The organism is Paraburkholderia sp. CNPSo 3274, assembly GCF_024206475.1.
GTDB lineage: Bacteria > Pseudomonadota > Gammaproteobacteria > Burkholderiales > Burkholderiaceae > Paraburkholderia.
Window position 1 is genome coordinate 171388 of sequence record NZ_JAMBPR010000002.1, and the last position, 56051, is coordinate 227438.

Annotated in this window: 50 protein-coding genes and 1 pseudogene (1 of these 51 running past the window's edge); 31 read left to right on the top strand and 20 right to left on the bottom strand. The window is 66.7% G+C overall.

The window, feature by feature from the left end:
• Positions 1–42: 42 nt before the first annotated feature.
• On the bottom strand, positions 43–903 hold the full coding sequence (locus M3I54_RS01875; protein WP_254332560.1) for a peptidoglycan DD-metalloendopeptidase family protein: 861 nt from the start codon (positions 901–903) through the stop codon (positions 43–45).
• A 515-nt stretch (positions 904–1418) separates the two neighbouring features.
• On the bottom strand, positions 1419–1574 hold the full coding sequence (locus M3I54_RS01880) for a hypothetical protein (RefSeq protein WP_254332561.1): 156 nt from the start codon (positions 1572–1574) through the stop codon (positions 1419–1421).
• 45 nt (positions 1575–1619) lie between these two features.
• On the opposite strand from M3I54_RS01880, the gene M3I54_RS01885 reads away from it, so the two are divergent.
• Both M3I54_RS01885 and M3I54_RS01890 read left to right on the top strand, forming a co-directional pair.
• The gene (locus tag M3I54_RS01885; protein ID WP_254332562.1) at positions 1620–2717 is read left to right on the top strand and encodes an OpgC domain-containing protein; all 1098 of its coding nucleotides are present in this window, start codon (positions 1620–1622) and stop codon (positions 2715–2717) included.
• Between the two features lie 126 nt (positions 2718–2843).
• Positions 2844–3698 carry an esterase family protein gene (locus tag M3I54_RS01890; protein ID WP_254332563.1) on the top strand — a complete coding sequence of 285 codons (855 nt, stop codon included), beginning with the start codon at positions 2844–2846 and terminating at the stop codon, positions 3696–3698.
• A 36-nt stretch (positions 3699–3734) separates the two neighbouring features.
• Here M3I54_RS01890 and M3I54_RS01895 read toward each other — a convergent pair whose 3' ends face one another.
• Complete coding sequence (locus tag M3I54_RS01895) at positions 3735–4802, bottom strand: AI-2E family transporter (protein ID WP_254332564.1); 1068 nt, start codon at positions 4800–4802, stop codon at positions 3735–3737.
• Positions 4803–5185: 383 nt separating this feature from the next.
• On the opposite strand from M3I54_RS01895, the gene M3I54_RS01900 reads away from it, so the two are divergent.
• Complete coding sequence (locus tag M3I54_RS01900; RefSeq protein WP_254332693.1) at positions 5186–5485, top strand: DUF3331 domain-containing protein; 300 nt, start codon at positions 5186–5188, stop codon at positions 5483–5485.
• 25 nt (positions 5486–5510) lie between these two features.
• Here the strand turns inward: M3I54_RS01900 and M3I54_RS01905 are convergent, their stop codons facing one another.
• Positions 5511–6002, bottom strand: a complete 492-nt coding sequence (locus M3I54_RS01905; protein ID WP_254332565.1) for a thioesterase family protein — start codon at positions 6000–6002, stop codon at positions 5511–5513.
• A gap of 234 nt (positions 6003–6236) precedes the next feature.
• Between M3I54_RS01905 and M3I54_RS01910 the strand changes: the two genes are divergently transcribed.
• Positions 6237–8801 carry an adenosylcobalamin-dependent ribonucleoside-diphosphate reductase gene (locus M3I54_RS01910; protein ID WP_254332567.1) on the top strand — a complete coding sequence of 855 codons (2565 nt, stop codon included), beginning with the start codon at positions 6237–6239 and terminating at the stop codon, positions 8799–8801.
• 10 nt (positions 8802–8811) lie between these two features.
• On the opposite strand, the gene M3I54_RS01915 is transcribed toward M3I54_RS01910, so the two are convergent.
• Positions 8812–9723, bottom strand: coding sequence for a LysR family transcriptional regulator (locus M3I54_RS01915; RefSeq protein WP_254332569.1), 912 nt, complete (start codon positions 9721–9723; stop codon positions 8812–8814).
• 131 nt (positions 9724–9854) lie between these two features.
• Between M3I54_RS01915 and M3I54_RS01920 the strand changes: the two genes are divergently transcribed.
• The 3 genes from M3I54_RS01920 to M3I54_RS01930 all read left to right on the top strand — a co-directional run bounded on the left by M3I54_RS01920 (position 9855) and on the right by M3I54_RS01930 (position 14270).
• On the top strand, positions 9855–11657 hold the full coding sequence (locus tag M3I54_RS01920) for an acyl-CoA dehydrogenase family protein (protein WP_254332571.1): 1803 nt from the start codon (positions 9855–9857) through the stop codon (positions 11655–11657).
• A complete protein-coding gene (locus M3I54_RS01925) occupies positions 11654–12886 on the top strand; it encodes a CaiB/BaiF CoA-transferase family protein (RefSeq protein ID WP_254332573.1) in 1233 nt (410 codons plus the stop codon). The genes M3I54_RS01920 and M3I54_RS01925 overlap by 4 nt, the downstream gene beginning before the upstream one ends.
• Positions 12887–12953: 67 nt before the next feature.
• Positions 12954–14270 carry an MFS transporter gene (locus M3I54_RS01930; protein WP_254332575.1) on the top strand — a complete coding sequence of 439 codons (1317 nt, stop codon included), beginning with the start codon at positions 12954–12956 and terminating at the stop codon, positions 14268–14270.
• Positions 14271–14279: 9 nt separating this feature from the next.
• Here the strand turns inward: M3I54_RS01930 and M3I54_RS01935 are convergent, their stop codons facing one another.
• The 4 genes and pseudogenes from M3I54_RS01935 to M3I54_RS01950 form a co-directional block, all read right to left on the bottom strand.
• Complete coding sequence (locus M3I54_RS01935) at positions 14280–16328, bottom strand: EAL domain-containing protein (protein ID WP_254332577.1); 2049 nt, start codon at positions 16326–16328, stop codon at positions 14280–14282.
• 251 nt (positions 16329–16579) lie between these two features.
• Positions 16580–16828: pseudogene (locus M3I54_RS01940) on the bottom strand (NAD(P)-dependent oxidoreductase); the annotation flags it as partial.
• Positions 16777–16974 (bottom strand): hypothetical protein, encoded by a 198-nt coding sequence (locus M3I54_RS01945; protein ID WP_254332578.1) that lies wholly within the window; start codon positions 16972–16974, stop codon positions 16777–16779. The gene M3I54_RS01945 and the pseudogene M3I54_RS01940, both read right to left, overlap by 52 nt.
• Before the next feature lie 67 nt (positions 16975–17041).
• Positions 17042–18022, bottom strand: a complete 981-nt coding sequence (locus M3I54_RS01950; RefSeq protein ID WP_254332580.1) for an AraC family transcriptional regulator — start codon at positions 18020–18022, stop codon at positions 17042–17044.
• Positions 18023–18211: 189 nt separating this feature from the next.
• On the opposite strand from M3I54_RS01950, the gene M3I54_RS01955 reads away from it, so the two are divergent.
• Entirely contained in the window at positions 18212–19264 is a 1053-nt protein-coding gene (locus M3I54_RS01955; protein ID WP_254332582.1) for an NAD(P)-dependent alcohol dehydrogenase, read from the top strand.
• A 299-nt stretch (positions 19265–19563) separates the two neighbouring features.
• Positions 19564–20526, top strand: coding sequence for a LysR family transcriptional regulator (locus tag M3I54_RS01960; RefSeq protein ID WP_254332584.1), 963 nt, complete (start codon positions 19564–19566; stop codon positions 20524–20526).
• A gap of 151 nt (positions 20527–20677) precedes the next feature.
• Here the strand turns inward: M3I54_RS01960 and M3I54_RS01965 are convergent, their stop codons facing one another.
• Complete coding sequence (locus M3I54_RS01965) at positions 20678–21322, bottom strand: C39 family peptidase (protein ID WP_254332587.1); 645 nt, start codon at positions 21320–21322, stop codon at positions 20678–20680.
• 323 nt (positions 21323–21645) lie between these two features.
• Between M3I54_RS01965 and M3I54_RS01970 the strand changes: the two genes are divergently transcribed.
• Complete coding sequence (locus M3I54_RS01970; RefSeq protein ID WP_254332589.1) at positions 21646–22500, top strand: helix-turn-helix domain-containing protein; 855 nt, start codon at positions 21646–21648, stop codon at positions 22498–22500.
• A 37-nt stretch (positions 22501–22537) separates the two neighbouring features.
• Here M3I54_RS01970 and M3I54_RS01975 read toward each other — a convergent pair whose 3' ends face one another.
• Positions 22538–24388 (bottom strand): ATP-binding protein, encoded by a 1851-nt coding sequence (locus M3I54_RS01975; RefSeq protein ID WP_254332695.1) that lies wholly within the window; start codon positions 24386–24388, stop codon positions 22538–22540.
• A 52-nt stretch (positions 24389–24440) separates the two neighbouring features.
• Positions 24441–24971, bottom strand: a complete 531-nt coding sequence (locus M3I54_RS01980; protein ID WP_254332591.1) for a molybdopterin-dependent oxidoreductase — start codon at positions 24969–24971, stop codon at positions 24441–24443.
• A 303-nt stretch (positions 24972–25274) separates the two neighbouring features.
• Between M3I54_RS01980 and M3I54_RS01985 the strand changes: the two genes are divergently transcribed.
• Entirely contained in the window at positions 25275–26222 is a 948-nt protein-coding gene (locus M3I54_RS01985) for a phosphoribosyltransferase (protein WP_254332593.1), read from the top strand.
• A 12-nt stretch (positions 26223–26234) separates the two neighbouring features.
• Here M3I54_RS01985 and M3I54_RS01990 read toward each other — a convergent pair whose 3' ends face one another.
• Positions 26235–27911, bottom strand: coding sequence for an ATP-dependent helicase (locus tag M3I54_RS01990; protein ID WP_254332595.1), 1677 nt, complete (start codon positions 27909–27911; stop codon positions 26235–26237).
• A 222-nt stretch (positions 27912–28133) separates the two neighbouring features.
• Here M3I54_RS01990 and M3I54_RS01995 point away from each other — a divergent pair, with 222 nt between their 5' ends.
• Entirely contained in the window at positions 28134–28760 is a 627-nt protein-coding gene (locus M3I54_RS01995) for a glutathione S-transferase family protein (RefSeq protein WP_254332597.1), read from the top strand.
• Between the two features lie 57 nt (positions 28761–28817).
• On the top strand, positions 28818–29438 hold the full coding sequence (locus M3I54_RS02000; protein WP_254332599.1) for a Fur family transcriptional regulator: 621 nt from the start codon (positions 28818–28820) through the stop codon (positions 29436–29438).
• Positions 29439–29556: 118 nt separating this feature from the next.
• On the opposite strand, the gene M3I54_RS02005 is transcribed toward M3I54_RS02000, so the two are convergent.
• The 3 genes from M3I54_RS02005 to M3I54_RS02015 form a co-directional block, all read right to left on the bottom strand.
• A complete protein-coding gene (locus M3I54_RS02005; protein ID WP_254332601.1) occupies positions 29557–29967 on the bottom strand; it encodes a response regulator in 411 nt (136 codons plus the stop codon).
• A 198-nt stretch (positions 29968–30165) separates the two neighbouring features.
• Positions 30166–31740 (bottom strand): deoxyribodipyrimidine photo-lyase, encoded by a 1575-nt coding sequence (locus M3I54_RS02010; protein ID WP_254332697.1) that lies wholly within the window; start codon positions 31738–31740, stop codon positions 30166–30168.
• 89 nt (positions 31741–31829) lie between these two features.
• Positions 31830–32558: a TetR/AcrR family transcriptional regulator gene (locus M3I54_RS02015; protein ID WP_254332603.1), complete on the bottom strand. Its 729-nt coding sequence runs from the start codon at positions 32556–32558 to the stop codon at positions 31830–31832.
• A gap of 97 nt (positions 32559–32655) precedes the next feature.
• Here M3I54_RS02015 and M3I54_RS02020 point away from each other — a divergent pair, with 97 nt between their 5' ends.
• Together M3I54_RS02020 and M3I54_RS02025 are read left to right on the top strand one after the other, a co-directional pair.
• Complete coding sequence (locus tag M3I54_RS02020) at positions 32656–34242, top strand: MDR family MFS transporter (protein WP_254332605.1); 1587 nt, start codon at positions 32656–32658, stop codon at positions 34240–34242.
• Between the two features lie 270 nt (positions 34243–34512).
• Positions 34513–35817 (top strand): MFS family transporter, encoded by a 1305-nt coding sequence (locus M3I54_RS02025; protein ID WP_254332607.1) that lies wholly within the window; start codon positions 34513–34515, stop codon positions 35815–35817.
• Between the two features lie 18 nt (positions 35818–35835).
• Here the strand turns inward: M3I54_RS02025 and M3I54_RS02030 are convergent, their stop codons facing one another.
• Entirely contained in the window at positions 35836–37254 is a 1419-nt protein-coding gene (locus M3I54_RS02030; RefSeq protein ID WP_254332609.1) for a PLP-dependent aminotransferase family protein, read from the bottom strand.
• A gap of 120 nt (positions 37255–37374) precedes the next feature.
• On the opposite strand from M3I54_RS02030, the gene M3I54_RS02035 reads away from it, so the two are divergent.
• The 4 genes from M3I54_RS02035 (at position 37375) to kch (ending at position 41128) form a co-directional block, all read left to right on the top strand.
• Positions 37375–38298, top strand: coding sequence for a DMT family transporter (locus M3I54_RS02035; RefSeq protein ID WP_254332611.1), 924 nt, complete (start codon positions 37375–37377; stop codon positions 38296–38298).
• A gap of 98 nt (positions 38299–38396) precedes the next feature.
• Positions 38397–38933 carry a GNAT family N-acetyltransferase gene (locus M3I54_RS02040; RefSeq protein ID WP_254332613.1) on the top strand — a complete coding sequence of 179 codons (537 nt, stop codon included), beginning with the start codon at positions 38397–38399 and terminating at the stop codon, positions 38931–38933.
• 123 nt (positions 38934–39056) lie between these two features.
• Positions 39057–39950 (top strand): mechanosensitive ion channel family protein, encoded by an 894-nt coding sequence (locus M3I54_RS02045; RefSeq protein WP_254332615.1) that lies wholly within the window; start codon positions 39057–39059, stop codon positions 39948–39950.
• A complete protein-coding gene (gene kch / locus M3I54_RS02050; protein ID WP_254332617.1) occupies positions 39947–41128 on the top strand; it encodes a voltage-gated potassium channel protein in 1182 nt (393 codons plus the stop codon). The genes M3I54_RS02045 and kch overlap by 4 nt, the downstream gene beginning before the upstream one ends.
• 9 nt (positions 41129–41137) lie before the next feature.
• Here the strand turns inward: kch and M3I54_RS02055 are convergent, their stop codons facing one another.
• Positions 41138–41713 carry a putative glycolipid-binding domain-containing protein gene (locus M3I54_RS02055; RefSeq protein WP_254332619.1) on the bottom strand — a complete coding sequence of 192 codons (576 nt, stop codon included), beginning with the start codon at positions 41711–41713 and terminating at the stop codon, positions 41138–41140.
• Positions 41714–41856: 143 nt separating this feature from the next.
• On the opposite strand from M3I54_RS02055, the gene M3I54_RS02060 reads away from it, so the two are divergent.
• The 7 genes from M3I54_RS02060 to M3I54_RS02090 all read left to right on the top strand — a co-directional run bounded on the left by M3I54_RS02060 (position 41857) and on the right by M3I54_RS02090 (position 47781).
• Positions 41857–42876, top strand: a complete 1020-nt coding sequence (locus M3I54_RS02060; protein ID WP_254332621.1) for an urea transporter — start codon at positions 41857–41859, stop codon at positions 42874–42876.
• A gap of 10 nt (positions 42877–42886) precedes the next feature.
• Complete coding sequence (locus M3I54_RS02065; protein WP_254332623.1) at positions 42887–43663, top strand: class II aldolase/adducin family protein; 777 nt, start codon at positions 42887–42889, stop codon at positions 43661–43663.
• A gap of 44 nt (positions 43664–43707) precedes the next feature.
• Positions 43708–43896: a 4-oxalocrotonate tautomerase gene (locus M3I54_RS02070; RefSeq protein ID WP_028205614.1), complete on the top strand. Its 189-nt coding sequence runs from the start codon at positions 43708–43710 to the stop codon at positions 43894–43896.
• 408 nt (positions 43897–44304) lie between these two features.
• Entirely contained in the window at positions 44305–45744 is a 1440-nt protein-coding gene (locus M3I54_RS02075; RefSeq protein WP_254332625.1) for a cytochrome ubiquinol oxidase subunit I, read from the top strand.
• A gap of 37 nt (positions 45745–45781) precedes the next feature.
• Positions 45782–46786 (top strand): cytochrome d ubiquinol oxidase subunit II, encoded by a 1005-nt coding sequence (gene cydB, locus M3I54_RS02080; protein ID WP_254332627.1) that lies wholly within the window; start codon positions 45782–45784, stop codon positions 46784–46786.
• Positions 46761–46916, top strand: a complete 156-nt coding sequence (locus tag M3I54_RS02085) for a hypothetical protein (protein ID WP_254332629.1) — start codon at positions 46761–46763, stop codon at positions 46914–46916. The genes cydB and M3I54_RS02085 overlap by 26 nt, the downstream gene beginning before the upstream one ends.
• A gap of 85 nt (positions 46917–47001) precedes the next feature.
• Positions 47002–47781, top strand: a complete 780-nt coding sequence (locus M3I54_RS02090) for a hypothetical protein (protein WP_254332630.1) — start codon at positions 47002–47004, stop codon at positions 47779–47781.
• Between the two features lie 18 nt (positions 47782–47799).
• On the opposite strand, the gene M3I54_RS02095 is transcribed toward M3I54_RS02090, so the two are convergent.
• Together M3I54_RS02095 and M3I54_RS02100 are read right to left on the bottom strand one after the other, a co-directional pair.
• A complete protein-coding gene (locus M3I54_RS02095; RefSeq protein WP_254332699.1) occupies positions 47800–48477 on the bottom strand; it encodes an isoprenylcysteine carboxylmethyltransferase family protein in 678 nt (225 codons plus the stop codon).
• 78 nt (positions 48478–48555) lie between these two features.
• Entirely contained in the window at positions 48556–49425 is an 870-nt protein-coding gene (locus tag M3I54_RS02100; protein ID WP_254332631.1) for an arylamine N-acetyltransferase, read from the bottom strand.
• A 320-nt stretch (positions 49426–49745) separates the two neighbouring features.
• Here M3I54_RS02100 and M3I54_RS02105 point away from each other — a divergent pair, with 320 nt between their 5' ends.
• The 5 genes from M3I54_RS02105 to M3I54_RS02125 all read left to right on the top strand — a co-directional run.
• A complete protein-coding gene (locus M3I54_RS02105; protein WP_254332632.1) occupies positions 49746–51260 on the top strand; it encodes a carbohydrate porin in 1515 nt (504 codons plus the stop codon).
• A 94-nt stretch (positions 51261–51354) separates the two neighbouring features.
• Positions 51355–52515: a hypothetical protein gene (locus M3I54_RS02110; RefSeq protein WP_254332633.1), complete on the top strand. Its 1161-nt coding sequence runs from the start codon at positions 51355–51357 to the stop codon at positions 52513–52515.
• Between the two features lie 2 nt (positions 52516–52517).
• Positions 52518–53825 (top strand): iron uptake transporter deferrochelatase/peroxidase subunit, encoded by a 1308-nt coding sequence (gene efeB, locus M3I54_RS02115; protein ID WP_254332634.1) that lies wholly within the window; start codon positions 52518–52520, stop codon positions 53823–53825.
• 32 nt (positions 53826–53857) lie between these two features.
• Positions 53858–54877 carry an iron ABC transporter substrate-binding protein gene (locus tag M3I54_RS02120; RefSeq protein WP_254332636.1) on the top strand — a complete coding sequence of 340 codons (1020 nt, stop codon included), beginning with the start codon at positions 53858–53860 and terminating at the stop codon, positions 54875–54877.
• 55 nt (positions 54878–54932) lie between these two features.
• Positions 54933–56051: the 5' portion of an iron ABC transporter permease gene (locus M3I54_RS02125; RefSeq protein WP_254332702.1), read on the top strand. The gene runs 525 nt beyond the window's last position; the window shows 1119 of its 1644 coding nt (coding positions 1–1119); it begins with the start codon at positions 54933–54935; its stop codon lies beyond the right edge, outside the window.

A 56051-nucleotide genomic window follows, 5' to 3' on the forward strand; every position in this document is an offset into this window, starting at 1 on the left:
GACCATTTCAACGCCGCCGCATGCCGACGCCCTGCGCCGCGCTCAGCCCTGCGGAGAAGAAGGCAAATACGGCATCGGATCCACCGGTTTCCCATCGCGGCGCACCTCGAACAGCACCGCCACGCGGTCATTGTTCTCGCTGCCCATCTCGGCGATCTGCTGGCCCTGATGCACCGTGTCGCCGGTCTTCACGAGCAGACGGCGGTTGTGCGAGTAAGCCGTGAGGAAGTCCTTGTTGTGCTGGACGATGATCAGGCTGCCGTATTCGTTCAGGCCCGTGCCCGCGTACATGACCTTGCCGTCGGCGGCGGCGATCACCGGGTCGCCGGCCTTGCCCGCGATCTCGATGCCGCGCGTCGTGCCCTGCGCGAACGGTTCGACCACACGGCCATGCGCCGGCCACACGAGCGCGACGCTGCTCGCGTGGCGCGCCACTTCGGCGGCAACCTGGCGGCTTCCGGCTGTGTTCGGGGTGGCGTTCGCCGTTGCGCCGCCAGCTTGCGGCGCGGCCACCTGAACGGTGATCGTCTGCTTCGAAACGAGCTTGATCGACTGGCCTGCGCGTAGGTGACCGTTCGGCTTCAGGTGATTCCAGGCGGCCAGATCCTTGACCGAAACACTGTGCTTTTGCGCGATGCGCTGAAGCGTGTCGCCACGGCGCACGCGCACGTACGTCGTTTTCGTGACGACGCGCGTGACCGGCGCGCTCGCCGCCGGTTGTGTGCTGCTGGCGTCGGCGCTCGCGGCATCAGAAGCCGGGGGCGCCGCTGCCGCCGTGTCGGGCTGCGGTTGTTGCGGTTGCTGCTGGTTCAGGTTGGCGCAGCCGCCCAGCAGGGCCGCCAGTCCCAACACGGCCCAGAACCCCTTGAGACCGCGCTGACCGATACGATCGTCTTCGAACATTGCTCTCTCCTGCAGTGCTTGCAGCCGTGCGATGCAGCGAGTGGATGCCGGGACGGTCTGCTGCGTTTGTCGCGCTCCCGCCCCTCTGGGCGCTCCGGCTCGCTTGCGCCGTGCCGCTTCGATCTGCGTCTAAATCGATCGCATCTCGAACCATAAACATTCAACGCACGCGATCGTCACATTAGCGAACGAGCGTGCCATCTCAAATTCGATCCGGCATTGTAAAGCGCAACTCCACTAAATCAGCCCAGGGAGAACACTTTGAAACAAATGTTAATTAGCCGAATTTTCGCGCCATAAAAGTATCGGCAAAGGGCCAGAAGGAACTGCCCAAACCCGCGTCAGAGCGGCGTTTGCCGCGCCGGCATGACCGTGTCCCTTCCCCTGCCTTATCGGCACACGCCCCGGAAACTTGAACGGCGCACCGACGGCGTCCACTGAAAGGTATTTGAAATTACGCTAATATCGGCGGCGTCAACGTAAACCCGCGTCTGGCGGGAACCCTTGCGTATTCTTCAGGTCTTTTCCTGCGTTTGTCGTGCGGCCACCCTGGTGACCGCTTCACGGTTCCCGGCGCCTGGCGCCCCGCGAACCTCGCCCAAATTCCTGATTTCCTGATTTTTCCAGCCAGGTACTTCCAGCATCTGCCCGCCCGGCCCGTTCTGCATCATCGGCTGCCTCATGCACCCCATGCCGGCCCGGCCTGCTGCCCCAACATGTCAAAGTCATCCAACCGTCTAGTCGAACTCGATTTCTTCCGCGGCCTCGTCCTGCTCATCATCGTCGTCGATCACATTGGCGGCAGCATCGTCTCGCGCGTCACGCTGCACGCCTACGCGCTGTGCGACGCGGCCGAGGTCTTCGTCTTCCTGGGCGGCTTCGCCACGGCCACCGCGTGGGCCACGCTGTGCGCACGCCGCACCGAGGCTGCGGCGCGGCAGCGTTTCATCAAGCGCGCGTTCGAGATCTACCGCGCGTTCGTCGTGACGGCGCTGTTGATGCTGCTCGTCACCGCGATTCTCGTTGCGTGCAACGTGGATGCGCCCAACCTCGCCACCACCGATCTCGACGATCTCACGCTCGCGCCTGCCGCCGCGTTGCGCGACATCGTGCTGCTGCGCCGCCAGCCGTATCTGGCCGGCGTGCTGCCGATGTACGCCTGGTTCGCCCTCGCCGCCCCGCTCGCGCTGCCGCTCGCGCGCACGCGGCCGTGGCTGCTGCTGGCCGTGAGCCTCGCGCTCTGGGGCGTCGCGCCGCACCTGGCGCCGTGGTTGCCGCACGTCGAAGACGTGCAATGGGACTTCAACCCGTTCGCCTGGCAGTTGATGTTCGTCCTCGGTGTGATTGCTCAGGCGCAGCCCGTGTTCCAGCGGGTGAGCGCACACCGTTTCGGCACGCTCGTGACCCTCACCGCGCTCGCCGTCGTGGCGGGCGCCGCGATCTATCGCCTGCAGCTCGGCAACGTCGCGCTCGACGGCGACTTCAAGCGCAACCTCGCATGGTTTCGCGCGCTCAACTTCCTTGGCATCGCGTGGCTCACGGCGCATGTCATCCGCCTCGGCTGGGCGAAGCGCGTCGCGCATGCGCTGCCCTGGGTGGGCCTGGTCGGCCGCAAGGGGATGCTCTCGTTCGTGGCCGGCGCCGTGATTTCGCTCACTGTCGACTCGGTGCTCTACTGGTACACCGACGGCTATCTGAACGTGCCGCTCGGCCTCTGCGCAGACGCCGTCGCGATCACCGCGCTGCTGCTCGTCGCGCGTGCGTCCGACCCGCTCAAGCGTCTGCTGCCTTCGCGCGCCAAAGCTTCCGCCTGAAACGACGCCGCTCGCAGGCCACGAACTGCGCGCCGGCTCGCCGATCACGGCTTCCGGCACGCACGAGCGGCTGCTAGCATGATGACCCCGCGCCACCGGCGCGCCACCGCCCTCGATGTCCCTGCCATGCGCAGACTCCTTCGCACCGCGCTGCTCCCGCTAGCTCTCTCGTGCGCGGCGTTCGTCACGCCAGCGGCGCCTGTCGCGGCGAGCACGATCGTCGTCCGTACGTTCCACGCCGCGGCGCTCAACCGCGAGTGGCCCTACGTGGTGTACCTGCCGAACGGCTATCGCGCCGACGAGCGCCGCTATCCCGTGCTCTATCTCCTGCATGGCAACAACGGCGAGCCCATGGACTGGGTCACGCAAGGCCAGCTCCAGACCACCGCCGACACGCTGATCGCCCGTCACGAGATCCCGCCCGTGGTGATCGTGATGCCGCAGGGCGGCACCGACTGGTACGTCGACCGCAAGGAGAAGATGGAGACAGCGTTCTTCCAGGACCTGCTGCCCGAGATCGAGTCGCACTTCGCGGTGGACGACGCGCGCGATGGCCGCGCGATCGGCGGCGTTTCGATGGGCGGCTTCGGCGCGTTGCGCTACACGCTGGAGCACCCCGACATGTTCTGCGGCGCGCTGCTGCTGTCCCCGGCGGTCTATGCGAGCGACCCGCCGCCCGGTTCGGCGGCGCGTCACGTCGGTGTGTTCGGCGACCATCAGTTCGACGCGCAGATCTGGCGCACGCTCAACTATCCGGCGCTCTGGAAACCGTATTTCTCACAGCCCAGGCGCGTGCCGTTCTTCATCGCCGCCGGCGACGACGACCTCGTGATCCAGGCCGAGTCGTCGCTGCTCTACACGCGGCTGCGCGAGGCGGGCAACACGGCGGCACTGCGCATCGTGGACGGCGGCCACGTTTGGCCTGTGTGGCGCGAACTGTTGCCGGCCGCGCTCAAGTACACGCTCGCCTGCTTCCGTTGAGCGAGGCGTTCGGCGCGCCTCGCCGCGAAGAGAGCGTTACTCCGCCCAGTTCACCCAAAGCACCATCAGCACGGTCATAAGAGCCGGGCCGATGAAGATGCCGATGAGCCCGAAGGTCGTCGCCCCGCCCAGAATGCCGAACAGCACGAGCAGAAACGGCAGACGCGTGGAATTGCCGATCAGCACGGGCCGCACGAAATGCTCGGCGATGAACACCACCACGAATCCCCATACCGCGAGCGCAGCCGCCGCGATCAACGAACCCTGAATGACGAGCCACAGCGCCGCGCCGCAGAACACGATGGGCGCGCAAAACGGCAGCATGGCCGCGATGGCGGTGACGGTGCCGAGCAGCGCTGCATGCGGCACGCCGGTCGCGATATAGGCGGCGGCCAGCAGCACGCCCTCGCCCAGCCCCACGACCACGAGCCCCGTGACCGTGGCGCGCACGGCGGCGGCCATGCGCTGCAGGAGCTGCGCGCCGTCGGCGCCGAAGGCGCGGCGCGCACCGCGCATCACCGTAGCCGAAAGACGCGGGCCCGCCCGGAAGATTACGAACAGCGTGACGAGCATGAAGCCGAACGTCATCGTCGCGTGGGCGGCGCGCGCACCGAAGTGGCGGCCGAACGAGGCGATGGTGTCGCCGTGCAGGCTCTTCATCGCCGGGGAAGCCTTGAGCGGCCGGGTGAGATTGGCCTGCCACCAGTCGCTCACCTGGCGGCTGCCTACCGGCAGATGCGAAACGAAGTCGGGCACCGGCACGCCGTTCTCCTGGGCGTCGCGCAGCCAGAGGTAAAGCTCGTGGGCCTCGCCGCTGGCCTGAATGGCCGTGATGGCGATCGGGAGGACCACGAGCAGGCCAACCGCGGCAGTAAGCAGCGTGGCGATCAGCGTCTTGCGGCCCTTGAACCAGGCGCGGCGCTCGATCGCCTGATAGGTGGGCCACAGGACGATGGCAAAGACGCTCGCCCAGGCCACGGCGGGCAGGAACTCGCGCACGATCCACAGCGCCAGCAATACGAGCGTGGCGTACAGCACCGCGGAGGCGGCGCGCTGGATTTTCTGCTCGTTTGCGGAGTTCGGAGCAGGCGGACGATGAATCATGTAACCTCGTGAAAATTCAAAAACATGTGCTCGGATTTCGCGGCTGTGCAGCCGCGGTGCATCAAGCCAACGCGGTGCGGCAAATCAATTCAGCCGGGCCGGTCTTTCTCAGATTCGGATCCCTCCCAGCCGTTCCGTCCCCACCCTGGGACGCCCTCCAGGCGCCCGTTTTCGGGCCACTCGATGTCGCGCCACGTACAACAGTGCGTTGCACAAATTCGCGATGTCGACCCCAAATCAGCCGCAAACCCCCATTCCTTCGTTAATCGCAACGTGTCGCAGGGCAATTGTTGCTGATAATGGAATGGTGTTTCAACGGCGACAGAATGGCACTTGTCAGCGCGCAGGACTACATTCGCGGCACCACACTTACGGAGCCGACAATGAAGAAAAAAGCGTGCCTCTCGCTTGACGGAGCCAACGGTGAGCGTATCGAAATACTCGAGCAGACGGATACGGCGCTGGTGATCCGCTGGGTCGAACCCGGTCGCTGCCATTATGGCGAACAGCGCTGGCGCCGCCGCTCGGCGCATTCTTCGGGCACCTGCGCCGTGTCGCGCCGCAAGATCCGCCGCGGCGACGCCGTGTTCAAGCCGGCCGAACGTCCCGCGCCGCTCAACGCTTCCGTCATGATCGCAGCCGAAGTGCTCGGCGACCTCATCGGCGCAGAACTGGCGAAGTAAGCGCAGCGACGCCGCCTGAGCGGCCTCAACGAGGCGCGAGCGAGATAGCCCGCGCGGCATGGCGCGGTGCGAAGCCCGCCGAGGCGGCGCACAACGCCCTCGCGCGCGCGAGCACATCGGCGTCGAAGGCCGCCGCGCGCGGCCCCGAGGGGTCCACGTGCAAGAGCAATTGCTCGCTCGCCGAGACGGGCGAGGCGCCCGCATCGTCAAGATCGCCCGCGAACATCTCCAGATACAGGCGCACGCGTTTCGCGTCGTACTCGATCAGCCGGACGTCGACGCGCACCTGCGCACCCTCCTTGATCTCGTGGAAATAGTTCAGGTGCGCCTCCAGCGTGTACATCGACCGCCCGCGCGCCTCGCGCGCAGCCGCATCGAGCCCGATGGCATCGAGCAGCGCGTCGGTCGCGTAGCTGTAGATCAGCATGTAGAACGCGTCGCGCAGGTGGCGGTTGTAGTCGACCCACTCTGCCCGCACCGTGTCGCGGTAGACCACGGGCGCCGTTTCGTTCGTCATCCAGTCTCCTCTTCCGTCTCCACATTCGGTGCCCGCGTGCAGGCGGGAGCAGTGTAACCGCAGACCGCCCTGGCCGCCGCGACGCCGGCATGCTCCGGCGCCGCCGCATGCGCGCTCGCGTCGCCGTGCACGCCGCCCGCCGCTGGGGTAAGGTTGAACGGTCGCGGCTCAGTCGCCGCACTTCGAACGCCCTTCAACTGCCGCCGCCCGCGCGGCGCTTCGCGAGGCCCGGCCATGGCAGAAAATACGCCCCCGCTTCCGTTTCCCCCGCAGCAGTTCTCGCTCGACGTGATGCTCGAGAAGTACGCCAAAGGCGACGAGCAAACCGCCGACGACATCTACCGCCGCGTCGCGCGCGGCGTCGCGCAGGTCGAGCCGCCCGCGCTGCGCGCCGAGGTCGAGGCGCGCTTCGTGGACAACCTGCGCAACGGCGCGCTTGGCGCGGGACGGATCATGAGCGCGGCGGGCGCCGGCATCGAAGCCACGTTGATCAACTGCTTCGTGCAGCCGGTGGGCGACAGCATCCAGGGCGTGGACGGCGAAGGCCGCCCCGGCATCTACGTCGCGCTGCTGCAGGCCGCCGAAACCATGCGGCGCGGCGGCGGCGTGGGCTACAACTTCTCGGCGATCCGGCCGCGCGGCGCGCACGTCAAGTCGACGGGATCGAGCGCATCGGGCCCGTGCAGCTATATCGACGTGTTCGACGCCTCGTGCCGCACCGTGGAAAGCGCGGGCGCGCGGCGCGGCGCGCAGATGGCCGTGCTCGACTGCGATCACCCCGACCTGCCCGAATTCATCGAGGCCAAGCATTCGAAGGGGCGCTGGAACAACTTCAACGTCTCGGTCGCAGTGACCGACGACTTCATGCGCGCCGTGGAAAACGACGCAGCCTGGCAGCTCGTGCATCGCGCCGAGCCCTCACCCGCGCTGCGCGCCTCGGGCGACCTGCAGCGCCGCGACGACGGTCTGTGGGTCTACGCCGAGATGCGCGCCCGCGCGCTGTGGGATGCGATCATGCGCTCGACCTACGACGTGGCCGAGCCGGGCGTGGTGTTCATCTCGCGCATGAACGAGGACAACAATCTGCGCGCGCTCGAGTCCATCCGCGCGACCAACCCGTGCGGCGAGCAGCCGCTGCCCGCCTACGGTTGCTGCAACCTCGGACCGCTCGACCTCACCCGCTTCGTGATCGAACCGTTCGCGCAATTGCGCGGCGGCAAGGCAAGTTTCGACTGGAATCAACTCGCCGAACGCACGGGCACCCAGGTACGCTTTCTGGACGACGTGCTCGACGCCACGCTCTGGCCCCTGCCAGAGCAGCAGGCGGAGGCGGCGGCCAAGCGGCGTATCGGCGTGGGCTTCACGGGACTCGGCGACACGCTCGTGATGCTCGGCATCCGCTACAACTCGCCCGAAGGCTGCGAATTCGGCGCGCTCGTGGGACGCACGATGCGCGACGCCGCCTATCGCGCCTCCGTCGAGCTTGCGCGCGAGCGCGGCGCGTTTGCGCTTTTCGACGCGAAGACGTACCTCGAAGAAGGCACCTTCGCCTCGCGCCTGCCCGACGACCTCAAGGCCGAGATCCGCGCGCACGGCATCCGCAACAGCCATCTGCTTTCCATCGCGCCCACGGGCACGGTGAGCCTCGCGTTCGCCGACAATGTCTCGAACGGCATCGAGCCCGCGTTCTCGTGGACCTACCAGCGCACACGCCGCATGGCCGACGGCAGCCGCGAAACGTTTAACGTCGAAGACCATGCGTGGCGCGTGTACCGCGAACTGGGCGGCGACGCGAGCGCACTGCCCGCGTATTTCGTGAGCGCGCTCGAAATGAGCGCACAGGAACACGTGGCGATGATGGCGGCCGTGCAGCCGTACGTCGACACGTCGATCTCGAAGACCGTCAACGTGCCCGCCGACTATCCGTTCGAAGACTTCGAAAACCTCTATCTCGACGCATGGCGGCGCGGCCTCAAGGGCCTCGCGACCTACCGCCCGAACGAGACGCTCGGCGCGGTGCTGCAAACGCTGCCCCCCGAAACCGCGGCAAGCGCCGACGACGCGCTCGGCGACGCGCTCGGCGACGCCGTGCTCGACCCGCTGCGCGTGGCGATCGACCATCGTCCCAAGGGCGAGTTGCCTGCGGTGATCGAGAAGATCGAGTACATCACGCAGACGGGCAAGGTCTCGCTCTACGTAGCGGTGTCGTTTCTCGAAGTGACGGGCCACGTGGGCGGCGAAGCCGTGACGATCGAGCGGCCTATCGAGTTCTTTATCCCCGTGGGCCAGCGCGACGAGCAGCAGCAATGGATTACGGCGACCATGCGGTCGCTCTCACTCGCGGCGCGAGGCGGGTTTGTCGCACGCAATCTGCAGGATTTGCGCAAGGTGTCGTGGGATCGCGGCCAGGTGCGCTATGGCGAAACGCAGCGTCTGGACGGCCGGCGCATTCCGCTGTGGCACGACTCCGAGGTCGCGGCCATCGCCTACGCGATCCAGCAGATCCTGCATCGGCGCGGCTTTCTCGACGCCGAGGGGCGGCAAGTGCCGTCACGGCTGCTCGCGCAGCGGCGTGACGGTGCGTTGCCCGCGCAATTCACAGGCAACGCACGGGCCGGCGCGCAGCATCCCGGCGACCAGGTGCTGGACGGCGACAACGCGCTGCCCGCCGATACCCAGCACGCGTTTGCCCACGCGATGCTCGGCCGCAAGTGCGGGTCGTGCGGGGCGAATGCGGTGATCCGCAAAGACGGGTGCGACTTCTGCACGGCTTGCGGAGAGATTGGGACTTGCGGTTGAGGTCCGGCGCTCAAGTCCGGGGCGGCGTGGCGTCCGCCCTGTATTCCTTTCGTCCCCCAAGGTAGCCCGCAAACCCCTGAGCCAGGGCATTCGCCTCACCACTGCGCACGAGCCTTAGCACCTGCGATTCATAAGGATTGCTAGCCAATGGGCGGAATACCACGCGCCCGCCGCCCGTAGCCCCGAGCGCGGCGGGTATGAGCGCGACGCCCATGCCGAACTCCACCATCGTGACGACGGTTTGCCAGAGCCGCGCTTCGTGGCGAATCTGCGGGCTGAATCCGGCCTCCACGCAAGTCGCGATGATCTGGTCGTGATAATGCGGCGACACCGAGCGCGGGAACAGGATGAACGGTTCGCGCGCGAGCGTGCCAAGTTCGATGCGACGCCTGCGCGCAAGCTTATGCCCTTCTGGCAGACAGCAAAGAAACGGCTCGGAAAACAGCACCTCCGAGTGCACCTCGGCCGGAAAGCGCCCCCAATGCGCGAAGCCGAGATCGATCTGCAAGCGCTGCAGCGCCTGCACCTGCTCGGCCGTGTTCATCTCGCGCAGCACCACTTCCACGGCGGGATGATCGGCCTCGAAACGCCGCACCGCCTCCGGCAGCCCGCGATAGAGCATCGAATTGACGAAGCCGATGCGCAGCCGCCCCGCCAGCCCGTGCGCGGAGCGCGCCGTGATGCGCCGCACTTCGTCGGCCTGCTCCAGCAGCCGCCGCGCCTCTTCGAGCAGCACGTTGCCCGCGTTGGTCAGCGCGACGGCCTTGTTGGTGCGTTCGAGGAGTTGCACGCCTAGCTGCTCCTCGAACTTGCGGATGTCGAAGCTCAGCGCCGGCTGCGAAATGAAGAGCCGGCGCGCCGCGCGGCCGAAGTGCAATTCTTCGGCTACGGCCACGAAATAGCGTAGTTGCTTGAGTTCCATGGCGGGCTCCCTGGCCGTTTTATCGATAGATGGTGCTTATCGTACATGACATCGGTTGTATTGGACCGTTATCGAAGCCGCGCCTAAGCTACGCCGAATCGCAGAGCAAAACAGCACGGAGACAGCGCACGATGAGCGATCGCCCCACCTTCGCCACCCAGGCCGCACCGGCGAACCCCGCCCCCGCGTCCAGCGGCTCGGCCAACATTCCCGATAGCCGCGGCATCAACTTCTACACGAGCGACCCCGGCTTCGCGCCCCTTTTGCGCAGCTATCTCGGCGATGCCGCATTCGGCATGATCGAAACGCGCCTCGTCGCGCTCGGCCAGCGCGCCTCCGACGAACTCGACGCGCTCGCACTAGTCGCCGACAAGCACCCGCCCACGCTAGAACAGCGCACGCGCAGCGGCGAAGCGATCCAGCGCATCGACAAGCATCCCGACTATGTGGCGCTCGAACGCGTCGCCTACGCGGAGCTTGGCCTCGCGGCCATGAGCCATCGCGAGAACGCGCCCGCGCCGCTCGTCAAATACGCGTTCACCTATTTGTTCGTGCAGGCCGAATTCGGCCTGTGCTGCCCGGTGAGCATGACCGACTCGCTCACGCGCACGCTGCGCCGCTTCGGCTCGCCCGAACTCGTTGCGCGCTATTTGCCGATGCTCGCCTCGCAGGACTTCGACACGCTCTACCAGGGCGCGATGTTCATGACCGAGCAGGCAGCGGGCTCGGACGTGGCACGTATCGCCACACGCGCCACGCGTGAGCGCGACGCAAATGGCGAGGACGTGTGGCGTCTTCACGGCGACAAATGGTTCTGTTCGAACGCCGACGCCGATCTCGCGATGGTGCTTGCGCGCCCCGACGCAGCGCCGCCCGGCATCAAGGGCCTCGCGCTTTTCCTGCTGCCAAAGACGCTCCCCGACGGCACGCGCAACGCCTATCGCATCGTGCGCCTGAAGGACAAGCTAGGCAGCCGCTCGATGGCGAGCGGCGAGATCGTGCTGGAAGGCGCGCAGGCGTATTTGATCGGCGAGGTGGGCCGCGGCTTTCATCAGATGGCGGACATGATCAACATGTCGCGGCTGTCGAACGGCGTGCGCGCGGCGGGCCTCATGCGCCGCGCCGTGACCGAGGCGCTGCATGTGGCGCGCAACCGCGAGGCGTTCGGCCGCAAGCTCATCGAAATGCCGCTTATGCAGCGTCAATTGCTCAAGATGATGCTGGCCGCCGAACAGGCGCGCTCGATGTTCATGCGCATCGCCACACTGCTCGCGCGCGCCGATACCGGCGACGAACTCGCGGCGAAGTGCGTGCGCATTCTCACTCCGCTCATCAAGTTCCGCGCCTGCCGCGACGCGCGCCGCGTCACCGGCGACGCCATGGAAGTGCGCGGCGGCGTGGGCTATATCGAGGAGTGGAGCGACCCGCGCCTCGTGCGCGACGCGCATCTCGGCTCGATCTGGGAAGGCACGAGCAATATCGTCGCGCTCGACGTCGCACGTGCGGCGAAGCGCGAAGGCGCGCTCGAAGCGCTGACGCAGCACGTGCATGCGGAGCTTGCGCAAAGCGGTCTGCCTGAAACAAGTGCAGCGCTCCTGCGCGACGTGTTCGATCGCGCAGGAGCAGCGCTCGTGAGCGTGGCCGAATGCGGCCGCGACGAATCGGTGCGCCAGGCCGCGAGCGCGCTCTATCACGCCACGACGGCGGCCCTTTTGGCCTGCGAAGCCGCGCAGATTTCTCACGACGCCCCTGATTACCGGCGCCTCGCATTCGCGCATCTGCTCGTGCGCCACAAGCTGCTGCCGCGCGACCCGCTCGCGCTCGACGAACGCGACGTCAACGCCGCAACGCTGCGCGCGCTCGTCGACGAACGAGCGCTGACGCTCGACCAAGCCATGCAGCTGGTTCCAGCACACCGAGGCGACGCGCGATGAACACAACAATGGAATCCGAAGCAAACAGGGTGAACGGCGCGCTGCATGGGCTGCGCGTGATCGATCTGAGCCGCGTACTGGGCGGTCCGTACTGCACCCAGGCGCTCGCCGACCACGGTGCCGAAGTCATCAAGCTCGAACCGCCCGACGGCGACGAAACGCGCGGCTGGGGCCCGCCCTTCGTCGGCGATACGGCGTCGTACTATGTCGGCGTGAACCGCAACAAGCAGGGCATAGCCGTCGATCTCTCGCGCGAGGAAGGTCGCGCGATTCTCTGGCAGTTGCTCGAAGGCGCGGACGTGCTGGTCGAAAATTTCAAGCCGGGCACGCTCGCGCGCTGGGGCATGGAGTACGAGCGCGATCTGCGTCCACGTTTTCCTCACCTGATTCACTGCGCGATTTCGGGCTTCGGCCCGGACGGCCCGCTCGGCGGCCTGCCCGGCTACGACGCCGCGATTCAGGCGATGGCGGGGCTGATGAGCGTGAACGGCGAGCACGATGGCCCCGCGCTACGCATCGGCCTGCCGATCGTGGACATGGTCACGGGTCTGAACGCGCTCGCCGGCATTCTGCTTGCACTGGCCGAGCGTGAAAAGAGTGGCCTCGGGCAGTCGGTGGATATCGCGCTTTACGATTGCGGCGTGTCGCTCTTGCATCCGCATTTGCCGAACTATTTCGGCAATGGCCGCACGCCGCAGCGCAGCGGCAACGCGCATCCGAACATCGCGCCGTACGACAGCTACGCGACGGGCAGCGCACCCATCTTCCTGGCGGTGGGCAACGACCGTCAGTTCGCGAAGCTCTGCGCGCACCTGGGCGTGCCCGACCTCGCCGACGACTCGCGTTTCGCCGATAACCGCAGCCGCTGTGCGCATCGACCGGAACTCAAGGCCGCGCTCGAAGCGCGGCTTGCGGCGCACGACTGCGAGCCACTCGCGCGCGACCTGATCCGGGCCGGCGTGCCGTGCGGCCCCGTGCAGACCGTCGACGCCGTGGCCGCGCATCCGCACACGCAGCACCGCCGAATGATCGTCGAGATGGATGGCTATCGCGGCACGGGCGCGCCCGTGAAGCTCTCGCGCACACCGCCGACCTATCGCACGCGCCCGCCCGAGCTCGGCGCCGACACGCGCGCCGTGATGGACGCGCTCGGCATCGACGCCGATACGCAGCAACGGCTCTTCGAAGCCGGCATTGTCAAGGAACCCGAAACGACGGTAAGCGCTTAGCGTTCCATCCAGCCCCAACGGAATACAGACCGGCTCAAGCCGGCTCACCCCGATCAAGGAGACATGCATGACCCGCCCCGGCAACACCACTGCGCGCCAGCCCGCCCGCGCTGCGCTCGCCGCCTTCGTCGGCACCACCATCGCGTGGTACGACTTTTATATCTACGCCACCGCTTCGGCGCTCATCTTCGGCAAGCTGTTTTTCCCCTCCCACGAGCCGTCCTACAGCACGCTCGCCTCGTTCGGCACCTTCGCCGTGGGCTTTTTCGCGCGTCCCTTCGGCGCGCTCGTGTTCGGGCACCTGGGCGACCGTATCGGCCGCAAGAAGGCGCTCGTCGCGACGCTGTCGATCATGGGCGTCGGCACCGTGGGCATCGGCTTCCTGCCGACCTATGCGAGCGCCGGCGCGCTCGCCCCGGCGCTGCTCGTGCTGCTGCGCGTGGCGCAGGGTATTGCGATTGGCGGCGAATGGGGCGGCGCGGTGCTCATGGCGGGCGAGCATGCACCCAGGGAAAAGCGCACGTTTCTCGCCTCATTTGCGCAGTTCGGCAGCCCTGCGGGGTTGATTCTGGCGCTATTGGCGTTTCGCAGCGTCGCGCATCTCGACCGAGACGTGCTCTTTTCCTGGGGCTGGCGTTTGCCGTTCATCGCAAGCGCGGTGCTGCTCGTGGTGGGCCTGCTGATCCGCTCGGGCGTGGGCGAGTCGCCGGAATTCGAGGCGCTCAAGACGCAGCGCCGTACCGCTGCGATGCCGATCGTCGAGGTGCTGCGCGATTCGTGGCGCGCCGTGCTGCTGTGCCTCGGCGCGAACGTGATCGGCGTGGCGGGCGCGTGGTTCGTCAACACTTTCATGCTCAACTACACGACACAAACGCTCGGGCTCGACCGCGCCCTGATTCTCGACTGCCTGTTCGTCGTCGCGTTCATTCAGCTCTTTACGCAGCTCTTTTCCGGCTGGTTTGCGCAGCGCGTGGGCGCCGGGCGCTTTCTCGTACTGGCCGCCGCGCTGGCCATGATTTCGCCTTACCCGATGTTCGTGCTCGTCTCCACCGGTCGGCCTGTCGCCATCGTGGTTGGCATTGCGATTGCGGTGATGTGCATGTGCAGCTCGTATGCGGTGATGGCGGGCTTCATGACGAATGCGTTCCCGGTGCGCGTGCGGTACTCGGCTATTTCGATCTCCTACCAATGTTGCGCGGCACTCGCGGGCGGCCTCACGCCGCTCGTCGGCACGCTGCTCGCGTATGACTATCCGGGTCAATGGTGGCCGCTGGCGCTGTTCTACAGCGCGCTTGCGGCCATTTCACTCGTGTGTATCGCGGTGCTGCAGCGCAAGCGGTCATCGGCCACGCAAAGCGATGTGGCGCTCGCGTTGCAGGATTAACGCCCGCTCCTACACGGCGGCCGCAATGGCCTCAATCAGCCCGTGCAGCGCAATGCGCCAAGCTTCGCTGTTCGGGCCTTCAGTCAGCAGCGCGCCGACCACCTCCCGATGCAACGCATCGCGCTGCGCGCCCGCGGGCAGAATACCGCCGAAGCCCGCCAGCGACTGTGCGAGCGGCGCGCTGCCGCCCTCGCCTTCTTCGTGCGTCAAGGCTCGCAAGAGGTCTTGCGCCGCTTCGGGCACGGCCGCGATCATGAGCATGCGTTCTTCCCAGATCACGAAGCGGGCGAGCCGCGCAAGCAGGCTTTCCCTTCCGGCGTCGCCTTCGATGTTCGCGGTCGCGGCGAAGGCCGGCGTCGTGTCGAGCCATTCGATGAGGCGTGTGCCTTCCATTGGCCTCGCGATGACATAGCCCTGCGCGCCGTCCACGGCGAGAATGGCGAGCGCGCGAAGCAGGTCGAGCGTATCGACGCCTTCGGCAAGCACGAGCTTGCCTAGCGAATGGCCGAGGCGCGTCAACTGGTAAATCACGCGCAGCGTATCGAGCGCCTCGCCGCCGCTCACCTTCACCATCTCGCGGTCGAGCTTGATCCAGTCGAACGGCAATTCACGCAGTCGGGTAAGGCCGCTGTGCCCGGCACCGAGATCGTCCTGCGCGAGCAGCACGCCCAGCTCACGAAACTTCGCGAGAATGGCGCGCTGCCCCTGTCTCAGTGAAAGTGCTTCGTTTTCCAGAACTTCCAGCGTGAGCCGCGCAGCCGGGCAACGGTGCGCGGCCAGCGCGGTGCGGGTGGCTTCGAAATAGCGGATGTCGTTGAGCGCCGCCGGCGGCAAGTTGATCGAGACATCGAGGTCGCGGCCCCTGGCGTACCAGCGTTCGCGGTCGGCGAGCGCCTGGTCGATGCCGCGTGCGAAGAGCGCAAGCAGATCGTCGGAGGAGAGCGCCGAGAGAAACACGTCGGGCACGAGCAGGCGCTCGCCATCACGCAGGCGCGCCAGCGCTTCGACCTTGGTCGCCTTGCCCGTCGTGAGGCTGAGCAGCGGCTGATAGTGCATTTCCAGGGCGCCGGTGCGCACGAGCGCCGCCCAATGCTGGCGCACGCTCACCGGCACCGCGGCGCTCAGGCCGTCGTTGGCGGCGATACGCATCGCGGCGCAGCCCAGCAGCGTTTGCAGCAGATCGACGAAAGCCACCTGATCGGGCCCGACGAAGCCACCCGGAAACGCGCTATACAAACTCAGCACGGCGAGCGGCGGCTGCCCGGGCGCGGCCAGCGGAATCGCCACCGAAGAGCGCACGCCTTCGTGCGCCGCGAGATCGCGCCACGACGCGACGAGCGGATCGGTCTGATAGTTGACCACGCGCTCGGGCTTGCCGCTGCGCCACGCGCGCCCAATGGCCCCCTGCCCTTGCGGATGATCGGCGCGCACGCTGATTTCCTGATCGTGCCCGGCGAGCACGTTGAGCATGCCGCCTTCCGTCTTGCCGCCCGCGCCGGCCTCGAAGTGGAAAATGCCCGCTTCGTCGGGACGGCCGATGGTGCAGGCGCTCACTTCGTCGTGCGCCGCCAGCGCGGCGATCACCTGGTCGATGAAATTCGTGTAGCTGCCCGCTTCCCACACAAGACGCGTGATGCGCAACAGCGTCTCCTGCTGCGAATCCTGTACGGCCTGATACGCCTTAAGTTGCCACGCGAGGTCGGTGGTCAGGCGGCGCGCGTAGAGCGAGAGCTGCTGCGTGCTCACGATGCGGCCAACGTCCGCGTAAATCAGCTCCTGAAGAATGCCGCGGCTGCGCACGAGTTCTTCCTTGTCGAGACCGACAATGGCATGAATGCGGCCAATGCGCTGCGCCATGTCCTCGTGCTCGCGCGCCGTCAGGCCGAGACCGGCGAGGGCAAGGAGATTCTGGATCTGGCGCGCCTTGAGGTGTGCGAGTTCTGCACCCGAAAGCATTTCGAGGATGCGGCGGGATTTGGGCAAGCGGCCCAGCTCCTCGTAGAAGCGGGTCACCACGTGGGCTGCGTGCTCGTGCAGCGCGCCAATCAGCGTTTTCATTTTTGAGCCTTCGATATCGCCGCCCTGGCGTCACGGCCCGGATGTGCGAAACGGGCAGGGTGTCGCGCCAGGTTCAGGGCCGTTGTGGTCGTGAGCGGCCGCTCGAACAGCGATTCTGGCTCGCACGGAAGGAATGATACGTCATGCGCCGCCAGCGTCCGCGCGCGGAGGCAGACGCAAGGCGGTGCATGGGGCCGCTAAACGCCCCCAACGCCCGCCTTCAAAGCGGCGTGAGCAGCGCCTCGCCCGCGAAGTGCCGCGCCGCGTTTTCGGCGAAGTGGCGGCGCGAGCGCAAGCGCGGCCGTATCGACCACGCTGCCGCGCGGAACATTGACGAGAAAACCCTGCGGTCCCAGCGCATCGATCACATCGCGGTCGATCAGATGCTTCGTTTGCGCGCCACCCGGCGTCGCGATCACGAGAAAGTCGCTCCATTGCGCGAGCGCCATCACGCTCTCGAAGTAGCGCGCCCGAGCGCCTTCGCGCGGCTTGCGTTGGTGAGCACGACACGCACGTCCTTGCCGCGTTCTGCGACCGCTTTGGCGCGCGCATCGGCATCGGGCGCGTAGATCACATCGAAATGTTCGCCATACCCGGCGAGGTCTTCATCGGCAAGCAGTATCAGGACCAGCAGACATGGCTTCATCGTCGTGTCACCCTTTCGTCATTGTTTCGATATGCGAATCGAATGCCGCAGCGCCGGCGCGCAGGCTTCACACGGCCGTCACATAGCGCGGCGGCAACACCTCTACGCGCGGCGCGGCCGCGGCGGCTGCGGCGTCGCGCGCCCGGCGCATCTGGTCGGCCGGGCTCATGCCGAACAGGCGCTTGAATTCGCGACTGAACTGCGACGCGCTTTCATAGCCCACGCGCGTGGCGGCCGCGCTCACGGTCAGGCCGTCGTGCGTGATCAGGAGGCGCGCATGATGCAAGCGCGTGGTCTTCACATACTGCATGGGTGAAGTCGAGGTGACGGCCTTGAAGTGCGCATGAAAAACGGCAAGGCTCATGCCCGCTTCGGAGGCGAGTGTTTCGACGTCGAGGTCGCCGCGGTAGTCGGTGTGAATGCGCCGCAGCGCCTTCGCGATACGCCCGAAGTGGTGCTGATGCGTGAGCGCCGCGCGAATCGCGTCGCCCTGCTCGCCCATGAGCACGCGGTAGCAGATTTCGCGCACGATCGAAGGGCCGAGAATGCGCGCCTCGTACGGTTGCGCGAGCGCTTCGAGCAAGCGCAGCACGGCGTTCGAGAGCGTGGCGTCGAGCGGCGTGGCGTAGATGCCCGAGGGTTCGGACACGGCGCGGCGCGGGTCGTCGAGCGCCATGAGCAGTTCGGCGACGGTCGTGAGATCGACGCGGATCGAGATGGCGAGAATCGGCTTCTCGGGGCTCGCTTCGGTCTCGCACTCGAACGGCATCGGCACCGAGAGGACCAGATATTGCTGGGCGTCGTAGATGAACACCTGGTCCCCGAGAAAGCCGCGCTTGCGCCCCTGGCAGACGATGAAAATGCTCGGTTCGTACATGACCGGCTGGCGCGGATGGCTTTCGCTGCCGCGGTAAAGCCGCACGCCTTCGACCGGCGTGGCGTGCACGCCGTCGCGCTGCGTGAGTTGCATGAGCAGGTCGACCGTGCGCGCCTGCGTAGCGGCCGCCGGCGCGATGGCCGCCGCCGCGAGGGTTTTGACGTAGCCCATATCGGTTGTGCCCCAAAAGATGAAGTCAGGCAGAGAAACAGGCTTGCCAATCTATCACCGAACCTGCGGATGTGCTGCGCGCCAGGAGAATCAGGCAAGTCTTCGATAGCTTCAGGTATTCCCTGGGTGGGTCCCGATGCTTACGATGGGAACCCTGCCGCAACACCCATGCACCATAGGAGCCAACCCATGTACCCAACTTACGGATACGCCGCCCGCGACGCCGCCTCGCCGCTCGCCCCGTTCGAATTCCAGCGCCGCGACCTGCGCGAACTCGACGTCCGTATCGACGTGCTGTTCTGCGGCGTGTGCCACTCCGACCTGCACCAGGCGCGCGACGAATGGCGCAACACGATTTACCCGGTCGTGCCGGGCCACGAGATCGTCGGCCGCGTGGCCGAAGTCGGTAAGGGCGTCACGAAGTACAAGGTGGGCGAACTCGTTGGCGTGGGCTGTCTCGTCGACTCGTGCCGCACCTGCCCGAGCTGCGCCGAAGGCCTCGAACAGTATTGCGAGAACGGCTGGGTCGGCACCTATAACGGCGCCGACCGCGTGAGCGGCGACATCACCTACGGCGGCTACTCCACGCAGCTCGTGGTGGACGAAGCCTTCGTGCTGCGCGTGCCCGAGAACCTCGATGCCGCCGCGGCCGCGCCGCTCCTGTGCGCGGGCATCACCACGTATTCGCCGCTGCGCACGTGGGGCGCGGGCCCCGGCAAGAAGGTCGGCATCGTGGGTCTCGGCGGCCTCGGCCACATGGGCGTGAAGCTCGCGCATGCCATGGGCGCGCATGTGGTGCTGTTCACCACGTCGCCGTCGAAGATCGAAGACGGCAAGCGCCTTGGCGCGGACGAAGTGGTGATCTCGAAAGACCCGGAGCAGATGAAGGCGCATGCCAACAGCTTCGACCTGATCGTGAACACCGTGGCCGCGCAGCACGACCTCAACCCGTTCATCGAGCTGCTGCGCCGTGACGGCACGATGACGCTGGTGGGCGCGCCCGAGCACGATCACCCGTCGCCGCAAGTGTTCAACCTGATCATGAAGCGCCGCCGACTCGCGGGCTCGCTGATCGGCGGCATTGCAGAAACCCAGGACATGCTGGACTTCTGCGGCAAGCATGGCATTACGTCCGATATCGAAATGATCAAGATGCAGGACATCAACAACGCCTATGAGCGCATGCTCAAGAGCGATGTGAAGTACCGCTTCGTGATCGACCTCGATTCGCTGCGCAAGTAACGCGCACGCAGCGCAGGCAGCAAACGCCGCGCATTCAGACGTAACACCCTGCCCCGCCGGGCCATCCATTCGGGATGGCCCGCCAGCCCTTCCCCTTCGAGGCCTTCTTTTTTGGCCTCCCGTAGGCGAGCCGGCGTCACATGCGCCGCCATCCAGTCGTCATCGCTGTTTAACCGCTGAGCGTCGCTTTCCGCGAGACGCCGGCACCGCGAAGCGCATTCGTCGCTACGCGGCCCACCCTTTTTCTGCAGCAGCGCGGATTTCGTTCAAGCCTCAAGCCCATTGTCAGGAGCTCGCCCGTGATCGACCGCATCCAGGCGATGCGCACGTTCGTGCGCATCGTCGACACCCATAGTTTCACCAAAGCCGCGCAGTCACTCGATATGCCGCGCGCCAGCGCCACTACGCTGATGCAAAGCCTCGAGTCGCTGCTCGGCACGCAATTGCTCGTGCGCACCACGCGGCGCCTTTCGCTCACGCCCGAAGGCGCCGCGTACTACGAGCGCGCCTCGCAGATCCTCGCCGACATCGACGATGCCGAAGCGAGCGTGCGCCAGTCGCCCGGCGCGATCGGCGGCCGCTTGCGCGTGGAGATGCCGGGCCTCATCGCCAACGCGATCGTGCTGCCCGCGCTCGACGACTTCCACGCGCGCTATCCGCAGATCGAGCTCGTGATCGGCGTAAGTCTGCGCAACGTCGATCTCGTTGGCGAAGGCGTGGATTGCAGCATCCAGCTCGGCGAGCTGCCCGACTCGGGACTCGCGGCGCGGCGCCTTGGCGTGCTGGAGCACGTGACCTGCGCGAGCCCCGCGTACCTCGAGCGGCACGGCGCGCCGCACACGCTCGACGATCTCGCGCAGCATCCGGTCGTCAACTTCCTCTCGCCGCACACGGGCCGCCCGTTCGAGTTCGACTTTGAGGTGGATGGCAGTCCGACCAAGGTGAAGGTGGACGGGTTTGTGCATGTCTCCGACGAGTTCGCCTACCTCACGTGCGGCCTGCGGGGCTATGGCCTGATCCAGCCGCCGCTGCTTGCGGCGCAGCCGTACCTGGACAGCGGCGCGCTGCGCGAGGTGCTGCCGCAGTGGAAGCCGCTGCCCACGCCGGTGTCGGTGGCGTTCGTGAAGTCGCGCCAGGTGTCGCCGCGCGTGCGTGTGTTCGTCGACTGGCTCGCGGAGCTGTTCGAGGACGCGGGCGCGGTCAATCGCGATCTCTCGCGGGTGCGGCAGTTGTTGGGCGGCCTGCAGGCGGTGGCGGTCTGAGCGTTTGAGGTTTTTGTAGCGGCTTCCGGGTTTTGGCCTTTCCTTGTGTTCGCGGCGGTCTGCCTGGGTTGCCCCTGTGCGGGGCGGCACCTGCATACCGACGCGAACACAAGAAAACGCGCAAAGCGCCAAGAACACAGCGTTCCGCGCGCTAAAAGCGCGGCTTGGTGAGCGCCATCCCCCGCCGGGCATGAAACCGCGCAACCGCCTCATAAGGCAGCCAGGCATCGGCCTGATACGGCGCGATACCTGATGGATTGTGAAACCAGACGCCGCCATCGCCACGTCCGTGCAGGAGGATCAGGTGGCCGCCCTGGCCGGGATTCGTCCGCTCGGGGTAGCGGATCTCGGGGCTCACGGAGACGATGGCGAGCGTTTCGGCATCGATGCGCGCGGCGCTCGCCGCGATGCCCTCGTCGGTCATCACCTCCACGCGCACGCCGAACGCGGCTTCCACCCATCCGGCGAACGGGCGGTAGATCAACCCGTCCACGCCGCCATCTTCACGTACGCGATACACGCCGTGCCGCAACGCCTCTTCGAGCATCTGCGCACGCGGCGCATGCGCGACGCCCCAATAGTCGAGCGCCGATTCGAGACAGGTCAGGCCGCACAGGCGCTTGGCCCAGAAGCGATAGGCGTCGGCCTCGGTGAAGCCGCTCGCGCGCCAGTGCGGGTCCTCGCACGGGTCGGCGCCGCGCTCGACGATGGGCGCCACCCAGTCGGCACTGCCCCACTGGCTGTAATACGGCACGCCTTCATGCCGCCATGTCCCGCCGTTGCGCACGTCGTCCAAACGATACCCCTCGCTGTAGTAAGGTTGATCTTCCGCGCGCGAGCGCACGGCGTTCAAAATCGTGCATCTTCGCAGCCGCGCGTCGACCCCGCAATGCCGCGAATATCGCAAGCCCCGTGTAAACGGAGCCGAATATACGCTTACATTCTCGTTATTCGGCGCCTCATTACATTTAGCTAAAATAGCGCCGTCGTTTGGCATTTTATGCGTTTAGAATATCGTGCCCCCGTGTGCAGGCCGCGCGAGGTCCGGTCATACCGGCCTCACGGCGCCACGGCATGATCAATCAGAAACTGAATCCACGAATCCCTCCTTTGAGCAGTATGTCGAACGTTGCATACACAACCGACTCGGCCTCGGTCGCGGAGCGCGTACGCGAGCTGATGAGCCGTCACGGCATCGGCAAGCGTCAGCAAACGACCGAGCTGTGCCGGATTCTTGACCTGAGCTTTTCACAGGGGCACCGCAAGCTGCGCGGCAACAGCCCGTGGACGCTCGCGCAGATCAAGAAAGTGGCCGAAGCGTTCGGCGAGCCCGCGGGCCAGTTGTTCGGCGCGCAGTTGCTCGACCCCGGCATGGTCGGGGCGAGCGCTCAGGAGGCGACGCTCTGCGTAAGCGCCGCCGAGCTGCCATGCACCGCGTGGATCGGCGCACCGGTCGAGGCGGGCAGCCGCCCCGACTTCGTCGCATACGAAAAGCAGGGCCAATGGCGCGTGGTGCGCCCGGACGGCGCGCTCTACCAGAACGCGCGCGAAGTCCACAAGATCGAGATCTACCCGCGCCGCGCCGAGTCCGACAAACCGCTCATCGCCGTCGTGGACGACGACCGGTCCTCCGCCGACAACCTGCGCGACTACCTCGAGCACAGCGGCTACACGGCGCTCGCGCTCTATGGCCTCGCGGCATTCAACGAAGCGCTCGAAAACAACGTGTTCGACGGCGTGGTGATCGACTGGCTGTTCGGCAGCCAGACCGCCGCCGAGGCGATCCGCAGCGTGCGCGCCGCCGAGAACCCCGATGCGCCCATCTTCGTGCTCACCGGAGAACTGCTGACCGGCAAGGCCAGCGAGTCGGAGATCAGCCAGGTCGTGCGCCACTACAACGTGGCCTGCTACGAAAAGCCGGCGCGCATGGCGATTCTCGTCGCCGATCTTTCGAAGCGGCTCAACCGCGGCTAACGCCGCGTTTTGCCCGCTCAGCCCGCTCCCACGCCTTTCAGGCCGCCGCGCGCGGCGCGCTCAGCGCGCGCTGCAACGCTGCGCGCAGCACTTCGTAATGCACCGGCTTCGTGAGCCGGTCGAAGAACGGCGCGCCCTCGCCCCCCGGGGTTTTGCCCGCATTGTCCGGAAGCGCCGCCAGCCCCGCCACGTCGGCGCTCACCGCAATCACGCGCGGCTGCGCGAGCACGTCCTGCGCGGTTTCGAGCCCCGCCACGAAGTCGTAGCCGTCGCGGCCCGGCATGTGCAGGTCGAGCAGCACCACGTCGCACGCCTCGTTCGCGAGCAGCGCGAGCGCGCTATCGGCGTCGCCGGCCGCGAGCGCGCGGTAGCCCATATGCGCGACCATCTCGCATAGCGAATCGCGCACGAGCGGGTTGTCGTCGACGACGAGCACCTGCGGCAGCGCCCGCGCGGGCTGCGCCGCTTCGGCCACAGCTGCGGGCGCCAGCGGCTCGACCGGCGTGACGGGAATGCGCACGGTGAAGGTCGTGCCTTTGCCCACGCGGCTTTGCGTCTCGATCGTGCCGCCGAACAATTCGACGAGGCCCCGCACAATCGCGAGCCCCATCCCCGCGCCCTCGTAGCGCCGCGAGCGCGACGTGTCGAGCTGCGTGAACTCCTTGAAGATGAGCGGAATCTGGTCGGACGCCACGCCAGGCCCCGTGTCGCCGACGACGATCACGAGCGTGTCGCCGCCAGCGGGCCTCGGCACACCTTCCTCATCCTGCGATAGCCGCGCGACCCGCGCGGGCGCCTGCAGCCAGAATTCGAGCCGCACCTTGCCGCGTTCCGTGTAGCGGATCGCGTTCGTGACGAGGTTGCCGGCGATCTGGCGAATACGATGCGGGTCCGCCACCACGCGCCGCTGCGGTCCCACCCACGCATGCTCGAACACGAGCCCGCGTGCGTGCGCCGCCTGCTCGTTCTCGTCGACGATCGACTGCAGCAGTTCGCGCGGCTCGAACTCTTCCTGCCGCAATTCAAGCTTGCCCGCGCCGAGACGCGCGTAGTCGGTGAGGTCCTTCATCTGCGCTTCGAGCTGGCGCGCGGCGGTTTCGAGGCGCTGGATCACCTTGCGGTCGGCTTCCGAATGCGAATTGAAGCCGAGCAGTTCGATCGACGAGACGATCGCGTGCAGCGGCGTGCGCAGTTCGTGGCTGATCATGCCGAGGAAGGCGTCCTTCGCCATGCTCGCCTCGCGCGCGGCGCGGCTCGCCTGGTGCTCCGCTTCGAGCGCAGCGCGCTGCTGGTGCAACAGGCGCGTGCGCCGGTAGCCGTTCATCACGAGCAATACGCCGGCCGCCGCCGAAAGCACGAGCAGCACGAGCCCGGACGCGAACAGTTCGCGGCGCTTGGCGATGAAGTCGTGCCGGATCGCCTCGCGCTCGGTCACATCGGCGAAACGCCGGTTCAGCGCCAGGTCGGTCACCTGGGTCCAGTGCAGGTCGAGCGCCATGAGCATCGGCACCGCGCGTTCGGGGTTGTCCTCGAGCGTGGCGATTTCGGCTTCGAATGGCGAGATCGTCGCGGCCAGAATGGCGAGATCGGCGTCCTGGCGCCGCTTCAGGCCCGGCGTTGCGTCGAGCGAGAGCGTCGAGCCCTTCATCACGTTGAGCTTCGACTGCAGCACCTCGTAGCGCAGCCGCACCTTGTCGAGATCGCGGTCGATGCCGTCCGCGAACATCAGCAACTGGCTCTCGAAACGCGCGTAGGCGATCTGGAGCTGCGCGGCGTCCCAATACAGGCCGTCGTAATTGCCCGTGATGCGCTGGACGACCTGCGGATTGAGCAGGTTCGCATAGAGCAGATAGCCGACCGCCACCACAGGCGGCGCGAGCGCCGCCATCCAGATGATCGCCTGCAGCAGGCGTCGCAAGGGACGTTGTATCACCCGCTACTCACCGCTTGATCGTCATCGACTTGATCTGCCACGCGAACTTCGAGTCGCCGGCCGCGCCGTCGAGCTCGAGCGGATGCTCGTCGCGTGGATAGATCAGGAACAACGGGCCGAAATTGCTCACCTTCAGGCGCTGGCCGTTCATCTCATAGGCGAGCACCACGCCATAGCGTGCGGCGTCGGCCACGGGCACGACGCAGGTGTAGTCGTCGAGCGTGTGGATCTCGATCTGGCTGCCGTAGGCGCCCACGGCCTTGAGCACGTCCGAAAGCAGCGGGCCCGCAAAGGTCGAGCGCGGCGTCCAGGTCGTGGCCGTCGTGATCGAATGCGCGGGCAGCGCGAGCAACTGCGCCTCGCTGAAGTGATATGCCGTGTGGGCCGCGTTGTTGGTCACGCGCACCTCGCCATCGACGTCGAGCGAGAGCGAACCCGCAGAACCCGCCGCCTGCGCAGAGTGTGCAAAAAGCGGCGCCGCGCCCGCGAGCGCGAACCCCGCCACGGCGGCCCAGCGCCGCCAGCCTGGCCATCCCATCCAATGCCACATCTTGCCCGAGCCCTTTCGCGCGATGATTCGCGTCGTTGTCGTGTGTCTTTGTGCGGCGCTGCGCCGCTTTGTGCGGCAATGCGCCGCTTTTTGCGGCAATGCGCCGCTTTTTCCTGCTGCTTTTCCCTCGCTTTCCCGCTACTTCACCCGCCATGCCAGCAGGCGCTGGTGAGCATAGGCATAATATCGTCAAACATTGCACTGACAATAGCCGTCTTTTTCTCGTACACCGCTATCGGAAACGCGTGTTGCGCATTTGCCGATCCCGCGCTTCGTCACCCATTTCAACCCATGGATAAACCTGTCGTTCCGCTCACCTACGAACAGCTCGATCACTGGGTCGAGTCGCTGCAACCGGCGCTGATCGCGGAGGAATTCGACCTCGTGATCGGCATTTTGCGCGGCGGCGCGCCGCTCGCGCTGATGGTTTCGCACGCAACGGGTGCGGGTGTCGCGTTCCTGCGCTATGACCGCGTCACGCGCGAAGTGCGCTGGGACTCCACGTTGCCGCTGCCCGAACCGGGCTCGAAAGTGCTGATCTGCGAAGACATCGCGGGGCGCGGCCATACGCTCGTGGACTGCATCGCGTTTCTGAGCGAGCACGGGCTCGTCGTGCGCACGCTCACCGGCGCCTACGACGACCTCAGCCGTTTGCGCCCCGATTATTCGATCGACGCAAGCGGCTATTTCGCGCTCTTTCCGTGGGAGCGCCAGGCCTACACCGACCGCTATCGCGCCGACTGGATCCGCGACGGCGAAGGCGAAGGCACGCGCATGGCCGACGACCACGAGTACGCCGTCTACGCCATCGATCTCGACGGCGTCCTGCTCCCCGACATCCCGGTTGCGCGCTACGACGAAGACCTGGTCGCCGCGCTCGCCGAGCGCGATGAGCTGGTGCCGTTCGAGCGCCTGCCGGGCATCGACATGAAACGCACGCGCGCGATCATCACGGGGCGTCCGGAGATCGACCGCGAGCGCACGCTCGCCTGGCTCGAGCGCCACGGCTTCGCGCACCTCGAACTGATCATGCGTACGCCGGACGAGCACGACGACACGGCCGCGGCCGTGGCTGCGCACAAGGCCGCGGCGGCCATCCGCAGCGGCGTCACGCACTTCATCGAGAGCGATCCGGTGCAAGCCATCCTGATCGCCCAGAGCGCGCCGCTCCTGCGCGTGATCTGGTGGAACGCCCAGGCGCGCACGGGCACGCTGATCGGCGCCTCGGCCTGGAGCTGAGCGAGAAAGCGCTCAGACGCCGCCGCGCTGGCCCTCGATGAACCGCGCGGCGCGCGGCGACGCCACCACGATGAGCTTCATGGCCGCGCGCGTCGCCCCGACAAAGAGCTTGCGCGCGGCACGCTCGTCGAATGACTCGAAGTCCACCTCGGTCAGGATCACGCACGGCGCGGACTGTCCCTTGAAGCGGTAGATCGAATCGAGCAGCACGTCGCCCTCGCGGTACTGCGGATTGCCGAACAGGTCATATTGGCCCGTGAAACTGCGCAGCCGGTGCGGACCGAGCTGATCGAGCGCCGTGAACAGCGAATGCTCGCGGCCGCGATAGGAAAGCACGACGATGTCCTGCTTGCGAAAGCCGAGCGAAAGCGCCAGCGTAATCGCGCGTTTCGTCGACAGAACCACCCCGGGCTCTGCGCCGGGTTCGGCTTCATGCTCGTCCCAGCTCGCCACCGTCACATCGGAGCCGTCGAACGGACTCCCCGCCGCGAGCTGCGCGATGGCGGGCACGGTCGCTCCGGCCACGACGCGCAGGAACGCGAGGATGTCGCGCGGGCTGCGGTAGTTCGTGTTCTCGCGCAGCACGGTCCAGCCCGCCAGCGCGAGCGGCTCGCGCACATACAGGTTCTGCAGCGGATCTTCGAGCCACCACCATGCAGCGTCCGGCCGCAACAGACGCCCGAGCGCGCCGACCCACGGCTGCTGGAAATCCTGGCCTTCGTCGACGATCAGCACATCGAACTGCCAGCGTTCGGCAATCGGCATCTCGCCAAAGCGCCGCACGAGGTCGTCGAACGCGCCGGGGCTCTCGAAGTCGGGCACGTGGCCGCCATCACGCGCGACCCAGTCGCACAGCTGGTGATAGGTCGCCACCTTCGCCTCGGGCGGCGCGAGCTGCGCGATGTGATCCGCGAGCGGCCGGTTGAAACACACGTAGAGCGTGCGCGCGCCGCGCGCCACCGCGTCCTTCATGACCTGCACGGCCAGTTGCGTCTTGCCCGAGCCCGCCGTGCCGATCACGCGCAGCCGGAACGGGGCGAATTCGAGCCGCCGCGCCCACGTGGCGAGGCCGCCCGCGAGCCGCGTGACGAGCGTGCCCGCCGCGCCGAGCAGCGCGCTGGTGTCGGGCGTGAGCGAAAGTTCGTCGGCGAGAAAGTGATGGATCTTGGCGGCGCACGGCAGGCGCGGCTCGTCGGCGGGCATGGCTTCGAGCACGATGGCGGCGAGCTGCGTCTTGCGCGTGGCATCGACGATGCGCGCTGGGTTCACGCCCGCGATGGCCGGTTCGCGCACCACGTGGTCGGGGCAGTAGAACAGCTCTTCGAGCACGTAGGTGCCCGCGCCGAAAGACGCCGTAAAGCGCCGGTGCAGCCCTTCGACCGTGCGCGCCAGCGCGATCGCCACATTGCGCTCGGTTTGCATGTACGCCTTGACGAGCCCGCCCGGCGTTTCGCGCAAAAAGCCCGTTTTCTGCTCGACGATCATCACGCGCCCGGCCGGGCTGACGATCACGAAATCGGCCTCGCCGAAGACCGAAAAGCCTTCGGAGAGTCGCGTCCAGTGCACGCCGTGATAGACGGTGTAGCCGTTCGGCAAACCGCGTGCGAGCGCGGCGAGCGTTTCGCGCTCGCGCGCGGCGGCACCGGTGGCTTCGAGATGTTGCCAGTCGTCGGGAACAATGCGGGCCATGGGCGGGTCTCGGACGTGAGTTGGGGGTCGAGGCGGGACGGCCGCGCAGGAAAGCGAGGGAGCGGCGCCGCACGAATCGGGCGCGACAGCGGAACTCACAGCGCCGCGCAGCGCCTATTCTACGAAATGCCGGGCTGCGCAAAAAAACCGCGCGAGAATCGTGTATCGTGGCGGCCTGCGCCAGGCTTGACCCTTTTTCCCCTTGCAAGGAGTACGCGCCAGATGATTACGATCTGGGGACGCGCCAATTCGGTGAATGTCCAGAAAGTCCTGTGGTGTTGCGATGAACTCGTGCTGCCGTTCCAGCGCCTCGACGCGGGCGGCCCGTTCGGCCATCTCAACGAGCCTTCCTATCTCGCCATGAATCCGAACGGCAAGATCCCGACGATCGCCGACGGCACGTTCGTGCTGTGGGAGTCGAACGCGATCCTGCGGTATCTGGCGATGGAGTACGGCCCCTCGAGCCTGCTCTACCCGACCGACCCGAAGGTGCGCGCCGCGATCGAGCGCTGGCTCGACTGGTCGATCGGCACGCTCGCGCCCGCCGAGCGTCCGGTGTTCCTCGCGCTCGTGCGCACGCCGCCCGAAAAGCGCGACACGGCGAAGCTCGCGGCCGACTTCGATCAGCTGACCCCGCTTTGGCGGCTGCTCGACCACCATCTGCAAGGCCGCTTCTTCATGGAAAACGAGCGTTTCTCGCTCGCCGACATCGTGCTCGGCGCGTACGCGCGGCGCTGGTTCGGGCTCGAAGGCGTGGAGCGCGAGCCGCTGCCGAATATCGAGCGCTGGTATCAGCGCATCGCGCAGCGCCAGGGCTTCCGCAAGTACATCGATCTGCCGCTCACCTGAGCCGTCGCTCCACGGCGGCGCGGGCGGCCCGGCGGCGCGCCCCGTATAATCGCAAGCATGAAGACAGCAAAACCGTCCCCGGACGCCTCGGCCTTGCACGGCGAGGCGCACGACCACGCGCACGATCACGGCCACGCCCACTCGCACGACGGCGCCGAGGGCGCTTCGGTCGAGTCCGCGCTCGCGATGGCGGAGGCCTATTGCCGCGAGCGCGGCGAAAAGCTCACGCCGATCCGCCGCAAGGTGCTGGAGTTGCTGCTCGCCTCGGGACGCGCGACCAAGGCGTATTCCCTGCTCGACGAAATGCGCCAGATCCATCCGGGTTCGGCGCCGCCCACGGTCTACCGGGCGCTCGACTTCCTGCTGTCGGCGGGCCTCATCCACCGCATCGAGTCGATCAACGCGTTCGCCGTGTGCCACGACCTCACGCAGTGTCAGCACGGCATTCTCGTGGTGTGCCAGCAGTGCGGCAACGTCACCGAGTTGCACGAGCCCAAGCTGCGCCAGGCGTTAGTTGCGCAGATCGAGGCCGCGGGCTACCGGCTCGCCGGCGACGGCATCGAGCTCAAGGGCCTCTGCGCGCAATGCCAGCGAAGTCAAGCTAATCAGGCTAGTCAAACCGACAAGGCTGCCCAGCCGGGCGCCGCTGCCGCGCCCGAAGCCGCCGCGCAGTCCTAGCCCGTTAGCCAACCGTTTTTGCCCGCAGTCCAGCGCAGGCAACGGATCAGCCGCGCCGCATGTCGCGGCGCTTTAGCCCATCAGCACCCGCACGTTTCCCGTCTCGCAGCGCGCTACGTCACAGCGACTGGCGCGCGTCGATCGCGTCGCTCAGCAGCGTCACGAGTTCTTCCGGCCGGGCCGGCTTGGTCATGAAGTGCTGGAAGCCTTCGCCGATGCTGCGCAAACGCCAGCTTTCGCCGGTATGGCCCGTGAGCGCGACCGCGACGGTCGGTGTGTGATCGCCGCGAATTTCGTAGTCGCGCAGACGCTGGATCAGGTAGAAGCCGTCCATGGCCGGCAGGTCGAGATCGCAGACCACGGCGTCGGGGTGCAGGCTCAGGGCCGCTTCGACGCCCGTTTCGGCGTCTTCGACCGCCACGACATGCGCACCCTCCGCCTCGAGCAGCGAAGTCAGTGACGCCCGGCTGTGCGGGTCGTCTTCGACGAGGACGATGGTCGTCCGGTCGAGTTTGTGTACTGCGTTCATTGTGTTTGCTTACATGCCTTTCTGTCTGTCAGGCCGAGTGCCGCGAGGCTACGAGCCCGGTGTAACGTTGGGCGTGCGGCAACGCGGGCCGTCCTGATAGAGCAATCTTAATGCCGTCCGGTTCCTGCGTGCTGCGAGTGCGCCCATCCGCGCCGCGCACAATAGCCGCATCACAAGACAGCCCGATGACGGCCGCGCTCACGCTTTGCCGCCCTGTTTTGCACCCCGACTTGCGTCCTGCTTCGGGCCCGGTCGCGAAGCGGCGAGGCCCTTGGCTTTACCGGTTTGCGCATAGGCTTCGAGTGCACGCTGGCGCGCCAGTTCGTGCTCGACGACAGGTTCTGGATAATTTTGGCCGAGGCGCACACCCGCCGCTTCGAGCTGCTGCGCGCTGGCCTTCCACGGCTGATGCACGAGCGCATCGGGCAGGCCCGCCAGTTCCGGCACCCAGTGCCGCACGTAGGCGCCGCGCGGGTCGAACTTCTGGCCCTGCAGCACCGGATTGAAGATGCGGAAATACGGCGCGGCATCCACGCCCGAGCCCGCCACCCACTGCCAGTTGGCCGGGTTGCTGGCCGGGTCGGCGTCGACGAGCGTGTCCCAGAACCAGGACTCGCCCGCGCGCCAGTCGATCAGCAGATGCTTGCTCAGGAACGACGCAGCGACCATGCGTACGCGGTTGTGCATCCAGCCCGTGTGCCAAAGCTCGCGCATGCCGGCATCGACGAGCGGGTAGCCGGTCAGCCCGCGCTGCCACGCTTTCAGGCCAGCAGCGTCCTTGCGCCATGGCATGGCGTCGAAAGCGGGACGCAGATTGCGCGTTGCCAGATCGGCGTAGTGAAAGCGCTGGTAATGACAGAACTCCGGCCAGCCCAGTTCGCTCGCGAACTTTTCGGCGCTCGCGGCACGGCGCGCCGATCCACGTCCGTGTGGGTGCTGCGCCGCCCTGAGCGCCGCCCAGACCTGGCGCGGCGAAATCGCGCCGACGGCAAGATACGGGGAGAGGCGGCTCGTGGTGGCGTCGCCGGGTTCGTCGCGCTCGCCGGCGTAGGCGTCGAGGTCGGTGGCGAGGAACGCGCGCAGGCGCTCCAGCGCGGCTTCCTCGCCCGCCGGCCAGGCGGCGCACAAGCCGCCCGACCAGTCGGGCGCGCGCGGCGCGAGGCCGAGCGCGTCGAGTTTCGATGCGCGTTGAGTAAGACGTGCTGGCAGCGATTGAAAAATCATCCGTTCGGGTTCGCCTTCCGGCGGCGGCGGATCGCCCATGCGCAGGCAGGCGCGCCAGTACGCGCTGAAGATCTGGAACGGCTCGCCGGACTGATTGAGCACCGTCCACGGCTCGTTGAGGAGCTGACCGCTGAAGCTTTCGACACTGACGCCGCGCTCGCGCAGCGAGGTTTTGAGGGCGCGATCGACCTCGCGTTGCGCCGCGCCGTAGCGGCGGTTCCAGTACACGGCTTGCGCGCCGGTTTCCGTGACGAGGGCGTCCAGCGTTGCCGCTTCGTCGCCCTGCAAGAGAAGCAGGCGACCGTCGCGAGCAGCCAGCGCCGCTGCGAGCGCGCGCAGCGATTCATGGCGCCACCAGCGCGCCGCACCGCCTTCCGGGCGCTCGCCCGAGGCGTGCGGATCGTGGATCCAGACGCAGATCAGCGGAAAGCCGCTCGCCGCGGCCTGCGCGAGCGCGGGCTGGTCGGCAAGCCGGAGATCGTCGCGAAACCAGACGATGGCGGGCGCTTGATTGACACAAGCGCGGGAAGAAACGGAAGAAGAAGGCAGACCGGACCTCGACCGGGAAACATTCGCGCGGCACTGCGCACGAGCCGTGCCGCAAAGGTCACGGAGCGTACCACGGCGAAAGTCGGCGACTAATCCGTATCAATGCCCGTATCGGCGCATGCGTCGATGCGCCCAGGCCCCACGCCCTCGGTGATGAGCGCGACCGCATGGCGCGCGATCGCCTCGACGCCGACACGAGGCTGCTGCGCGTCGCCGCGCCACATCTGGCTGGTGGCGAGCGGCAGCAGCGTGAGGCCCATCAGCGACTGGAACAGCAGCGAAGGCTCCAGCGCCGCGTTGAGCCTGCCCTCGCGCTGCCAGCGCGCAATTGCCGTGTGGGCCTTTTCCTGGTGCTCGCGGCCCAGGCGCTCGAGCATGCGCTGGCGCAGCACGCCGCCCTCGCTGATGACGTCGCGCACCCACAGCGGCGGAAACCACGGATTGCGCTGCCCCACCGCCACGAAGCGCTGCGCCAGCGCGGTGAGCGCTGTCACGGGATCGTCGGGATGCTCCGCGAAGATGTCGCCGAGCGCCTCGCGCAGCGGCACGAAACGCTCGTCGATCAGCACGTCGATCAGTTGATCGCGCGTCTTGAAGTAGTAGTGGACCATCGCAGGCGTCACGCCTGCCTCGCGGGCGATGGCGGCAAGCGACGTGTCGAGGATGCCCTGGCGCGCGAACAACGCAAGTGCGGCGTCGATTAGACGCGCGCGCTGCTCCGCCCCGCCCACGCCGCCACTCGGCCGGCCGGGGCGGCGCCCGGCGGCCCGGCCGGCCGTGCCGCCTGCGCTGTCGAGGGAGGGTTCTGGCGCGTTCATAGGCGTTTTATCGGGTAACACATTGAATTTTGACCAACTGGAATAATTGTCCTAATATTAACCTCCGAATTAATTAATTTCAAGACAAATGGACACGATGGAACCCAGCACGAAACACCCTGTGCCCGCTACGGCGGGGGCTGGCGCTCACGCGAAAGCAGCGGCGCTGGCGTCGGACCCGGCGGCCGCCGATCTGCGGGGCGGCCATCCGCGGGGCGGCCATCCGCCGATCCGGCTGCTGTTTCCGGCGCTCCTGCTCGTCATGCTGCTGGCCGCGCTCGACCAGACCATCGTCTCGACGGCGCTGCCCACCATCGTCGGCGAGCTGGGCGGGCTCGACCGGCTCTCGTGGGTCGTCACGGCCTACCTGCTCACCTCGACGATCGTCGTGCCGCTCTACGGCAAGTTCGGCGACCTGTACGGGCGCAAGATCGTGCTGCAGGCCGCCATCGTGATCTTCCTGATCGGTTCGGCGCTTTGCGGCGTGGCGCAGAACATGGAGCAGCTCATCGTGCTGCGCGCACTGCAGGGCATTGGCGGCGGCGGCCTGATGGTCGTGACGATGGCCGCCATCGGCGATGTGATCCCGCCCGCGCAGCGCGGCAAGTATCAGGGCATGTTCGGCGGCGTGTTCGGCATCGCCACGGTGATCGGGCCGCTGCTCGGCGGCTTCCTCGTCGAGCATCTGTCGTGGCGCTGGATTTTTTATATCAACCTGCCGCTCGGCGCGATCGCGCTCGTGGTGATCGGCGCGGTGTTCAAGCCGCGCGCTGCGCACGTGAAGCACGTGATCGACTACATGGGCGCGGGCTGGCTCGCCGCTGCCCTCACCTGCCTGATCCTTTTCACGAGCGAGGGCGGCTCGCTCCTGCCGTGGACTTCACCCACGCTCTGGCTCACGCTGCTGCTCGGCATCGTGGCCGTGGCGGGCTTCATCCACGAGGAAAAGCACGCCGCCGAACCCATCATGCCGCTCGAACTCTTTCGCGAGCGCACCTTCGTGCTCGCGAGCCTGATCGGCTTCATCGTGGGCGTGTCGCTGTTCGGCTCGGTCACGTTCCTGCCGCTCTATCTGCAGGTGGTGAAGGGCTCGACGCCCTCGCAGGCCGGCATGCAGATGCTGCCGATGATGGGCGGCGTGCTCGTGATGTCGATCATCACGGGCCGCATCATCAGCAAGATCGGCAAGTACCGCATATTCCCGATCGCGGGCACGGCACTCGTGGCCGTGGCGATGATGCTGCTCGCGCGCCTGCAGATCGACACGCCCATTCACCGCATGTACCTCTACATGGGCCTGCTCGGCTGCGGCCTGGGCATGGTGATGCAGGTGCTGATCCTCGCCGTGCAGAACGCCGTGGAGTTTCGCCACATGGGCGTGGCCACGTCGGGCGCGACGCTGTTCCGTTCGATTGGCGGCTCGGTGGGGGTGGCCGCGTTCGGCGCCGTGTTCTCGCACGGACTGCACGCGCGGCTCGAAAAGGTGCTTACCGCCGACGTGGAACTGCCGCAGCCGCTCACGCCCGACGTGATCCACCATCTGCCGCCCACGCTGCACGCGCAGTATCTCGATGCGTTCGCCGGCGCGCTGCACACGGTTTATCTCGCGGCTGCGGTCGTGGTGGTGTTCTCGTTCGCGCTGTCGTTGCTGTTGCGCGACGTGCCGCTGCGCAAGCAGCATTGAGCGCACCTCCTTGCTTCCTCCCAAAGCCAGCGGGCCCCGCTGGCTTTTTTTGGGGCCACGCGAACCGGCATCACATCGGCCTGATGGGGCCTGATGGGGCCAGTTCGTGGCCCGCTCTCGCACAATCATTACATTTTCCACACATTTAATTACAGTTAGCTAAAATCGCGGGCATCGCGCGCCGGACCCGGCGGCGCGCGTTCCAACTCTCGCGACGGCTGCATGACGGCCGCTCGCCACAAAACACACAACGAAGGAGAAGACCCGCCCATGGACGTCCAGACCGACCAAGCCACGCTATCCGCGCAAGACACGAGACGACGCGTATTCGCCATCGTCGGCGCCTCGTCGGGCAATCTCGTCGAGTGGTTCGACTTCTATATCTACTCGTTCTGCGCGCTGTATTTCGCGCCCGCGTTCTTTCCGAGCGGCAACACCACCACGCAGTTGCTCAACACCGCCGGCGTGTTCGCCGCGGGCTTCCTCATGCGCCCCATTGGCGGCTGGCTGTTCGGCCGCATCGCCGACCGCCACGGCCGCCGCACCGCGATGATGATCTCGGTGCTCATGATGTGCGGCGGCTCGCTCGTGATCGCCATGCTGCCCACCTACGCGCAGATCGGCGCGTTCGCCCCGTTCCTGCTCCTGCTCGCGCGGCTCTTCCAGGGGCTTTCGGTGGGTGGCGAGTACGGCACGAGCGCGACCTACATGAGCGAGGTCGCGCTCAAGGGCCGGCGCGGCTTCTTCGCGTCGTTCCAGTACGTCACGCTGATCGGCGGCCAGCTCTGTGCGCTCCTCGTGCTCGTGATCCTGCAGCAAACGCTTTCCACCGAAGAACTGAAGGCCTGGGGCTGGCGCATTCCGTTCGTGGTCGGCGCATTCGCCGCGCTGATCTCGCTCTACCTTCGCAAGTCGCTCAACGAAACCTCGACGAGCGAGTCGCGCCACAAGCGCGACGCGGGCACGATTCGCGGCGTGTGGCAGCACAAGGGCGCGTTCTTCACGGTGGTGGGCTTCACGGCGGGCGGCTCGTTGATCTTCTACACGTTCACGACCTACATGCAGAAGTACCTCGTGAACACGGCCGGCATGCACGCGAAAACCGCCAGCAACGTGATGACCTGCGCGCTCTTCGTCTACATGCTGATGCAGCCGGTGTTCGGTGCGCTTTCCGACAAGATCGGCCGCCGCACGTCGATGATCCTGTTCGGCGCATTCGCGGTGATCGGCACGGTGCCGCTCATGCACGCGCTCAAGGACGTGTCGAGCCCTGTGGCCGCGTTCGCGCTGATCACGGCGGCGCTGGCGATCGTCAGCTTCTACACGTCGATCAGCGGCCTCATCAAGGCCGAGATGTTCCCGCCCGAAGTGCGTGCGATGGGCGTGGGCCTCTCTTACGCGGTAGCGAACGCGCTGTTCGGCGGCTCGGCCGAATACGTCGCGCTGTGGTTCAAGTCGGTCGGCAGCGAGTCCACGTTCTACTGGTACGTGACTGCACTGTGCGCGATTTCGCTGATCGTCTCGTGGCGCATGCGCGATCCGTCGAAGGAAGGCTATCTGCGACACGAACCGTGATACACGGGCGCGGCCGCTTCATGCAGGCTGCGCCACCCGCTCCATCGCGCGCTGTAATGTTTCGTAGACCTTCGGACGATTGCACTGCGAAACATTGAAACGCAGAAAATCGCCCGCGCTGCGCGACACGCTGAACACGTTGCCCGGCGCGAGCACCACGCCTTCCGCCAACGCCTCGCGCGCGATCTGCGCGGCGTCGAGTCCGTCCGGCAACCGCGCCCATACGAATAAGCCCGCCTGCGGACGCGTCCATGCGGTCAGGCCCAAAGCCGAAAGCCGCTGCAGCGTGTCGCCCATGGCGTCGGCGAGCTTCGCGCGCAAGCCGTCCAGATGCCGCCGATACGTGCCGTCCACGAGCAAGCGGTGCACCAGCTCGGCCACCATCTCCCCATTGCCGAACGAGACCGCGAGCTTGAGATCCACGAGCGGCTCGATCCAGTCGGCGCGCGCCGCAATGAAACCGCAGCGCGCCGCCGCCGACATCGTCTTCGAAAAGCTGCCGATCGTCACGACGCGCGCGAGCCCGTCGAAGGCCGCGAGGCGCGGCGCGGGCTCGATCTCGAAATCGGCGAAGATGTCGTCCTCGACGATCAGGAGGTCGTGTTCCTCCGCGAGCTTGAGCAGTCGATGCGCGACGGCGGGCGCGAGCGTCGCGCCAGTGGGGTTGTGGACCGCCGAGTTCGTCACGTAAAGGCGCGGGCGCGATTCGGCCAGCGTGCGCTCGAACGCGGCGAGATCCGGGCCCGCCGGCGTGTACGGCACGCCGACCACGCGCACGCGATGCGCGCGCAGCAGGGCCTGGAAATTGAAGTAGCACGGGTCGTCAACGAGCACTGTGTCGCCCGGCTCCAGCAGAAAGCGGCACAGCAGGTCGAGCGCCTGGGTGCCGCCGTCGGTCAGCACGATCTGCCCGGGCGCGGCCTCCACGCCGTGCTGCCCGAGCCGCCATGCCAGTTGCTGGCGCAGCGCCGGTAGGCCGAGCGGCGACGCGTAATCGGTGAGCGGCGCGCGCGGGTCGCGTGCGAGGGCGCGCAGCGCGCGCCGCACAGCGTCCTGCGGCAGCCACGAGGCGGGCAGCCAGCCGCAGCCGGGCCGCAGCGCGTCGGCCTCGGTCTGCAGCGACTGGCGCGTGAGCCAGAGCGGATCGATCTCGCGGTCGAGCTGCGGCCCGAGCGCGGCGAGTGCGAGCGGCGGCGCGTGCCCGGCCGCGAAAAATCCCGCGCCACGCCGCGCGACGAGCACGCCTTCGGCGACGAGGCGCTCGTAGGCCTCCACCACCGTCGAATTCGACACGCCAAGCTGCTCGCTCATCGCCCGGATGGACGGCACGCGCGCGCCCGCGGCCAGCGCCCGCGCGGCAATGCGCTCGCGCAGCGCCTGCATCACCTGCTCGACGCGCGTCATGGGCAGGGCTTGCGTCCTCGATCTGTCTTTCATCTGTACTGCTCCGTGTTCAATACAGTTTGAACAAATTGTACTGATCTGTAGCTTACCTTCGTGCGGCGCGGCGCGCATCATCAGCGGATCGATCTCCGATATTTCCCCTTGCCAAAGCCCATGCGAAAAACGCTCGATCCCACCACCGACGGCTGGCTCTGCGGCCTTGCAGGCGTCCTCATTTTCAGCGGCTCGCTGCCCGCCACACGGCTCGCCGTGCTTGGCCTCGACCCCGTGTTCCTCACCGGCGTGCGTGCGACCATCGCGGGCGGGCTCAGCGTGGTGCTGCTTCTCGCGCTGCGCGCGGCGCGGCCCGCGCGCGCCGAGGTCTGGCCGCTCGTCATCGTTGCGCTCGGCGTGGTGGTGGGCTTTCCGCTCTTCACGGCGCTTGCGCTCCAGCACGTAAGCTCGGCGCACGCCATCGTGTTCGTCGGCTTGCTGCCGCTCGCCACGGCCTTGTTCGGCGTGCTGCGTGCGGGCGAGCGTCCGCAGCCGGCCTTCTGGATCTTTTCTGCGGCGGGAAGCGCCGCCGTGGTGGCGTTCGCGCTGCGCCATGGCATCGACGCCTCGCCGCTTGGCGACGCGCTCATGCTCGCCGCGATCGTCGTGTGCGGACTCGGCTATGCGGAAGGCGCGCGGCTCTCGCGGCGCCTGGGCGGCTGGCAGGTGATCTGCTGGGCGCTCGTGATCTCGCTGCCCGTGATGGCGCCGCTCGCATGGTGGCTGCGTCCCGCGTCGTTCGCCGCGGTGGGCGCGGCCTCGTGGTGGGGGCTCGCCTATGTGTCGCTCTTCAGCATGCTGATCGGCTTCGTATTCTGGTATCGCGGGCTCGCGCTCGGCGGCATTGCGGGTGTTGGGCAATTGCAGTTGCTGCAGCCGTTCTTCGGCTTCGTGCTCGCGGCGCTCCTGCTGCACGAGTCCGTGCCGCCCGCGATGATCGCCGTCACCGCCGTGGTGATCGCGTGCGTGGCAGGCGCGCGGCGCTTCGGGCGCGCGAGCCGCGCTTCCTCTGTCGCGAATCGCGCGGGCACGCAGCGCGTCTAGATCAGACTTTTTTGGCGCGCTTCAAAAGCGCGCCCGCGCGAGGCATAGTGAGGAACGCAAACCTCCTTCCCATTTGCCTTCGCGCCTCGTTCCAACCGATGAACCCACGCTCCGACGCGCACGTGCGCGACGCCACCGCCGACGACTTTCCCGCCATCGCCGCGATCTACGCGCACCACGTGCTGCACGGCACGGCGTCGTTCGAGGAAACGCCGCCCTCGCTCGAAGAACTCCTGCGCCGCCACGCCGCCGTGCGCGAACACGGCCTGCCCTGGCTCATCGCCGAGATCGACGGCCGCGTGGCGGGCTACTGCTATGCCACGCCCTACCGGCCACGTCCGGCGTACCGCTTCACGGTCGAAGACTCGATCTATATCGACGAGGCCTTTCGCGGCCGCGGACTCGGCCACACGCTGCTTAACGCGCTGATCGAGCGCTGCGAGGCAGGCCCGTGGCGGCAGATGATCGCCGTGGTCGCCGACCCGCGCGGCGGCTCGCTCAAACTGCACGAGCGCCTGGGTTTCGCGCTGACCGGCACGCTGCGCGGCGTCGGCTTCAAGCACGGCGAGTGGCGCGACACCGCGCTCATGCAGCGCACGCTCGGGCCCGGCGCGGATACGCCGCCCATAGGCTGACGCGCGACGCGCAAAAGCATGGCCGCACGCCGCGCGCGCGCCGCAAGCGAAACGCCGCTCGTACAATACGTCCTTTCGCAACGGAGCCGGACTCAAGGCTCCGAAGACAAGGACTGATTCGCCATGCAACCCTTCCTCGAACAGCTGCACCCGGCCAATTGGGGCTTCCTGTGGGACGCGCTCTCCGCGCTTGCGCTGCGCTTATGCGCGGCCTTCGCGATCCTCTGGTTCGGCTGGTGGTTCTCCCGGCGCGTGGCCAACTGGATCGCGCGGCGCGGCGGCGGCATCGACCCCACGCTGCGCCCCATCGTGCGCGACACCGCCGTGTGGGGCGTGCGACTCGTCGCCGTCATCGGCGCACTCTCGCAAATCGGCATCCAGACCGCCAGCATCGTCGCGGTGCTCGGCGCGGCCGGTCTCGCCATCGGTCTCGCGCTGCAAGGCACGCTGCAGAACATCGCGGCCGGCATCATGCTGTTGCTGCTGCGGCCGTTCAAGGTCGGCGACTATATCGACGGCGGCGCCGGCGCCAGCGTCGCGGGCACCGTCGAGGAAGTGAACCTCTTCACCACGCGCCTCACGAAACCCGACGGCATCTGCGAGTACGTGCCGAATGGCGCGCTGTGGAGCAATTCGATCCGCAACTACAGCCGCAATCCCACGCGCCGGCTCGACCTCGAAGTGGAAGTGTCGGTGCGCGACGACGTGAACCGCGCCATGGACGCTCTGCGCATGCTCACCGCCGCCGACCCGCGCGTGCTGGCCTCGCCCGCGCCGCAAGTGATGGTGGCGCGCTTCGACGACAGCACCGCCGTGCTCAACGTGCGCGTGTGGTCGAACATCGACACCTTCTGGGACATGCGCTGGGAGCTTTCGCGCAAGGTGCGTCAGGCGCTCAATGACGCGCACTGCTCGCTGCCCCTGCGCACGCGCGAGCTGCACATCGTGCAGACGCAACCGGCAGAACCCGGGCAACCCACGCAACCGACGCAATCGACGCAACAAGCGCAGCAATGAACGCCTGCGCGCGCCGCCTGCGCGGCTACGCCAGAGGGCTAGTGCCGCATGGCTACCTGGCCTTGCTGCTGGTGATCGACGGCCTGCTGCTGGTGCGCCCGGTCGCGCAGAAAGCGCTCGAACACGCGCGCGGCAACTGGTTCGACGACTGGATCACGCTCATCAACGCGTTCGGCGTGCTCGCGCTGCCCCAGGCGCTCGTTGCGACCGGCCTCACGATGATGTCGTTCGGCATCGCGCTGCGCGCGCGCGTGGCGTGGGTGCTATCACTGGTGCTGCTTGCCGGCGCAGCCAGCATCTGCCTGTGGGGCGACTATCGCAGCCACGCGCTCGCCGGCTTCTCGCTCGCACTGGCCTGCGCGCTCATCTACTACTGGCGCCGCTTCGATCGCGCGAGCGTCGCCGTGGGCTCGCTGTTCGCGTTCCTGAGCATTGGCTCGTTGGTCGTCTATGCGGTGTTCGGCTCGCTGTATCTCGGCGACGATTTCGACCCGCCTATCCGCAACCTCGTCACGGCGTTCTACTTCTCGATCGTGTCGATGTCCACCGTCGGCTACGGCGATATCGTGCCGCGCTCGGACACCGCGCGGCTTTTCACGGCGTCGATCATCGTGCTAGGCATCACCGTGTTCGCGACTTCGATCAGCGCCGTGATCGGGCCCGTGATCGGCGGCCATTTGAAACGCATCGTGAAGGGAGGCATTTCCAACGTGACCCGCAAGAACCACTATCTGATCGTCGGCGCCTCGCCGCTCGCGCATAGCGTGTACGCGGGGCTCCTCAAGCGCGGCTACGCGGCGACCGTGATCGTCGCGCCGAATACACCGCACAACTATCCGCCGCAGGCGGATCTCATCATCGGCGATGCGAGCGACACCGCCACGCTGCACGACGCGGGCGCCGAAACCGCGCTCGCCGCACTCGCGCTACGCTCGGACGACGCCGAGAACGCCTTCGTGATTCTCGCGATCAAGGAGATCGCGCCGAAGGTGCGCACCGTGGCGCTCGTCAACGACAGCCGCAACCTGCAGCGGCTGCGTCTTTTGCAGCCAGATATGGTGTTTTCGCCCCAACTGCTCGCGGGCGAACTGCTCGCGCGCACGCTCAACAACGAAACCATCGACAACACGCTGGTCGAACAGTTGCTGTTCGGCAAGAGCGCGGGCGGCGCAGCATAAGCTTGCGCACTAAGGCGCTGGCAAGCGCCGGAACAGCGTGGGATAGTCGATCACGAGCCCATCTTCGTCCACGCGCAGGTTCGCCGTGAAGTCGCGAAAGATGCCCTCGTAACGGTATTCACGATCGCGCTCGATGCAGACATAGGCCTGCTCGGCGGGCTTTGGCTCCAGCTCGGGCGCGGCGATGTACACCACGCGAATCGGCTGGCGCTCGCCGCGCGCGAGGCCCAGACGCCGGATCGGCAGCGTGTTCGTGTACGGCGTCGCGGCAATGTCGATGTCGATGCAGCCGTTGAGCGCTTCCAGCGCGCGCCCCTCGCCGTCTCGCCAATGGCCCAGGCCGTCGCTGTGGAGCACGAGCGAGCGGCCGCCCATCACGCGAAACGCCGCCCAGCGCACGCGCCACTGCGCGTCGCACTCGATGGCGTAGCACAGGCCATAAGATTTGCCGTAGCGCTCGCCGACGACGACGCTTTCCGCACGGATCGTGTCGCCTGTTTCGCCAAACTTCGGGCCGCAATGCGCATCGAACGCCAGATGCTCGATACCCTCGCCCGTCTCGGATGCCCAACGCACTTCACGCATCGTTCGCCTCGCTTTCAGTGATGGTCACCGTGACCGCCGTGCACGTATCGTAACGCCGCAGGCAAAACCGGCTCGCTAACGCGCCTCGCCGGCAAATAGCGACTATCAACGCGCGCGCATGCGCGAAGCGGTCTGCATCGCCTATGCTCGCATTCTGGCCGGCCGTGCGCCTCGCACCGGGGCCGCACTCGCCCGTACCCGCACGCCACGCCTTCGCCATGTCCACCCGATTTTCCGCCGCTTCCGGCGACACTGCCGATACCGCCGCTGTCAGCGCGCTTCTGCGCAGCCTCGGCCAGATCGTGCTGCAATCGCACGCGGGAACGGGCGCGTGCCTGTTTGCGGCGCTCGCGCTCACCGACTGGCGGCTGGCTTTCGCCGCCCTGCTCGGCGCCGCTGCGGCCAACGTCTGCGCGCTCGTGGCGGGCCACGCCGAAACGGCGATCCACGATGGCCTCGCAGGCTACAACGGCGCGCTCGCGGCGCTCGCGGCGTTCACCTTCGTCGGCGATGCGGGCACGGCGGCCGCGCTTGCGCTCATCGCGGGCGGCGCGAGCGCGTGGATCGCCGGGCCGTTGAACCGCCGTCTCGCTCGCGCCCGGCTCGGCCTGTATTCCGCGCCCTGCCTCATCGCGACCTGGATCTGGCTGCCGCTGCACCCCGGCAACGCCCCCATCGCCAGCGCAATCGCCGCAGCACCGCTTTCCTCACACGGCACACCGCTTGCGGCCGCCGCACACGCCGCCGCCGGCGTGTTGAGCGGCCTCGCGCAAACCACCTTCGCATCGGGCGCGGCGGCGGGCCTATGCGTGCTCGCGGGTATCGCCTGGTCGTCGCGGCGCGCAGCAGCCTACGCGCTCGGCGGCGCGGCGCTCGCGAGCGCGCTCGAACTCGCGTGCGGCGCGAGCCCGGACGCCTTCGGCGCGGGCTTTGCGGGCTTCAACGGCGCGCTCGCCGCACTCGCGGTCTGCGCGCTCGGCACACGCGCCGCGATCTGTGCGACCATGCTCGCCGCGGCCCTGCATCTGGCCGCCGTGCGCTGCGGACTGCCCGCGCTGACCGCACCGTTCGTGCTGGCAAGCTGGAGCGTGCACGCGGCGGCGCGACGCCTGCGCGCGCAATCTGCGTCATCCACGCCGTCTGAAGAGTCCATCGTCCGCTGAAGGAATCGCCATGTCTTTCGCCCATCGCCCGACGAGCACCTGCGCCGAGACCGCGCCGCGCTCCGCCGCCGAGCAGCAACTGCGCGTCGATCTCGCCGCCGCTTACCGCCTCATCGCGCTCAACGGCTGGGACGACCTCATCTACACGCACGTCTCCGCCGCCGTACCGGGCGAGGCGGGCCGCTTCCTCATCAATCCGTTCGGCCTCGCCTTCGACGAAGTGCGCGCCTCGAACCTCGTGAAGATCGACACCGAAGGCCGTATCGTCGGCGAAAGCGAGCATCCCGTGAACGCCACCGGCTTCGCGCTGCACGCGGCCGTCCATCTCGCGCGGCCCGACGCCGTGTGCGTGATGCATCTGCACAATACAGCGGGCATCGCCGTATCGATGCAGCGCGACGGCCTCTTGCCCGCCTCGCAGCACGCGCTGCGTTTTTACGGCCAGCTTGCATGGCACGACTACGAAGGCCTCGCCTTCACGCCCGCCGAAGGCACGCGCCTCACGGCAAGCCTGGGCGCGCACCCGGCCATGCTGCTGCGCAATCACGGCACGCTCACCACCGGCCGCACGGTGGCCGAAGCCTATGTGCTGATGGCGACGCTCGTCAAGGGCTGCGAAATCCAGTTGCAGGCGCAGGCCGGCGGCGTGCCGCTCGTCGTGCCGCCGCCCGAGGTGGCCGAACGCACGGCCGAGCAGTTGCGCGACGACGGCGCGATCGAAGGCGTGCTCGAATGGCCGGCGCTGCTGCGCAAGCTCGATCGCATCGATTCGTCATACCGCGACTGATCGCGCCAATTCCATCGCCTCGCCAACTTTTCAAGGAGACCCGCATGCCGACATTCCACATCGAAATGTTCGAAGGCCGCAGCGTCGAACAAAAACGCCAGCTCGCCGCCGCCTTGACCGAGACCACGTGCAAGGTGCTCGGCGTCGAGCCGCAATCCGTCGACATCATCTTTCACGACGTGAAGCCGGAAAACTGGGCGACGGCGGGCAAGCTGTGGAGCGATCCGCGCTGACGCCGCCACTTCTATCGCATTCCTTATCTTTTCCGCCTGGCGTCGCACGCACTGCTCGCGCCGCCAGGCGCGCCTGAATTCTCCCCGCACGATTCCTCACGCCTCACGCCGAGGCACATTGCCGCACCCCATGCGGCTGCGCGGTGTATTGACGCAGCGCAACACCGTTCGCACATCCCCTCTGCACAACGAGCGCTTAATCTAAATTGATCTGTATCAATGCGTTAGCGCATGTTTTGGTCTTGTTGATATTGACGACTGCGACACGCTGGCGCACGTCGCAGCGCAGCAAAACCTTCGCCGTTCCCCTACGCTTACGTCCATCGCAAGCAAGCGCAGCGCCCCCACTGCCACGCCGTGCGACGTTTCTCCCGCGCTTTTCCCGGTAAGCAAGCAACAGGCACGCATATGCACACGTCACTTTCCGCCTTCGACCTGGCCCGGCTGCAGTTCGCCTTCACCGTCTCGTTTCATATCGTCTTTCCGGCGCTCTCCATCGGCCTCGCGAGTTTCATCGCCGTGCTCGAAGCCTGCTGGCTCAAAACGCGCCAACCGTTCTACAAGGACCTCTGCCTCTTCTGGTCGAAGGTCTTCGCCGTGGCATTCGGTATGGGCGTCGTGTCCGGCGTCGTCATGAGCTATGAGTTCGGCACCAACTGGTCGGGCTTTTCGTCGTTCGCGGGCCCCATCACCGGACCGCTGCTGATGTACGAAGTCATGACCGCGTTCTTTCTCGAAGCGGGCTTCCTCGGCATCATGCTGTTCGGCTGGAACCGCGTGAGCCCGCGCGCCCACTTCGGCGCGACGCTGATGGTCGCCATCGGCACGCTCATTTCCACGTTCTGGATCCTCGCCTCGAATAGCTGGATGCAGACGCCGCAAGGCTTCAAGGTCGTCGATGGTCACGTCGTGCCGGTGGACTGGTTCAAGGTCATCTTCAATCCGTCGTTCCCGTACCGTCTCGCGCACATGGCGATCGCCGCATTCATCGTGGCCGCGCTCGTCGTGGCCGCGAGCGGCGCATGGCATCTGCTCAAGGGGCGGCGCGACCCCGCCATCAAGAAGATGTTCTCGATGGCGCTCGGCCTGCTGCTCGTGCTCGCGCCGGTGCAAGCCTTCGTGGGCGATGCGCACGGCCTGAACACACGCGAATATCAGCCCGCCAAGATCGCCGCGATCGAAGGCATTTGGGATACCGAACAAGGCGGCACGGCGCTCAATCTGTTCGGCATTCCCGACATGCAGGCCGAGACGACGCGCTACGCCGTTTCCATTCCCCACCTGGGCAGCTTGATCCTCACGCATAGCTGGGACGGCGAGATCAAGGGACTCAAGTCCTTCCCCGCCGACGAGCGGCCCAATTCGCCACTGCTGTTCTGGAGCTTCCGCGTCATGGTCGGCTTAGGGATCCTGATGATTCTGCTCGGTGTGATCGGCTGGGTGCTGCGCCGCCGTGGCACGCTCTACGAATCGCGCGGTTTCCAGCGCTTCGTGCTCGCCATGGGACCGACGGGCTTCATCACGCTGCTCGCGGGCTGGGTCACGACCGAAGCCGGCCGTCAGCCGTGGGTCGTCTACGGCGTGATGCGCACGGCGCAAGCGGTGTCGCCGCTCACGGCGCAACAGGTGGGCATTTCGCTGATGGCGTTCGTGGCGGTGTACTTCCTCGTGTTCGGCACGGGCATTTACTACCTGCTCAAGCTTCTGCGCAAGGGTCCTGCTCTGCCCGACACCAAGCCACATTCGCCCCACGAGCCCCGTGAACCGCGTGTGGCGCACCCTGCGCTCACCGTGAGTCAGACCGCACGCCGCCCCATGTCCGCCGCCGATCAGCTGATCGACGCCTGAGGCTCCCCGCATTCATCGTTACGAGGCTAGCAAGCAAATGGATGTCACCGTCATCTGGGCCGCGATCATCGCGCTCGGCGTTCTTCTCTACGTGGTGCTGGACGGCTTCGATCTCGGCATCGGCATCGTGTTTCCACTCTTTCCCGACGAGGAAGAGCGCGATCTCATGATGAACACGGTCGCCCCCGTGTGGGACGGCAACGAGACCTGGCTCGTGCTCGGCGGCGCGGGGCTTTTCGCCGTGTTCCCCGTGGTGTACTCGACCGTGCTTTCCGCACTCTACCTGCCGCTCGTGTTCATGCTCGCGTGCCTGATATTCCGCGGCGTGTCGTTCGAGATTCGCGCCAAGGCCAATCGCACGAAGCATCTGTGGGACCTCGCGTTCATTGGCGGCTCGACGGGCGCGGCGTTCTTCCAGGGCATCGCGCTCGGCGCATTCCTGCAAGGCATCCCGATGGACGGTGGCCAGTTCGCCGGCGACGCATTCGGCTGGCTCACGCCCTTCAGCCTGCTCTCGGGCTTCGGGCTGGTCGCGACCTATGCGTTGCTCGGCTGCTGCTGGCTCGTCGCGAAGACCGAGGGTGACCTGCAGCGCCGCCTGCGCAAGCTCGTTTGGCCGCTCACGGTCATGCTGCTCGGCTTCATCGCGCTCGTGAGCCTGTGGACGCCGCTGCAGGACCCGGCCATCGCCGAACGCTGGTTCCGTTCGGGCCTCTTCTGGCGTCTCGCGCCAGTGCCGCTGCTCGTGCTCGCCTGCGCCGCGTGGATGCGCTGGGCCGTGCATGCGCGCCATCACAAGACGCCCTTTATCGCGGCCATCGGGCTCGTGCTGCTCGGCTATGCGGGCCTGCTCGTGAGCCTGTGGCCCTACGCGATTCCGCAGGGCCTCACGCTGTGGGAAGCCGCCGCGCCGCGCGAGAGCCAGATGTTCACGCTCGCGGGCGCAGCGTTCATTCTGCCGATCATCCTTGCGTACACGATGCTCGGTTACTGGGTTTTTAGAGGCAAGGTGCGTCATGGCGACACCCATCACTACCACTAACATTGCGCGCCGGGCGCTGCCCGGCTGGCTCTGGTTCGTACTCCTCTGGTGTGCGGGCGTGGGCGCGGCCGTGTCGCTCGGGTTCGCGTTCAAGGTCTTCATGAACCTCACGCTGTTCGCCGTAAAGTGATTTGCGCAAGCGGATTTGCACGAGCGCGCTCGATTTCACGGCGCCGCGTTAGACTGTAGGCTCTCTGTCACCCGTGCGAAACCTCATGCAACAGATGACCTTCATGGAATGCGTCAAGCGCGCATGGGCGAGCGCCTGGCAGGCCGCCGTGCAAATGCCGTTTCTCGTCGTGGGGACCTTCGTGATCTACGCGGCGCTCGGCTGGTTCGGGCTCGCCGGGCGGCCCGTGCCGGCCGAAGGCGCGACGCCCTCCGCAGGGCTCATTGCGCTCGGCAATCTCGCCTCGCTCCTGAATTCGCTTGTCTACCTCTGGTTCACGCTCAAGATCTCGCGCTTCGTGCTGCTAGGCGAGCGCAGCGCGCCGCTCATGCCAGCCGGGGCCAAGCCGTTCCTGCGCATTTTCGCGGTCGGCCTCATCCTGGCGGTCGCGCTCGGCGCATTCGCGCTCGTGCTGTGGGTCGTGCTGCGGCCGCAATACCAGGGCGGCGCGGCGTTCCTCTTTCTCGTGGTCATTGCGATCTGGATGTTCGTGGCGGTGCGCCTCTCGCTGCTCTTTCCGGCGCTTGCAGTCGGTAGCCCGATCGCCTTCGGCGCAGCATGGCGCGACAGCCGCGGGCACTTCTGGAGCCTCTTTGGAGTCACCTTCGTCGCCGCGCTGCCCATCGCGGTGTGCGGCCTGCTCGTGCTGATCGGCATGGGCCTCGCAGGCGTCTCGCCCGAAATCGTGCGGCAGCCGGGTTGGCTCACCGCGCTCGCCATTGGCCAGAGCATCGGCAACATCGTGTTCGCGCTGCTCACCACCACGGCGCTCGCCTGGCTCTATCGCCGTTACGCGCAAGCCCTGAGTTCGCCCGCCACGCGCTAGTCTCGCACTACCTGTGCACTACCATATGCCCGGCACGAAGCGATAACGCACGCGCGCCAGGTAGTCGCGGTAGCCGGGCAGATTCTCCGCGAGCGTCTGTTCTTCCCGCACCGCGCGATAGCCGATCCCCACGACCATGAAGGGCACGCAAGCAAGCCCCCACCACGAACCGAGCATGAGCGGCGTGCCGGCGAGAAAGAGCAGCGCGAAGCCATACATTGGGTGACGCACGTAGGCATACGGGCCGGTGTCGCTGACCGTATGCCCGCGTTCGCTCTGAATCTTCACTACGGGCGCTGCAAAGCGGTTCGCCGCAAAGACCGCGCGCGTCGCGTAGATATCGACGAAGATGAAGATGGCGCCGAGCACACTGAGCCACAGCGGCACACGCGACCAGCCCATGCGCACGGCGTCGATTCCCATCAGGCACAGCCACGCGCAAAAACCCACTGAGACGCACCGCATGAACACGCGGTCCCACGGCTGCTGCGTGCGTTGCGCAAAGGGCGCGAGGCGCTCGACAAGGAGGCCCGGATCTTCGCGCCCAAGCCACAGGCCGATCCACACGCCGCACAACGCCCACTCGATGAGCCACAGCCACGCCCCCGTCCACGCCAGCGTACCCGCCGAAACGAACAACAGCACGCCCATCAATCCGAACCAGACCACGACTTGCACGAACAGCTTCGCCATCAGCGCTTTCGTCATTTTCAGCTCGGTCATGATGCCCTCCTTGCGCGCGGGCGCAGCGTCGCGTCGTACGCTGACTCGCGCTTACTGTTGCGCGCTGTGCGACGTCATCCGCGCATAGAGCGCGTCGGCGTCGATACGCTGCGCTGCTTCGCCGCGCGCGAGATCGATGCCGAAGCGTTCGCGCAGACATTGCGCGAGTTCCGCTCCGTTTGCAATCGTACGCTCCTCGCTCACCTGGCCTTGTGCGTCGCGCTCAGTAAAGCCCTCGTTGAACAGGATCGCGCGGCCGCCTTCGCGCGCGATGCACGCAATCAGGCTGAACGTGAAGAACGACTCAGGCGACGCCGACGTGTACCAGTTCGCCACTTCGTAATCGACCCACTCCGCGGGCGTCAATTCGAAGCGATAGACATCGAACCACTTTTCGCCGTCGAACAGTTCGAGCTTGCGCTCATTGGCCGAAAGCGTCACCAGCCGCGCGGGTTCGTGCGGCGTTTGCTGTTGCGCTTCGCTGGAAAGCAAGAGCGGCGCGCACAGGGTCGCGCCGCCAAAACCCACGTCTACGAGCCACGAGTCACCCTCGGCTTCCACGCGCAGCAGCATATGCGTGCGCAGCGTACGTGCGTCGGGTTCACGTCCGTATAGCACACGTGCGGCGAGCGGGGTCACCGTAAAGCCCAGTTGCATGAGCACATGCGCGAACAAGGTGTTGTGCTCGAAGCAATAGCCGCCCCGATGCCGCGCTACGAGTTTCTCGACGATGTCCGGCAACTTGACCGACACGCGCCGTCCGGCAAGGGGATCGAGATTCTCGAACGATATGGCGAGCGGATGGAGACGGTGCAGATCGCGCAGCACGGCGAGGGTCGCTGAGCGATCTGCGCCGTCGTAACCGATGCGGGCGAAGTACGCGTCGAGATCGAGTTCGTAGCGTGGGGAAATGTCGGTCATGGAGCCAGTTTGTTTTGAAGTTCGAGCGGTGAACGTGCGTTCACACGCGTGATGATAAGCGACTTCATTCGCCTGACTAATTCGGCGAAAACTAACGATCTGTAATGTTAAAACACGAGAAAGACAGCAATTCGTAAGGATGACGATGATTCTGCGTAAAGTAAGCGTAAAACAGTTGAGAATCATTCTCGTTTTTGTTGACGCTCGCATTCACTGTTAGTACGATGGCGCCGTCTGGAGATGTCGGGTATTCAGCGGCTTGCGAATAACAAATGCCAACGCGATCAATCAAGCAATCATTTCAATAAGTAAGGAATACGATGGAATTGACCCGAACCGTCCGCGTGCCTGCGCTGGCCTGCTCGCGCAGCGCAGCGCAGGGCCGCCCGGCGCGTCGGCGAGCACCGGCGTTGCGCGCCATTGCTGTGCTCGCCGCGAGCGCGACTTTCGCGTGCGGAGCCGCCCGCGCACAAAGCAATGCGAACCCCGACGCCGCCCCTGAAGCCCCGGAAGCCGACCTCGCCATTCAGGCGCAGCCGTCGAACTTCTGGACCGGCTTCTGGTCGCGCCAGAACATGCTCGGCGACATGGGCGGCCTGCGGCCGTGGCTCGGCAAATACGGTGTCACATTCCAGCTCACGGAGACGAGCGAGTACCTCGCGAACCTGCGCGGCGGCCTCAAGACCGGCGGCGCGTACGACGGCCTCACGACGGCGACGGTGCAGGTCGACACGAGCAAGGCGCTCGGCATTCCGGGCGGCCTCTTCAACGTGAGCGCCCTGCAGATCCACGGCACCAATCTGAGCACGTCGAACCTCGGCACGCTCAACACGGCGAGCGGCATTGAAGCGACGCCGACCACGCGCCTGTGGGAGCTGTGGTACCAGCAATCGTTCTTCGACAAGCGCCTCGACGTGAAGATCGGTCAGCAGAGTCTCGACCAGGAATTCATCGTGAGCCAGTACGGGGCGCTCTTCATCAACACGATGTTCGGCTGGCCGGCGCTGCCTTCGTACGACATGCCCTCGGGCGGCCCCGCCTATCCGCTAGCGGGTCTCGGCGTGCGCGTACGCGGGCAGATCACGCCTTCGTTGACGGCGCTCGCAGGCGTGTTCTCGGGCGACCCGCTCGGCAATGATCCGAACAACCTTAGCGGTACGAACTTCAATCTGCACAACGGCACGTTGTGGATCGGCGAGCTGCAATACGCCATCAACCAGCCGTCCGAAGGCGAGCTGGTCAGTGCGGACAATCACGGCCTGCCCGGCACCTACAAGCTTGGCTTCTGGTACAACAACAACTCGTTCGCCGACCAGCGTTTCGACAACACGGGCCTTTCGCTCGCGAATCCGGCTTCGACCGGCATCCCGGCGCAGCACCAGGGCAACTACAGCTTCTATGCGGTGGCCGACCAGATGATCTGGCGTCCCGACCCGGACGAGCCGCGCAGCATCGGCGTATTCGCGCGCGTGATGGGCGCGCCCGGCGACCGCAATCTCGTGAGCCTCGCGGCCAACCTCGGCATTGTGATGAAAGCGCCGTTCAAGGGCCGCGACAACGACAGCGTGGGCCTTGCCGCCACGTACATCAAGGTCGGCAACAATGTGCACAACCTCGACCTCGACCAGCAGATGTTCACCGGCGGTCCATACGGCGTGCGCACGCAGGAAACGGCGCTCGAAGCCACCTATCAGTACCAGGTCACACCGTGGTGGATTCTCCAGGCCGACGCGCAATACACGTTCAACGCGGGCGCCGGCCAGAATCCGCAGGATCCGACCGCGCCGCTGCGCAATACGTTCGTGATCGGCGTGCGGACCAACATCACGTTCTAAGTCCACGAAAGCGCAACCGACCTATGTTCAACCCCAAGTCCTCGCGTTTTCCTGCCGACGTGCGCGCCGGCCGCGCGAGGCACGGAGATTCAGTATGAAACACGCTACGCGCACGCTCCTGCAATGCACGGTCCACGCGGTCCGCTCCGCGCTCGCGCTTGCCGCCGCGGCGGCGCTCGCCGGCGCGCCGCTGGCCGCTCACGCCGACCCGCAGGGCCTGCTCGAGACCGTCAAGCATCACACCACGCTCATCAACACTGTGCCCGACAACGGTGACCAGAACCCGTATGCGATCTTCGTCGCGCCGGTCTCCTCCGGCACGGTGAAAGAAGGCGACGTGCTGATCGACAACTTCAACAACGCGGCCAACCTGCAGGGCACCGGCAGCACGATCGTCGACTATCACCCCGACACGAAGCAGATGACGCTGTTCGCAACGATTCCGCGCGATTTCAAGGAATGTCCGGGCGGTGTTGGGCTTTCGACCGCGATGACGATGCTCAAGTCGGGCTGGGTCATCGTGGGGAGCACACCGAGCAACGACGGCACGACCGGCACCAAGGGCGCGGGCTGCATGATCGTGCTCGACAGCAGTGGCAAGATTGCCAAGGTCATCAGCAGTCCGAACATCAATGACCCGTGGGGCAACATGGCCGTGGTCGACAACGGAAACCACGCCACGCTGTTCGTGAGCAACGCGGGCTTCGGCGTGGGCGGCGCGGACGGCAATCCGCCTGTGTTCAAGCAGGCCACGGTGCTGCGCCTTGATCTCGACATCCCGAGCGGCCAGGCGCCGGCCTTGAAGAGCGAAACCGTGGTGGCGAGCGGCTTCGGCGCGCAGGCGGACAAGGGCGTGTTCCTCGTCGGCCCGACCGGCCTCGCGCTTTCGGCTGACAACAAGCTGCTCTACGTGTCCGACGCAATCGGCAACCGCATCAACGTGATCGAAGACCCGCTCACGCGCGACACAAGCGCGGGCGTGGGCCGCCAGCTCACCGCCGACGGCCTGCTGCACCGTCCGCTCGCCATGATCACCACACCGCAGGGCCACCTGCTCGTGACGAATGCCTTGAACGGCCAGGTCGTCGAGATCGACCCGGTCGCGGCAAAGCAACTCTACGCACGCTGGATCGATACCGACAAGGCGCAAACTCCTCCGGGCAACGGCGACCTGTTCGGCATCGCGCTGACCCCGGCAGGCGACGGCTTCTATTACGTGCAAGACGACGTAAACACTCTCGTGCTGGCTAAATAATCATGTCCCCCGACGATACCCCCAACCAACCATCGCGCCCTGCGCGGCGCGGCTTCCTGAAAGCCGGTGCCGCGCTCGGTGCGAGCCTCGGCGCAGGCGCGGCCACGAGCGGCCTCGCCCAGGCCGCCGAGGCAAAGCACCACGCGATACCTGCCGACCCGATGCTCGCCGTCGAGCCGTTCTACGGCGAGCACCAGGGCGGCATCGTGACGCCGCAGCAGGCGCACACGTATGTCGCGGCCTTCGACCTCACGACGACCTCACGCGACGACGTCATCAACCTGCTGCGCAAGTGGACCGAGTCCGCAGCGCGCATGAGCCTGGCGCAGCCAGTGGCCTCGCTGGACGGCACTGGCGACGACCACCCCGCGCCCGATTCCGGCGACGTGCTGGGCCTCGGCCCGGCGGGCCTCACGGTCACCTTCGGCTTCGGCCCCGGCCTCTTCACGTCGCAGGACAAGGACCGCTACGGTCTCGCGCGCAAGCGCCCTGCCGCGCTCGTCGACCTGCCGCGCTTCAACGGCGACCAGCTGATCGCGCAAAAGACCGGCGGCGATCTCTTCGTGCAGGCGTGCGCCAACGACGCGCAAGTCGCTTTCCACGCGGTGCGCCAGCTCGCGCGCCAGGGCTATGGAATCCTGACGATGCGCTGGGGCCAGGCGGGCTTTCTCTCGGGCCCGCGCGCGCAAACGCCGCGCAACCTCATGGGCTTCAAGGACGGCACGAACAACCCGCCGACCACGGACCCGAAGGCGATGAACCAGTTCGTCTGGGCCACCGCCGCCGACGCGCCGTGGATGCAGGGCGGCACCTATACGGTGGTGCGCCGCATCCGCATCACGCTGGAGCACTGGGACCAGATGGAACTGGGCTTCCAGGAGCAGGTGTTCGGCCGCCACAAGTACAGCGGCGCGCCTATCGGCCAGAAGAAGGAGTTCGACAACGTCGATCTCGACGCGCAAGATAAGGACGGCAATCCGCAGATTCCCGAGAACTCGCACGTGCGTCTGTCGAACCGCGCGTCGAATAATGGCGCGCAGATCCTGCGCCGCTCGTACTCTTACAACGACAGCACAGACTTCTATATCGAGCGCTGGCCGCCGTGGCGCCAGGAAACCGAATATGACGCGGGCCTCATCTTCGTCGCTCACCAGGGCGACCCGCGTACGGGCTTCATTCCGATCAACGAGCGCCTCGCAAAGTTCGACATGATGAACCAGTTCACGACGCACGTCGGCAGCGCGATCTTCGCATGCCCGCCCGGTGCGAAAGCGGGCTCGTTCATCGGCGCGGAGCTGTTCAGCGCCTGAGATCCATCGATAACAACGGACAACGAAGTAATATGAAAATTTCCATGATGCGCGCGCCGCTGCGCGCCGCCGCCCTCTCGCTCGCGCTTGCCGGCATGCTGCCGCTCGCCGCGCACGCGGCCTCGATTACGCTCTACAACGCACAGCACGAGCAGGTCGTGAACCAGCTTGCGAAGGACTTCGGGCAGCAGACTGGCATCGACGTGAAGATCCGCAGCGGCGAAGGTCCGGCGCTCGCGGCGCAGCTCGTCGCCGAAGGCGAGAAGACGCCGGCCGACGTCTACTTCACTGAGAACTCGCCGGAATTGATGCTGCTGGAAGAAAAGGGCCTGCTCTCCCCCGTGCAGCAAGCGACGCTCGCGACCGTGCCCGCTCGCTACAACTCGCCGCAAGGACAATGGGTGGGCGTGACCGCGCGCGAGAACGTGCTCGCGTACAACACGGCCAAGGTGCAGCCCGCGCAACTGCCGAAGTCGATTTTCGATCTCGCCAAACCCGAATGGAAGGGCAAGGTCGGCATCGCACCGAGCGACGCCGACTTCCTGCCGCTCGTCGACGCCGTGCTCGCCGTGAAGGGCGAGGCCGCAACGCTCGAATGGCTCAAGGGTCTGAAGACCAACTCGCAGATCTTCGACGACGACGAAGGCGTGGTCGCCGCCGTGAATCGCGGCGCGGTCGCCGCCGGCATCATCAACAACTACTACTGGGACCGCCTGCACGCCGAGATCGGCGACAAGAAAACGCAAAGTGCCGTCGCGCATTTCGCCGATGGCGACGTGGGCGCGCTCGTCAATGTTTCGGGCGCCGCCGTGATGAAGTCCGCGCACAATGTGGACGGTGCGCAGAAGTTCCTCGCCTACCTCGTGAGCGAGCGCGCGCAAAAGCTGATGGCGCAGAACCACATCAGCTTCGAGTACCCGCTGCGGCCCGGTGTGGCGAGCGATCCCATCAACAAGCCGTTCGACCAGCTGAAGCCGCCCGCGCTGACCATCCAGCAGCTCGGCGACGACAGCCAGGCGGGCAAGTTGCTGCGTCAGGCTGGCCTGCTGTAATCGGCATGGAGTACGAAGCAAGATCGTGAGCGAAGCAGTTACGACGGCGCAGGCCGTGCCTGAGTCTCATCAAGTGGATGTCGCGGGGGTCCCTCCCCCGCGCGCGCGGCGGCGTGCGCCGCGCGCGCTCTTCGCCGCCGCCGCGCTCGGCCCGCTGCTGGTGCTGCTGCCGCTCGCGCTGACGTTCTGGCGCGCGCTGTCCTTTGGTCTGGCCGACGCCGCCGAGCTGATATTCCGGCCGCTGGTTGGCGAGTTGCTCGTCAACACGCTCTCGATTACCGTTTCGGCCACGCTCGCTTGCGCCGTGCTCGGCACCGCGGTGGCGTGGCTCGTCGAGCGCACCGACGTGCCGGGTCGGCGCGCCTGGGCGCTCCTCGCAGCCGCGCCGCTCGCCATGCCCGCGTTCGTCACGAGCTACGCGTGGGTCTCGCTGAGCCTCGATTTGCAGGACTTTCTCGGCGCGTTCATCGTCATCACGACGGCCTACTTCCCGCTCGTCTACCTGCCCGTGGCCGCCGCGCTGCGCGGCCTCGACCCCGCGCTCGAAGAATCGGCGCGCGCGCTCGGCTGCAATCGCTGGGCCGTTTTCGTGCGCGTCGTGCTGCCGCAATTGCGACCCGCGCTGTTCGGCTCGATGCTGCTCGTCGCGCTTGGCGTGCTCTCCGAATTCGGTGCATTTACGCTGCTGCGCTTTCGCACGTTCACAACCGAAATCTACGCGGAATACCGCACGAGCTTCGATGGCGGCGGTGCATCGCTGCTGGCCTGCGTGCTGATCCTGCTCTGCCTTGTGTGCCTCGTGCTCGAGTTTCGCGTGCGCGGGCGCGCGCGCTACGAGCGCGTGGATCGCGGCGCGCGCCGCGCGAGCGTGCGCCATGCGCTCGGCCGCTGGCGCTGGCCCGTCGCGGCGGGTTTCGTCGCGCTCAATGTGGCCACGCTCGGCGTCCCGCTCGCGATGATCGGTTACTGGCTCACGCAGCCCGGCGCGGCGGCAATCACGCCCGCGGATGTCTCGCCGGAGTTGCTGGTTTCGACCACGTTCGCCTCGCTGCGCCTCGGCCTTACCGCCGCGTTTTTCACCACACTGCTCGCGCTGCCGCTCGCGTACTTGCTTGCGCGCTATCCCGGCCGCGCCGCCACGTTTCTCGAACGCACGGCCTTCATCGCGCAGGGT

Excerpts from the sequence above, each read along its gene's own strand:
- M3I54_RS01875 (WP_254332560.1), bottom strand. The coding sequence starts at position 903 with ATGTTCGAAGACGATCGTATCGGTCAGCGCGGTCTCAAGGGGTTCTGG.
- M3I54_RS01880 (WP_254332561.1), bottom strand. The coding sequence starts at position 1,574 with ATGATGCAGAACGGGCCGGGCGGGCAGATGCTGGAAGTACCTGGCTGG.
- M3I54_RS01885 (WP_254332562.1), top strand. The coding sequence starts at position 1,620 with ATGTCAAAGTCATCCAACCGTCTAGTCGAACTCGATTTCTTCCGCGGC.
- M3I54_RS01890 (WP_254332563.1), top strand. The coding sequence starts at position 2,844 with ATGCGCAGACTCCTTCGCACCGCGCTGCTCCCGCTAGCTCTCTCGTGC.
- M3I54_RS01895 (WP_254332564.1), bottom strand. The coding sequence starts at position 4,802 with ATGATTCATCGTCCGCCTGCTCCGAACTCCGCAAACGAGCAGAAAATC.
- M3I54_RS01900 (WP_254332693.1), top strand. The coding sequence starts at position 5,186 with ATGAAGAAAAAAGCGTGCCTCTCGCTTGACGGAGCCAACGGTGAGCGT.
- M3I54_RS01905 (WP_254332565.1), bottom strand. The coding sequence starts at position 6,002 with ATGACGAACGAAACGGCGCCCGTGGTCTACCGCGACACGGTGCGGGCA.
- M3I54_RS01910 (WP_254332567.1), top strand. The coding sequence starts at position 6,237 with ATGGCAGAAAATACGCCCCCGCTTCCGTTTCCCCCGCAGCAGTTCTCG.
- M3I54_RS01915 (WP_254332569.1), bottom strand. The coding sequence starts at position 9,723 with ATGGAACTCAAGCAACTACGCTATTTCGTGGCCGTAGCCGAAGAATTG.
- M3I54_RS01920 (WP_254332571.1), top strand. The coding sequence starts at position 9,855 with ATGAGCGATCGCCCCACCTTCGCCACCCAGGCCGCACCGGCGAACCCC.
- M3I54_RS01925 (WP_254332573.1), top strand. The coding sequence starts at position 11,654 with ATGAACACAACAATGGAATCCGAAGCAAACAGGGTGAACGGCGCGCTG.
- M3I54_RS01930 (WP_254332575.1), top strand. The coding sequence starts at position 12,954 with ATGACCCGCCCCGGCAACACCACTGCGCGCCAGCCCGCCCGCGCTGCG.
- M3I54_RS01935 (WP_254332577.1), bottom strand. The coding sequence starts at position 16,328 with ATGAAAACGCTGATTGGCGCGCTGCACGAGCACGCAGCCCACGTGGTG.
- M3I54_RS01945 (WP_254332578.1), bottom strand. The coding sequence starts at position 16,974 with ATGAAGCCATGTCTGCTGGTCCTGATACTGCTTGCCGATGAAGACCTC.
- M3I54_RS01950 (WP_254332580.1), bottom strand. The coding sequence starts at position 18,022 with ATGGGCTACGTCAAAACCCTCGCGGCGGCGGCCATCGCGCCGGCGGCC.
- M3I54_RS01955 (WP_254332582.1), top strand. The coding sequence starts at position 18,212 with ATGTACCCAACTTACGGATACGCCGCCCGCGACGCCGCCTCGCCGCTC.
- M3I54_RS01970 (WP_254332589.1), top strand. The coding sequence starts at position 21,646 with ATGTCGAACGTTGCATACACAACCGACTCGGCCTCGGTCGCGGAGCGC.
- M3I54_RS01975 (WP_254332695.1), bottom strand. The coding sequence starts at position 24,388 with ATGGCGGCGCTCGCGCCGCCTGTGGTGGCGGTCGGCTATCTGCTCTAT.
- M3I54_RS01980 (WP_254332591.1), bottom strand. The coding sequence starts at position 24,971 with ATGGGATGGCCAGGCTGGCGGCGCTGGGCCGCCGTGGCGGGGTTCGCG.
- M3I54_RS01985 (WP_254332593.1), top strand. The coding sequence starts at position 25,275 with ATGGATAAACCTGTCGTTCCGCTCACCTACGAACAGCTCGATCACTGG.
- M3I54_RS01990 (WP_254332595.1), bottom strand. The coding sequence starts at position 27,911 with ATGGCCCGCATTGTTCCCGACGACTGGCAACATCTCGAAGCCACCGGT.
- M3I54_RS01995 (WP_254332597.1), top strand. The coding sequence starts at position 28,134 with ATGATTACGATCTGGGGACGCGCCAATTCGGTGAATGTCCAGAAAGTC.
- M3I54_RS02000 (WP_254332599.1), top strand. The coding sequence starts at position 28,818 with ATGAAGACAGCAAAACCGTCCCCGGACGCCTCGGCCTTGCACGGCGAG.
- M3I54_RS02005 (WP_254332601.1), bottom strand. The coding sequence starts at position 29,967 with ATGAACGCAGTACACAAACTCGACCGGACGACCATCGTCCTCGTCGAA.
- M3I54_RS02015 (WP_254332603.1), bottom strand. The coding sequence starts at position 32,558 with ATGAACGCGCCAGAACCCTCCCTCGACAGCGCAGGCGGCACGGCCGGC.
- M3I54_RS02020 (WP_254332605.1), top strand. The coding sequence starts at position 32,656 with ATGGAACCCAGCACGAAACACCCTGTGCCCGCTACGGCGGGGGCTGGC.
- M3I54_RS02025 (WP_254332607.1), top strand. The coding sequence starts at position 34,513 with ATGGACGTCCAGACCGACCAAGCCACGCTATCCGCGCAAGACACGAGA.
- M3I54_RS02030 (WP_254332609.1), bottom strand. The coding sequence starts at position 37,254 with ATGAAAGACAGATCGAGGACGCAAGCCCTGCCCATGACGCGCGTCGAG.
- M3I54_RS02035 (WP_254332611.1), top strand. The coding sequence starts at position 37,375 with ATGCGAAAAACGCTCGATCCCACCACCGACGGCTGGCTCTGCGGCCTT.
- M3I54_RS02040 (WP_254332613.1), top strand. The coding sequence starts at position 38,397 with ATGAACCCACGCTCCGACGCGCACGTGCGCGACGCCACCGCCGACGAC.
- M3I54_RS02045 (WP_254332615.1), top strand. The coding sequence starts at position 39,057 with ATGCAACCCTTCCTCGAACAGCTGCACCCGGCCAATTGGGGCTTCCTG.
- kch (WP_254332617.1), top strand. The coding sequence starts at position 39,947 with ATGAACGCCTGCGCGCGCCGCCTGCGCGGCTACGCCAGAGGGCTAGTG.
- M3I54_RS02055 (WP_254332619.1), bottom strand. The coding sequence starts at position 41,713 with ATGCGTGAAGTGCGTTGGGCATCCGAGACGGGCGAGGGTATCGAGCAT.
- M3I54_RS02060 (WP_254332621.1), top strand. The coding sequence starts at position 41,857 with ATGCTCGCATTCTGGCCGGCCGTGCGCCTCGCACCGGGGCCGCACTCG.
- M3I54_RS02065 (WP_254332623.1), top strand. The coding sequence starts at position 42,887 with ATGTCTTTCGCCCATCGCCCGACGAGCACCTGCGCCGAGACCGCGCCG.
- M3I54_RS02070 (WP_028205614.1), top strand. The coding sequence starts at position 43,708 with ATGCCGACATTCCACATCGAAATGTTCGAAGGCCGCAGCGTCGAACAA.
- M3I54_RS02075 (WP_254332625.1), top strand. The coding sequence starts at position 44,305 with ATGCACACGTCACTTTCCGCCTTCGACCTGGCCCGGCTGCAGTTCGCC.
- cydB (WP_254332627.1), top strand. The coding sequence starts at position 45,782 with ATGGATGTCACCGTCATCTGGGCCGCGATCATCGCGCTCGGCGTTCTT.
- M3I54_RS02085 (WP_254332629.1), top strand. The coding sequence starts at position 46,761 with ATGGCGACACCCATCACTACCACTAACATTGCGCGCCGGGCGCTGCCC.
- M3I54_RS02090 (WP_254332630.1), top strand. The coding sequence starts at position 47,002 with ATGCAACAGATGACCTTCATGGAATGCGTCAAGCGCGCATGGGCGAGC.
- M3I54_RS02100 (WP_254332631.1), bottom strand. The coding sequence starts at position 49,425 with ATGACCGACATTTCCCCACGCTACGAACTCGATCTCGACGCGTACTTC.
- M3I54_RS02105 (WP_254332632.1), top strand. The coding sequence starts at position 49,746 with ATGGAATTGACCCGAACCGTCCGCGTGCCTGCGCTGGCCTGCTCGCGC.
- M3I54_RS02110 (WP_254332633.1), top strand. The coding sequence starts at position 51,355 with ATGAAACACGCTACGCGCACGCTCCTGCAATGCACGGTCCACGCGGTC.
- efeB (WP_254332634.1), top strand. The coding sequence starts at position 52,518 with ATGTCCCCCGACGATACCCCCAACCAACCATCGCGCCCTGCGCGGCGC.
- M3I54_RS02120 (WP_254332636.1), top strand. The coding sequence starts at position 53,858 with ATGAAAATTTCCATGATGCGCGCGCCGCTGCGCGCCGCCGCCCTCTCG.